Genomic DNA, 57,671 nt, shown 5'->3' with positions numbered 1-57,671 from the left:
ATTTTCATCATCCTTGAAGCTGGGGATTTTTGCGATTATTGTGTCTGTTATTGTCGGTGTATTATTGGGTATGCTGGCAGCATTGTATCACCGGAAGTTCATTGATAGCGCTGCGATGGTACTGGCGGTATTGGGGATTGCAGTCCCGAGCTTTGTAGTCGCGTCACTGCTGCAGTATATGTTCGCTTATAAGTTTCATATGTTTCCGGTTTCAGGATTTAAGGGCCCTATGTATTATTTCCTTCCGGTAGCCGCGCTCTCGGCACAGCCGATAGCCTTTATTGCGCGTCTGACACGTTCAAGCATGCTTGAGGTGCTGCATGCAGATTATATCAAGACGGCTAAGGCTAAAGGCCTAAGCTGGTTCGCTATTTTGAGCCGTCACGTTCTTCGCAACGGAATTCTGCCTGTCGTTACATATATGGGACCCATGACAGCTAACATCGTTACCGGTTCTGTGGTTATCGAGCAGATTTTTGGTGTGGGCGGTATCGGGAAACAGTTTGTGGAAGCGATTGGTGTCCGTGACTATACCGTAATTATGGGGATCACTATTTTCTATGGTGTGCTGCTCATGTTGGCCCGCTTCATTACAGACATTGCTTATGTATTTGTAGATCCGCGTATCAAACTAACTGGAGGAAAGGAGGGCTAAAGATTGGCATCTGACAAAAATATGAGTTCGCTGGATGCGAACCTGAAACCAGAAGATTTTCAGAAAATTGGTATTGACGAGAAGCAGGCAGAAGTCATTCAACGTGAAAGTCTTTCAGCTTGGAAGGATTCCTGGGAACGGCTTCGTCAGAACAAAATGGCGATGACTGCTCTGGGTGTGCTTGCCTTAATTATTCTTGCAGCACTGATTGGTCCGTTGTTCTCAAAATACAACTACTACTCTAATGATTTGCTCAGCACCAATAAGCCTCCTTCAACCAAACACTGGTTTGGAACCGATGATCTTGGCCGTGATATTTTTGTCCGTACTTGGTACGGAGCACGTATTTCACTGATTGTCGGGTTGGCTGCAGCGGCAATTGACTTGCTGATTGGTGTTATTTATGGTGGAATCATGGGCTTCTTTGGCGGCCGTGTGGATAACATCATGAACAAGATTTCCGAAGTGTTGTACTCCATTCCTTATCTGCTGGTGGTTATCTTGCTGCTTGTAGTAATGGAACCAAGCCTGTTTACAATTATCGTTGCGTTGACTATTACAGGCTGGATCACGATGTCCTGGATTGTGCGCGGGGAGATTATGCAGCTGAAGAACCGTGAGTTTGTTCTGGCTTCGCGTTCCATGGGCGCAGGCTCCAAAAGACTCTTGTTTCGCCACTTGCTGCCAAATGCGGTAGGACCTATTATTGTAACGATTACTTTGTCCGTACCAAATGCCATTTTTGCTGAAGCATTCCTCAGCTTCCTCGGTCTTGGTGTACAGGCTCCAATCGCTTCCCTGGGTTCGATGATCAGTGATTCACTGACTGGCTGGATGTATTATCCATGGCGCTTCCTGTTCCCGGCTATCCTGATCAGCTTGACCATGCTATCCTTTAACATTTTTGGTGACGGTCTACGTGATGCACTGGATCCTAAGCTGAAGAAATAGGAGGTGAATATGATGGAACCCATTCTGCAAGTCAAGGATCTGCATGTTTCCTTTTTTGTAAAAGGCGGAGAAGTACAAGCTGTCCGTGGTATGAATTTTGAAGTAGGCAAAGGTGAAACAGTAGCCATCGTCGGTGAATCCGGCAGCGGCAAAAGTGTTACCGCACAATCGATTATGCGGCTTATTCCTACCCCGCCTTCCCGGGTGAAGAAGGGCGAGATTATTTTTCAAGGACAGAATCTGCTGGACAAAAGCATGAAGCAAATGGAAACGATTCGCGGCAAAGATATTGGCATGATCTTTCAAGACCCGATGACTTCTTTGAACCCAACGATCAAGGTGGGCAAACAGATAACCGAAGTTTTGATCAAACATCAGAAAATGTCAGCGGCCGAAGCGAAAGAGCAAGGTATCGAGATGCTGAAGCTCGTAGGCATCAAAAATGCGGAGGCTCGCTTTAACCAATATCCCCACGAATTCTCCGGCGGCATGCGCCAGCGTGTAATGATCGCTATTGCCCTGGCCTGCCGCCCGGCTCTGCTCATTGCAGACGAGCCGACAACGGCGCTTGACGTAACGATTCAGGCGCAGATCATGGAAGTTATGCAAGATATGCAGCAAAAGCTCGGGACCTCCATCATACTGATTACACATGACCTCGGCGTTGTTGCCGGAATGTGTGACCGGGTCATCGTCATGTATGCTGGTGAAGTAGTGGAAACCGGAACCAGATGGGAAATCTTTAAAAATCCGCAGCATCCGTATACCAAGGGGTTGCTGCGGTCGATGCCGCGTCTGGACCAAAAGAAGGGCGAGCCGTTGATCCCGATCATCGGTACTCCCCCGGATCTGATCAAACCGCCGGTCGGCTGTCCGTTCACAGCGCGCTGCAGTGAAGCGATGCATGTCTGCGAACAAATCGATCCCGGTGCAACAGAATTCAGTGAAACGCACATGGCGCGTTGCTGGAATCTGCATTCGATGGCCAAGGAGGTGCAGTTCGTTTGAGTAAGAACCTGATTGAAGTTGAAGGTCTTAAGAAGTATTTTAATGTAGGCAAGGGCAAAGTTCTTAAGGCTGTTGATAATATTAATTTCACGATTCGCGAAGGCGAAACCCTGGGTATGGTAGGGGAATCCGGATGTGGTAAAACAACTGCCGGCCGGACAGTGCTTCGTCTTTACGAACCCACTGCTGGCAGTGTGAAATACAACGGTACAGATATCTACAAATTGCCTCCGGGCAAAATGAAGGCTATGCGCCGTGATATGCAAATGATTTTCCAGGATCCGTATGCGTCGCTGAATCCGCGCTTTACGGTTTCGGATATCATCGGTGAGGCACTGGATATCCATGGTATGGCCGGAAGCCGTGCGGAGCGCAAAAAACGGATTGAAGAGCTGCTGGATATGGTTGGACTCAACCATGACCACGCAACCCGCTATCCACATGAATTCTCCGGCGGACAACGCCAGCGTATCGGAATCGCCCGTTCACTGGCGGTTAATCCTAAATTCATCGTCTGCGATGAGCCGATCTCCGCACTGGACGTGTCCATTCAGGCACAGGTGGTCAACCTGCTGAAAGAACTGCAGGACCGCCTTGGACTTACGTATCTCTTTATCGCGCATGACCTGTCCATGGTTAAGCATATCAGTGACCGTGTAGCTGTTATGTACCTGGGTAAAATGGTTGAGCTGGCAGAGAGTGAAGAACTGTACGCCAATCCTATCCATCCGTATACGAAGTCGCTGTTGTCGGCGATTCCAGTACCGGATCCGGAGGTTGAAGCGAACAAGAAACGTATTCATCTGCATGATGAATTGGGTAGCCCCATTTATGCAGCAGGGGAAAAAACCAATGACAGTGATTTTGAATTGGTTGAAGTCTCGAAGGGCCACTTTGTAGCCAAGCAATACGCATGAGAATATACATGCAGTCTTATTGTAATATATTTTAGCGAAGTATACTTTAGGCGGGAGCGTTCAGCTCTCGCCTATTGTTTCGTCAGCAGCCGACTGCTGGACAGGACATGAAATATGAGAGTATTGTAATAACGGCAGCTGGATGTTGTTGTTCTTTTGTTGCAAATTTGATGAACAGAGGGATTCTTTGACGCCACCCCTAACTTTGGATACAATCATAAAGAGTTTACCCGACTCAGTGATTACATATAGCATTACAGTAGAACAGGAGGCAATTGCACATGAATGTAAACCCCGAACCACTCCCGGGCGGATCGGCACTAGCCCGCGATTATATACATCATTATGAAAAGGTAGGACATTTGTATGGCGGAGATTTCCGTAATGTAGACAGCAGGACAGAACGTGCAGCCTGGCTGGACAGCACTGAAGAGCTCCGCGCTGACCGTGCGGGGATTGCTGAATGTTTACGACAATATAATCTGAAATTGAACCCTCACCCTGCAGTGATGGAGTCCCTGGCTCTTCTGGAACAGCAAGGGACTTTGGTCGTTACCGGCGGCCAGCAGAGCGGCTTGTTTACGGGTCCGTTGTTTGTGATTTACAAGGCAATTACTACGATTCAGGCCGCAAAGGAAGCGGCAGCGCAGCTCGGACGGCCTGTGGTTCCGCTATTTTGGATCGCAGGTGAGGATCATGACTGGGATGAGGTCAATCATACCTATGTATTGAACCGCACAGGGGAGATCACCAGACTTAAGCTGGATAAGGCAGATGAGCTTCGTTCTTCTGTCAGCGCAATCAAGGTAGAGGAAGAAAGCTGGCTGCAAATCACCGGACAATTGGATGACTTGCTGCAGGAAAGTGAATTCAAGCCACAGATTATGGAAGTGGTCCGCGACTCTTCGGCTGAGGGATACAGCATGAGTGAAGCTTTTGCGAAGCTGATGGGTTCGCTGTTCGGCAGATTTGGTCTCATTCTGCTGGATTCCGCCGATCCGGAGCTGCGTAAGCTCGAAGCCCCAATGTTCAAATCTTTGATTGAACACAACGATGAATTGGAATCCGCGTATCATACGGCGGCTGGAAGGATTACGGATAGTGGGTATGAGCTTCAGGCTGCTGTGACGGCTGGCGGGGCCAATCTTTTCTATATACATCAAGGTGCACGCCTGTTGCTCCACAAAGAGGAAGGCAGATTCACCGACCGGAAGGGTATGGTTTCCTTTTCCCGTGAAGAATTGCTGGAGCAGCTAGAGACTCATCCTGAACGGTTTAGTAATAATGTGCTGACGAGACCGCTCATGCAGGATTATGTGCTGCCAGTACTGGCGACGGTGCTTGGTCAGGGTGAAATCGCCTATTGGGCCATTCCGCAGCCTGCGTTCGAGGTAGTGGGTGAACGGATGCCATTAATCATTCCGCGGATGTCGTTCACTGTCGTGGAAGGAACACTGCACAAGCACATGGACAAGTATCAGCTTGTCTTTGGCGATGTTCTTCAGGGCTTGGATGAGAAAAGAAAGAAATGGCTCGCCGCTCAGGATGAGCTAGAGCTGGAACGCCGGTTCGAAGATACGAAGGCTGCATTCACTGCAATGTACGAGCCGCTGATTGAACAGTTGGGTTCCATTCAGGCGGGACTTCTGAAATTGGGTGCCAACAATAAAGATAAGATTCTGGATCAGATTACATTCCTTCAGGCCAAAGCCCAGGATGCGATGGCTAAGCAGAATGAAGCTGCGCTCCGCCAGTGGGAGCGGATTGAACTGTCTCTTATGCCGCTGGGTAAGCTGCAGGAAAGAGTATATAATGTAATGTATTATCTGAACCGTTACGGCCCGGGCTGGCTGGATGAGCTGATGTCGATCCCTGTGGATTACAGCGGAACCCACCGCGTGATTTATATATAAGACGGAGCTTAGGCTATCAATACTTTTGGCTTATGCTTTTGAAGCGGATTTTGCTGTACCAGCTATTCAAAGAAGCGGTTTTTCCGCAAAAACTTTCAGGAGGTATCATAATGAGTTCATTGTCGAAGGAAAACAGTATTGTAACGGATATGTCGCTGGCTCCAGAAGGGCATCTTAAAATCGACTGGGTTCGCCAGCACATGCCGGTATTGAACCGGATCCGGGAGCAGTTTGAAGCGGAGCAGCCGTTCAAGGGTTTGAAAGTGTCGATCACGCTTCACCTGGAAGCCAAAACAGCTTATCTGGCAAAGGTTGTTCAAGCGGGCGGTGCCGAGGTAACCATTACCGGTTCCAATCCATTATCCACCCAGGATGACGTATGTGCAGCATTGGTTGAAGACGGCATTACGGTATTTGCCAAATATAATCCGTCACCTGAAGAATTCAAGGCTCTGAATATCAAAGCTTTGGAAAGTAAGCCGGATTTGATCATTGATGACGGCGGTGATTTTGCTACACTGCTGCATTCGGAGCGTCCTGACCTGATGGAGAATATCCGGGGTGGCGCAGAAGAGACCACTACCGGTATTATCCGGCTAAAAGCATTGCAGAAACAGGGGATTCTCAAATTCCCGATGGTGGCCGTCAATGATGCTTACTGCAAATATTTGTTCGATAACCGTTATGGTACCGGCCAGTCCGCTTGGGACGGGATTATCCGCACTACGAACCTGATTGTTGCCGGCAAAACAGTCGTCGTGGTTGGTTACGGCTGGTGCGGTAAAGGCGTAGCCATGCGGGCCAAGGGCCTCGGTGCCAACGTAATCGTTACTGAAGTGGACGCGATAAAAGCAGTCGAAGCCCACATGGATGGCTTTCACGTGATGCCGATGCTGGAAGCCGCAAAACGCGGCGATTTCTTCGTTACCGTGACAGGCAACCGTTATGTGATCCGCGGAGAGCATTACGATGTGATGAAGGATGGAGCGATTATGTGCAACGCTGGCCATTTTGACGTTGAAGTGAATAAACCTGAACTATCTGAAAGATCCGTATCCCAGCGGACGGTACGCAAGAATATAGAAGAGTACCAATTGAAAGACGGCCGCAAGCTGTATCTGCTTGCCGAAGGCCGCCTGGTGAATCTGGGTGCTGCAGACGGACATCCGGCTGAGATTATGGACACCACTTTTGCGCTGCAGGCACTTTCGCTTAAATATGTAAATGACAACTATAAGAGCATTGGCGTTAAAGTAGAGAATGTTCCTTACGATCTGGACGAGCAGGTGGCCCGCTACAAGCTGGAGAGCCTGGGGATTTCCATTGACAGCCTGACTCCGGCACAGGTCGAATATCTCGACAGCTGGAATCTCGAAGCATAACCTATAGAACGTAATACAAGGTGTCCGGCCATGTAAATGGTTCGGGCACTTTTTTTTGAAATGTAAGACGTGTATGTGCTGCTGAGCACTATAAAGTATCTTTCCATTCCTCGCTTTAGCTGAAATTGCCTCTTGTACAGGAGGGCGAAACCATTTTGACTTGCCGACTTGACAAATAAGAAAAAATTACCTCACCCGTGAAAAAGGTTTTTGATTTTTAATGGCGAATCTATTATGCTTAGGTGGTGTAAAGTGGGGCAAAGTGGGGAATTAGAAGTTAGAGGTGGGGAATAATCATGTTTATGGGGGAATACCAGCATAGCATTGATGACAAAGGCCGTATCATTATTCCGGCCAAGTTCCGTGACATGCTCGGAACCTCCTTTGTGGCAACCCGCGGCCTCGACACCTGTCTTTTTGTTTATCCCATGGAAGAATGGGGAATCATGGAGCAAAAGCTCAAAAGCCTTTCACTGATGAAATCGGATGCCCGTGCCTTCAGCCGCTTTTTTTTCTCGGGAGCGACCGAATGTGTATGGGACAAGCAGGGCAGGGTTAATCTGCCGGGGAATTTGCGGCAATATGCCAAGCTGGACAAGGACTGTGTAATTCTGGGCGTTTCGAACCGGGTGGAGATCTGGAACAAGGAGCTATGGGAGCAGTACTTCGAACAGTCAGAGGAAACGTTCAACGAGATTGCCGAGAAATTGGTTGATTTCAACTTCGATCTATAACACATACAAATATTCGAATACTGCCCTGGAGGGATGCAGCTTGTTTCACCACATCACGGTGCTTAAGGAAGAAGCGACAGAAGGGCTGCACATCAAGAAGGATGGCATCTACGTGGATTGCACACTTGGCGGAGCGGGACATAGTTCTCTAATTGCCAGTAAGCTCAGCGGCGAGGGCCGATTGATTGGTCTGGATCAGGATGATTGGGCGCTGGAGAATGCTAGGGAGCGGCTCGCTGAATACGGAGAGAGGGTAGTTTTGGTGAAAACCAACTTCCGCGATCTGGAGCAAGTGCTTAAGGAACTCCCCTTTGTTCCGCAAAAGGATGGCGTTCCCCAAGTAGATGGAATTCTATACGATCTTGGTGTATCCTCGCCCCAGTTTGACGAAGGGGAACGGGGATTCAGCTATAATCACGATGCTCCGCTGGATATGAGGATGGATCAGTCTGCTCAGCTGACTGCAGCCGAAATAGTGAATACCTGGCCTGAACAGGAGATTGCCCGGGTGCTTTTCCAGTATGGGGAAGAGAAGTTCTCACGGCGGATTGCCCGCAAGATTGTTGAGCGGAGAGAAGAACACCCTGTGGAGAGCACGGGAGAATTGGCGGAGCTGATCAAGGAAGGCATTCCGGCAGCCGCACGCAGAACCGGTGGTCATCCCGCGAAGCGCAGTTTTCAGGGACTCCGGATTGCGGTGAACGATGAGCTGGGTGCGTTTGAGGAAGGGCTTCACGCAGCAGTGCGCTGCCTTGCACCCGGGGGAAGAGTATCGGTGATCACCTTTCACTCCTTGGAGGACCGGATTTGCAAGCAGATTTTCAGCAGCTACTTAAGCAGATGCACATGTCCGCCCGACTTCCCATATTGTGTATGCGGTGCCGAAGGTACCCTGAAGCTGATTAACCGCAAACCGTTTGTTCCATCAGAAGAAGAGCTGGAGCAGAACACACGTGCACGTTCAGCGAAGCTGCGGATTGCAGAGAAATTGTAAATAACCATAAAGGAGAGTCAGAGATGGCCTATACCCGCGGCAACTTAGCAGTTCAACCCAAAAGAAAAGAAGAGGCAGACAGGCTTTACCGCGAGAAGACAAAAGTAGTCACAAGACGCATGGTGCTTCCGCTGCAGGAGAAACTTCTCTACATGCTGACACTAGGTGTGTTCGTACTGGTGGCTGTCACCCTGATTTGGCGTTATGTCCATATTTACGATTTGAATCTGCAGGCGCAGAAACTGGATGCCCAAATTGCTTCAACCAAGAAAGATATCGCAACGTTTCAGATGGAGAAGCAGAGCCTTGAGCAGACAGTGGCCCAGAGGGCTGCTGAGCTTGGATTTGTCAAACCTTCCGAGGATTCTACCATCTATATTCCCCTGAACAGCACGGCCACTGACGGAGACCATTAATCAGCGATTGGCGGCAATCGCAATAATAGAGTTGTGAGGTTGGCTTATGGTGAAAAGAATAAAACTTCGCACGCTGTTTATAGGAGGGTGTATTACCCTCTTTTTTCTTGTTTTAGTCGGCCGGGTGTTTTGGCTCCAGATTCTGGACGGTGAGTACTGGCAGAATAAGGCGGCCTCGCAGTGGGCCCACTCTGCAACCATCAAAGCAGTCCGCGGTGAGATTGAAGACCGCAACGGCAACGTCCTCGCCAGTGATGTTCCTGCATACACCGTTGTAGTTAACCCTGAGGTTATTGCAGAGCAGGGGATTGGCCAGGAAGTGATTGATGGTTTGCACAATCTACTGGGTAAACCGGTTGACGAGTTAAAGCCATTGATTGAGGCCAAGGATAATAAGACTGGCAAGTATCTCAAAAACCGCGAGATCCGCAATGAGGGCTGGAAGATTGATAAGGCGCTTAAGGATAAGGTGGTTGCCTTTTATGAGGAATTGGGCAAAAAACATGATATCCGTGAAACTGGTGTCGGGTATGTAACGGAGCAGAAACGCTATTATCCGAAAGGTACACTGGCCGCACATATATTGGGTTTTACCGACAGAGATGGCAAGGCGATCATGGGGCTGGAGAAGTATTTTGACAAGCAGCTGAAAGGCACTGATGGCAAACTTCACTATCAAAGTGACGGTAAAGGGGTCAAGCTTCCGAATTCCAAGGATACTTATCAGCCTGTAGTTAACGGGAGCAATATCAAACTGACGATAGACAGCACGATTCAATACTATATCCAAGAGGCTATGCAAAAGGCATATGACAAGTACAAGCCCAAGAGTATAAGTGTCATAGCTGCCGACCCCAATACGATGGAAATTCTCGGTTTGGCGAATATGCCTACCTTTAATCCCAATGAGTATTGGGATACTAATCAGAATGCCGCAGGCTTCTATAACCACGCGATCAAATCCAGATATGAGCCGGGCTCAACCTTTAAGATTGTTACGTTGGCCGGAGTGGTACAGGAGAAACTATTCAATCCAGATGATAAGTTCCAATCCGGTCAAATTTACATTAAAGGATACAGTAGACCGCTGCATGATATTAACAGAGTAGGCTGGGGGAAAATCTCATTCTTGGAGGGCGTTAAGCGTTCAAGTAATGTAGCTTTCGTTAAGCTTGGCTATGAGATGCTTGGTCAGGAGAGATTGCTGAAATACATTAATGAGTTTGGCTTTAATGAAAAAACCGGAATCGACCTGCCGGGTGAAACCATCGGTATCGTCAACCCTGACCCGAACAAGTCTGTCGAGAATGCAACCTTGGCCTACGGGCACGGTAAGGTGCTGGTTACACCGATCCAGCAGTTGACGGCAGTGTCCGCAATCGCTAATGGCGGCAAGTTGATGGTTCCGCATGTGGTCAAGGAAATCACCGACCCGAATACCGGCAAGAAGACCATTACCCAGCCTGAAGTGGTACGTCAGGTGATTTCGAAGGAGAGTGCCCGTGAAACTGGCGGCTACCTGGAGCAGGTGGTGGCGGATCAGGTTAAGGGAACCGGACGGCATGCCTACATTGAAGGGTATCGTGTAGCGGGGAAGACGGGTACTGCGATTAAGGTCAACGGTACGGATTATGACCGGAACAAGGTACTGTCTTCTTTTATCGGCTACGCGCCGGTTAATAATCCCAAGATTGCGGTGATCGTCATTATTGACGAGCCGCAGGGTGAAAACGGCGGGAATGGCGGTGGAGCGGTTGCTGCTCCGGTATTCCAGGAAATTGTGTCGCAGGCGCTGCCTTATATGGGAGTACCAAAAGTGAGCACGAATTCTGCGGACAGCACGTCCAAAACCGTTAAGTCTACTACTGCCGCACTGCGATCCACTCCGGATCTCACCGGCAAAACAGTACAGGCGGCCAGACAACTGCTGATTGATCAGGGCTTTGATTTTGAAGCTGTAGGTCAAGGAACTAATGTAGTCAGCCAGTATCCAGAGAAAGGAACTCTACTGGCAGTAGGTCAGCGCATCTATCTGCTGAGTCAGCAGGGAGATAAGCCTGTGATACCGGATTTGCGCGGACAATCGCTTCGTGATGCACTGGAAGTGCTCAGCCTGCTCAAGGTTGGTATTTCAGTGGATGGCGAGGGTTACGTGTCGGGGCAAACGGAAGGAACCAAGAACGGGAAGACACAGGTCACGCTGTCGCTAAAACCTATGAATGAACATGGTGAGAATATTCCTGCACCCGCTGATGAGGAAGAGCCACCCGTAAAGTAATGCCTTGGCATAGGCTTGTTCTAACCCCTGTTTGTCCTGAATAGTCATGAAGATAAGAGCTCATGTCTAGAACAGCGAAAGCGGGGGGACGGAATGAAGGTTTCGAAAGTCGTAACTCGTAGGAGAATGCTGTGGACGCTGCTGGGATTGGCCTTGTTATTTGGTGCGCTGGCTATACGTCTGGCGTATGTCCAGCTGTCCGAAGGAGAAAAACTGAGTGCCAAAGCGGAAAGCCAGTGGCGCCGCAATATTCCTTTTACCGCCAAACGCGGTGAAATATTGGACCGGGAAGGGAAAGCACTGGCTTATAATATCAGCTCGCCGACTGTGTATGCAGTTCCTGTACAGGTGAAGGAGAAGCAAAAGACAGCACAGACGCTGGCTCCACTGCTCGGCATGAGCGAGATGAAGCTGGTGACTCTCTTGTCCAAAAGTCAGTCATCGGTGAAGTTACAGCCCGGCGGCCGCAAAATTACGATGGAGCTGGCTGCGAGCATCCGTGATTTGCAGCTGCCGGGCATCGTTGTGGCCGAGGATAACAAACGGTTTTACCCTTACGGAGATTTGGCTGCGCATATTCTGGGCTTCACCGGTATTGACAATCAAGGCATTACCGGGGTGGAAAGCATATACGACAAGCTACTCCAGGGCAGCGCAGGGGATATTTCCTATTTGTCTGATGCCGGAGGCCGGCTGATGCCGGGTTCTTCGGAAAAGTATTCAGCTCCTCAGGACGGCCTTAAACTGAAGCTGACGATAGACAAGCAGATCCAGTCCATAATGGAACGCGAGCTGGATCAAGCCATGGTGAAGTATCAGGCACAGGGCAGTTGGGCTATAGCTATGAACCCGAAGAATGGCGAAATTCTGGCCATGGCCAGCAGACCTGGATTTGAGCCTGGAGCCTACAAGGAATATGATGCTGAGGTCTACAACCGGAATCTGCCCATCTGGATGACTTACGAACCGGGCTCCACTTTCAAAATTATTACCTTGGCCGCTGCGCTCCAGGAAGGCAAAGTGGATTTACAGAATGACCACTTTTTTGATCCCGGCTATATCGAGGTGGGCGGGGCCAAGCTGCGTTGCTGGAAAAAGGGTGGGCATGGTAGCGAGACCTTCCTGGAGGTGGTTGAGAACTCCTGCAATCCGGGCTTTGTAGCGCTGGGACAGCGGCTCGGTAAAGATACCTTATTCAAATATATCCGTGATTTTGGATTTGGCGCCAAGACCGGTATTGATCTGAATGGTGAAGCAAGCGGAATCCTCTTTAAGCCTGCGCAGGTGGGACCCGTGGAGCTGGCGACCACGGCTTTTGGCCAAGGGGTGTCCGTCACGCCGATTCAGCAGATAACCGCTGTCTCGGCAGCCATCAACGGCGGCAAGCTCTACACGCCGCATGTCGCCAAGGCCTGGATCAATCCCGATACAGGGGAGACCGTTTCGGAAGTGCAGCCGGAGATGGTGCGTCAGGTCATCTCAGAGGAAACCTCGAAGAAGGTGCGCGCTGCCCTTGAGAGCGTGGTTGCCAAAGGCACGGGCCGGCCGGCTTTTATTGACGGCTACCGTGTGGGAGGCAAGACAGGGACGGCACAAAAGGTAATTAACGGCCGGTATTCTCCTACAGAGCATATTGTATCGTTTATAGGTTTTGCACCTGCGGATGATCCGCAGATCGTAGTGTACACAGCGGTGGATAATCCTAAGGGCATTCAGTTCGGTGGTGTTGTGGCAGCTCCAATCGTGCAGAATATCCTGGAGGATTCCCTCCATTACATGAAGGTTCCAGAACGTAAAGATCAGCTTCCCAAAACCTATAAATACGGTGAAACTCCTATTGTGACAGTTCCTGATCTTACAGGGGCTACCGTACAGGATATTTATGAGGATCTGAACATGAACTTTACACTCGCCCGTTCCGGAACAGGCAATACCGTAATTAATCAGGCACCAAAAGCGGGGGCCAGAGTCGAGCAGGGTTCGACGATCCGGATATATATGGGCGCTGAAGATGGGAAATAATGTTTGATGACGTCTTCTATTCCGATAAATGCAGAGTGAGGGATGGCTATGAAAGTATATGAATTATCATCTTGTCTCGCGGCTTCGCGGGTACATGGAGATGGGGAGACGGAAATAACGGGACTCCAGGCGGATTCGCGCCGTGTCAAGCCCGGCGATTTGTTCATCTGCCTGCCGGGGTTTACGGTGGATGGGCATGAATTCGCTCCTCAGGCAGCCGCGAACGGAGCTTCTGCCCTGGTCTGTGAGCGGAAGCTGGAGATCGATTTGCCTCAGATCGTAGTGGATGACTGCCGGTTTGCAATGGCTGTATTGTCCAATGCCTTTTTTGGTTCACCGAGCAGCCGGATGAGAATGATCGGTGTGACCGGCACGAATGGAAAAACAACGACCACCTATCTGATAGAGCGTATTATGCAGGACCAGAATGTTAAGACAGGGCTGATTGGAACCATTCAGCTGAGATATGACGGACAGACCTATCCCGCTTCCGGTACGACGCAGGAATCCCTTGAACTGCAGCGTACGCTACAGGATATGGTTCAGAAAGGCGTGCAGTGCTGTGTGATGGAGGTTTCCTCGCATGCCTTGGAGCAGGGACGGGTAAAGGGGACGGATTTCCGGACGGCCATATTTACCAATCTGACTCAGGATCATCTGGATTATCATCATACGATGGAAGAGTACAGGGCGGCTAAAGGGCTGTTCTTTTCCCGGATGGGAAATATGATCTCACCATGGAAGGAAGAACGCAAATATGCTGTGCTGAATGCGGATGACGAGGCAAGCACTTATTTTGCTGCACAGACTGCCGCAGAGGTGATTACATACGGCATCGATACTCCAGCGAATGTCCGGGCTTCGCAAATTTCCATCACCTCCAAAGGAACTTTTTTCCATGTAGATGCGTTTAAGGGAGAGGCTGACATCTCATTGCGTATGGTAGGCAAGTTCAATGTGTATAATGCGCTGGCTGCGATCACTGCAGCGCTGTTGGAGGATATTCCGCTTGCGGATATCAAGGCCAGTCTTGAGTCTGTAGCAGGTGTGGCTGGACGTGTGGAGTCAGTGGATGAGGGCCAGGACTTCGCGGTAATCGTAGACTACGCCCACACACCGGATGGGTTGGAAAATGTGCTGCGGGCGGTATGTGAGTTTGCTTCCGGCAAGGTTCTTACCGTCTTCGGCTGCGGTGGAGACAGAGACACGACCAAACGCCCGCTGATGGGCAAAATTGCTGCGAAATACAGCGACCATGTCTTCGTAACCTCCGATAATCCCCGCACTGAGGATCCCCTCCTTATCCTTCGGGATATTGAAGCAGGGTTGCAGGAGGATGGAGTGGCACAGGACCACTATGAAATGATTGTAGACCGTAGGGAAGCGATTAGAAAAGCTATTGAAATGGCAAGCCCCAGCGATGTAGTATTGATTGCGGGGAAAGGTCACGAGACCTATCAACTGATCGGCGGAGTGGTTCATGATTTCGATGACCGCGTCGTTGCCAAAGAAGTTATAAGGGGCCGAAGCTATTGATTACAAGAACGCTGCGAAACATCGCTGCCATGTGTGGGGGAGAACTGTCCTCCGCTTACGATATGGATAAGAGAATTGCGGGAGTCGTTACCGACTCCCGCAAAATTACGCCTGCCTGTCTTTTCGTTCCGCTGGTTGGGGAACATTTTGACGGGCATGACTACAGTGCCGCATCTTTGGCGGCGGGTGCCGCCGCTACCTTGTGGCAGAGGGATAGGGGAGCTGCCCCTGCGGGGGATGGCGTGATCCTGGTGGATGATACTCTTGCTGCACTGCAGAAGCTGTCTTCCGCATATTTGTGCCAAATTGCTCCGCAGGTGGTCGCCGTCACCGGCAGTAACGGGAAGACAACTACGAAGGATATGATTACAGCCCTGCTGGAGGGACAATACAAAGTCCATAAAACTGCAGGAAACTTCAACAATCACATCGGTCTGCCGCTGACGATTCTCTCCATGAGTGAGGATATTCAGATCGCTGTGCTGGAGATGGGGATGAGCTCGCGGGGAGAGATTGCGCTCCTTGCTTCTTTAGCACCGCCTGATGTGGCGGTTATTACCAATGTGGGCGAGTCCCATTTGCTGCAGCTCGGGTCCCGTAAGGAAATTGCCCGGGCCAAGCTGGAAATTGCCGAGGGGCTGAAGCCGGGAGGTCTCCTGGTTTATAACGGTGACGAACCGCTGCTCTCCGAAGTTATGGCAGAGCCCGCCTTTCATACACCGGAGGGAATGAAAGGCTTCCGCTTTGGCTTGAACGCTGACAATGATGATTATCCCTCTGGAATGATGACCCATATCGGGGGGATGACCTTCACTTCCCATCTGCATGCGCAGCGCGCCTTCACGCTGCCGCTGCCGGGCCGGCATAATGTGGTTAATGCTTTGGCTGCGCTGGCGGTTGCCCGCCACTACAGCGTATCCGAAGACAGCATCGCAGAAGGCCTCAGCAAGCTTAAACTGACCGGGATGCGGATTGAAATGATGCTGGCAGCTTCGGGGCTTACTATGCTGAATGACGCCTATAATGCCAGTCCTACATCTATGAGAGCAGCCATTGATGTGCTTCAAGGCATGAAATGCAGCGGCAAAAAAATCGCTGTGCTGGGGGACATGCTTGAACTTGGGCCGGATGAGGCGCTTTTCCATCAGGAGATCGGTGCTTACCTGGATCCATCCTTAACGGATCTGGTCTTTACCTATGGACCTCTTTCTGCACATATCGCCAAGAAGGCAGAGGAGCGGTTTGGATCTGAACGCGTATTTGCTTTTATGGATAAAAAGGAGCTTACAGCGGCCTTGCTTGATAGAATCGATCCCAAAGATGTTGTACTCTTCAAAGCTTCAAGGGGAATGCGCCTTGAGGAAGTGCTGCACAGCTTGAATGAGCATTCTCAGACGGATCCAAACAAATAGGAGGGGGTGTACCCATGGATTATCAATTACTTCTGCTGACTATTGCTGTATCCTTTATCCTTGCGGTCATTGCCGCTCCGCTCTTCATTCCGCTTCTGCGGAGGATGAAATTTGGACAGCAGGTTCGTGATGACGGACCTCAGACTCACTTAAAAAAAGCCGGAACGCCTACGATGGGCGGAATTATCATTATGGTGGCATTCACGTTGTCTTTTTTGAAATTTTCGGTTGTAGACTCAGACTTCTATGTCCTCTTGGTAGCTACGCTCGGCTATGGGCTGATCGGCTTCCTGGACGATTATATCAAAATTGCGTTCAAGCGTTCACTGGGGCTGACACCACGCCAAAAATTACTGGGGCAGCTGCTGGTTGGTGCCGTAATGTGCGGGCTTCTGATTAACGCCGGGCACAATACTGGAATCAGCATCCCGGGAACTTCGATCAGCTTTGATTGGGGAAGCTGGTTTTACTATCCGTTCATTATCATTATGATGATGGCTGTAACGAATGCAGTGAATTTTACCGATGGAGTAGATGGGCTGCTGTCGGGCGTCAGTGCGATTGCCCTAGCTGCTTTTGCCGTAGTAGCAATGCAGGCTACCTCGATTGCGGCAGGTGTTTGTGCGGCGGCAATGATCGGGGCGGTACTTGGCTTTCTCGTTTTCAATGCACATCCGGCGAAGGTATTTATGGGCGATTTCGGATCCTTCGGCATTGGTGGAGCCATTGGTGCGATTGCCATTGTTACCAAAAGCGAGCTGCTTTTTGTTGTCATCGGCGGTGTGTTCGTCATTGAGATGCTATCTGTCGTGCTGCAGGTGGCCTCATTTAAAACCCGCGGCAAACGCATTTTCCGCATGAGTCCGATCCATCATCATTTTGAGCTTGGCGGCTGGTCGGAATGGCGGGTAGTTGTCTCCTTCTGGGCGGTGAGCCTGGTGCTGGCGGCAGTAGGACTAATCTTAAGCAAGGGGTTGTAAAGAATGAAGCATCCGGATGAATACCGAGGTGAAGAAGTGGTCGTCCTGGGCCTTGCCAAAAGCGGTGTCCAGGTGGCCAAGGTGCTGCATGAGCACGGCGCCGTTGTAACGGTCAATGACAAAAAAGAAAGAGATCAAAGTCCCGAAGCTTCCGAACTGGAATCTTTGGGAATTTCTGTTATATGCGGAGGTCACCCGGAGGGATTAATTCATCCGGGCGTGAGCCTGCTAGTGAAGAATCCGGGAATTCCCTATTCCGTACCTCCGGTGCAAAAAGCAATGGAGCTGGGTATCGAGGTAGTGACTGAGGTGGAGGTGGCTTACCACCTTTGCGCAGCACCTATGATTGGTATCACCGGTTCTAACGGCAAGACGACGACAACCACCTGGGTGGGGCGTATGCTGGACGCTGCGGGAATGAACCCTATTGTGGCCGGGAACATCGGCACACCGCTCTGTCAGGCCGCACAGGAGGCTCATGATGACAATTGGATGGTAGTCGAGCTTAGCAGCTTTCAACTCAAAGGTACTAAAGAGTTCCGCCCTAAGATAGGCTGTCTGCTGAATGTGGCAGAGACCCATCTGGACTATCATGGCGGTATGGAGGATTATATTGCTTCCAAGGCTAAGCTGTTTGAGCGGCAAGGGCCAAGCGACACAGCGGTGCTGAACTGGGATGACCCTGTCTGTAGAGAGCTAGTGCCTTATATCAAAGCAGGAATCTTGCCCTTTTCAATGACTGAAGAGCTGGTTCAGGGTGTCTTTGTCCGTCCTTCATTTGTCCAGGGTACCGAAGATGATCTCAAGCGGGTAATTGTCTATCGGGATTACTCCGAGAGTGAGACAGAAATTGCCGACGTTGATACTATCGGACTGCCGGGCCGCTTCAATGTGGAGAACGCCCTGGCTGCCTGCGGGATTGCAATCGCCGCAGGTGCAGACCCTGCCGGACTTGCCGAAGTGCTGGCAAATTTCAGAGGTGTCGAGCACCGGCTGGAATATGTAGCAGATAAAGCCGGAGCCGCTTATTACAACAACTCCAAAGCCACCAACTCCAAAGCCACCTCAATGGCGCTGGCCTCCTTCCGGAAGCCGGTTGTTCTGATTGCCGGCGGACTCGACCGCGGTTCCGATTATATGGAGCTATTGCCTGTCCTCGGCGGGGTCAAAGCGCTTGTAGCGCTCGGACAGACCAAGGACAAGCTCGCGGCCGTCGCAGGCATGGCAGGAGTAAAGCGCATCATCTCCGTCGATAATGGGGAGAGCGCCGCCGCCGTGCTGCAAAAGGCCGTGCGGGAGGCTTCCGCTCTGGCGGAAGCGGGGGATATTGTTCTCCTGTCTCCTGCCTGCGCCAGTTGGGATATGTTTACATCCTATGAGGAGCGCGGGCGTATTTTTAAAGAGGCGGTGCATAACCTTTAAGTAGGGGGGTGGATAAGCCCCTACTACAGATGCAAGAGGTGTGCTCCTGATGAACAAATCCCGTCATGCGCCCGATATCTGGATACTTATGGCTATTCTGTCCCTGCTGTTAATCGGCATGGTGATGGTTTACAGCGCAGGTTCTGTTTTGGGCTTCCGCAATTATGGCGATTCGTTTTATTTTGTCAAAAGGCAGCTGTTGTTTGCGGGGCTTGGGCTTGGCGCAATGTTCGTTACCGCGAACACCGATTATCTGGTGCTGAAGAGATTTGCCAGACCCGCGTTGATACTCTGCTTCATTCTGCTTGTCATGGTGCTGATCCCCGGAATCGGCGTTGTGCGCGGCGGAGCCCGAAGCTGGCTCGGCATCAGCTCTTTCGGAATTCAGCCTTCTGAATTCATGAAAATGGGGATGATCCTCTTTCTCGCCAATTGGCTGGGAAAGGATGATTATGATATCTCTGCCTTCACAAAAGGGTTGCTGCCCCCGCTCGCACTGATCGGCTCCGCATTTGCCCTTATTATGCTCCAGCCGGATCTGGGGACAGGCACCGTCATGTTCGGAGCTGCCCTCATGATGATTTTTACTGCCGGAGCGCGTATGAAGCACCTGCTCTCCCTGGGCTTTTTGGGAGTGGTTGGGTTTGCCGCGCTGGTTGCTGCAGCTCCCTACCGTCTGCAGCGGATTACAGCATTTCTGGACCCTTGGTCCGATCCGCTGGGGAAGGGCTATCAGATTATCCAATCGCTCTATGCAATTGGCCCCGGCGGCCTTGGCGGTCTGGGACTTGGCATGAGCCGGCAAAAGTACAGCTATGTGCCAGAGCCGCAGACCGATTTTATTTTTTCCATTTTGGCCGAGGAGCTTGGTTTCATTGGTGGGCTGATTGTACTGGTCCTATTCCTGATTCTGATCTGGAGGGGGATGAAGGTGGCAATGAGTCTGCCCGACCGGTTCGGCAGTTATTTGGCGGTAGGCATCGTCTGTATGGTAGCCGTCCAGGTCATCATCAACATTGGCGTTGTCATCGGCCTAATGCCGGTTACAGGCATCACGCTTCCGCTAATCAGCTATGGGGGATCATCGCTGACCCTAATGCTCACAGCACTCGGCATTTTACTCAACCTATCCCGTTATGCGAGGTGAAAGACATGCGTATCGTATTAAGCGGCGGCGGCACAGGCGGACATATCTATCCTGCTGTCGCTGTTGCAAGGCAACTGGAAGCGGAAGAAGAAGGCTCGGCTTTTCTGTATATTGGTGGAAAGCGTGGGCTGGAGAGCAAGCTGGTTCCGCAAGAGAATCTTCCGTTCAAATCGATTGATATCACAGGTTTCCGCCGCAAGCTATCTATGGACAATGTGAAGACTGTGATGCGTTTTCTGAAAGGGGTCAAAGCCTCCAAGGCAATGCTCAGGGAATTTAAGCCGGATGTCGTGATCGGCACCGGCGGTTACGTATGCGGACCGGTGGTTTATGCGGCCTCCAAACTTGGCATTCCTACCCTTATTCATGAGCAGAACGCGATACCGGGGCTGACGAACCGTTTTCTCAGCCGTTATGCCGATACGGTTGCCGTTAGCTTTGAAGGAACGGAGTCGGCGTTTCCCGGCGGGAAACATGTAATCTATACCGGGAATCCCCGGGCGACCACTGTAACCACTGCGAACCCCCAGCGCGGCTTTGCTTCACTCGGTATTCCTGAGGGCAGTACGGTGGTTCTGATGGTCGGCGGCAGCGGCGGAGCAAGAGCCATAAATCAGGCTATGATTGAGATGGCTCCATTTGTGGGTAAGGGTAATGGTGTTCATTATGTATATGTAACTGGTGAGTCCTATTTCGAAGAAACCCGCAAAGCTCTGCGCGAAAAGCTGGGGGGCGTGCCGAATTGGCTGCATCTTCTCCCTTACATCCATAATATGCCTGAGGTGCTGGCTTGTACTTCTCTTATTGTGAACCGGGCAGGCGCTTCATTTCTGGCTGAAATTACAGCACTAGGTATTCCCTCTGTTTTAATCCCGTCCCCTAACGTGACGAATAATCACCAGGAGGCGAATGCAAGACAATTGGAACGTGAAGGGGCATCTGTCGTGCTGCTTGAGAAGGATTTGAACGGCCAGACACTGATGGAGGCTGTACAGAAAATTATCAGTGTGGAGTCCGTTCGCAAGCAAATGTCTGAAGCCTCGCGGCGTTTAGGCAAAAGGGATTCTGCGGCACTTGTCGTTAGCGAGCTGCGCAGGCTGGCCGCAATGCGGAAGTCGTAGTGGAGACTTGCTTCCAGCAGGCTGGAAGACGCTTCCTGTTATTGGTCTTCACTGTCACACACCCGAGGGCACGAACATAGGATAATCCTATAATCGTGACTATCACCCAGAGCACTTCCGGTCCATGAAATGCGGACACGGACAGCTTTTCCTGACCGTAATTGATTTTTGTACAGGAAGTGCTTGTGGTGGGTGAGCGGTAATCTCGGAGGTGATACATTGGACAAATTGGTGATTGAGGGTGGAACCCCCCTGTCAGGCACCATACGTATCCATGGAGCAAAAAATGCGGCACTGCCGATTCTGGCGGCTAGCCTGCTTGCCGAAGGAGTTCACTCACTGCATAATGTGCCGAAGCTGCTGGACATTGAGACAATGCTGCACATTCTGGAACGGCTGGGGTGCAGTTGCACTCACGAGGACGATACAGTAACGATGGATACTTCGTCTGTGGATACATCCCATGTTCCAGAGGATCTGATGCGGCAGATGAGATCCTCAATTTTTCTGATGGGGCCGCTGTTATGCAGATTTGGCGAGGTGACGATTTACCAGCCGGGAGGCTGTGCGATCGGTGAACGCAAGATTGACCTTCACCTCCAGGGGCTCAAACAGCTTGGTGCGGAGATTGAGGAAGTTAACGGACGGATCTCCTGCCGGGCTGCCAAGCTGACGGGAAGCGATATTCATCTGGATTATCCGAGTGTCGGAGCGACGGAGAATATTATGATGGCGGCTGCCATGGCTGAAGGCACTACAACGATATCGGGCGCAGCCAGAGAACCTGAAATTCAGGATCTTCAGAATTATCTGAACAAAATGGGTGCTCAGATCATAGGCGCAGGTACCGATACGATTACGATTCAAGGGGTCAAAAAACTGCAACCCTGCAGCTACGAGGTGATCCCGGACCGGATTGTAGCCGGTACAGTGATGATCGCAGCGGCTGCGACACGTGGAAATGTGACATTGACCCATACGAATGCCGGGCATTTAACCTCGCTTATTCATGTGCTCAGACGGGCTGGTGTTCAAATTACAGTGTGCAATGATATAATTAATATCAGCTGTATGGGACGTCCCCGTGCGGTAGAGAGAATCGTAACATCTCCTTACCCTTCCTTTCCCACAGACTTGCAGTCTCAAGTGATGGTACTGCTGTCACTGGCCGACGGATTCAGTGTGATCAAAGAGACTGTATTCGAGGGACGCTTCAAGCATGTAGAGGAAATGGCCCGTATGGGGGCGGATATCTCTATTGATCTGAACCGTGCATTCATACGCGGGGTGCAGAGGTTATACGGAGCTACGGTAGAAGCTACCGACCTGAGGGCAGGGGCTGCCCTGGTGATCGCTGGACTCGCAGCTCAAGGTACTACGGTAGTTGAGCAGGCGCACCATATTGACCGCGGATATGATGGCATTGAGAAGCTGTTCCAGAAGCTTGGAGCACGCATCAGCCGCAAAGTACCTGTGCCGGGTCCGTTAGATTTGGCCAATTAAAGCTCCCTGTCTCCTTCGGCTTCACGCGAGGGAAGGAGACAGGGCCTTATTACGGAGATATGAGAATGCCTAAAACCCGTTTACCTCTGCTTAAAGAGGACAAGCCAAGCAAAAAAATGAGCCGGAAGGTCACAATGATCCTGCTGCTGCTGTTTATTGCGCTGCTGGCTGTGATTTTTTTCCGTTCGTCGCTCAGCCGTATTACAGAGATTCACTTTCAGGGTAATAAGTACACGACCCGGGAAGAGCTGATATCCCAAAGCGGGCTTTCGGTCGGAGGACAGTTCTTTGCCGTCTCTAAGACTTCAGTGAAGAATTCCCTGAAGGAGCTTAAGACCATCCAGGAGGCTTCGGTAAGCAAAAGTTTCCCTGGTACGGTTACCATTACTATCAAGGAATATCCTGCAGTTGCTTATGAATTGGATCAGTCCGGTGAGCTTGAAGCCATTCTGTCCAGCGGGGCGGCTGTAGGCGTGAATGAGTCCGGAATTGCGGTGGAGAAGCCTATTCTGACAGGCTGGGACGCTAAGGACCCTTATAAGGCCAAGCTGTGCCAAGTGCTCGCCAGCATTCCCAATGAATTGACCGGTGATATCTCCGAGATCGTACCTTCACCGACGCTATCCTTTCCGGACCGGATTAAGCTTTATACACGTTCGCATTTTGAAGTCATAACGGCGATTTCTCTGCTTAAGGATAAGGTGGAATATTTGAATCAGGTCATCGAGACCGAGGAGCCCGGACTGATTAAGATGCTGGAAGCCGATTCATATGTCCCGTTTCAAGCTCCACAAGAAACAAATGAGGACAAAGCAGACACACAAGAGTAAATAGTCCCTACTAATAGAGCGGGAAAAATGCTACAATCGGATTTACGGGCAATAAGCTGGATCCCTCTTTTTTCTCCGGATTTTTTGAACTAATGCCGTAAATATGGATGATGCTTCTTGAATACACTTATTTTAACTTTATAGTCTCCTAGTTTCATGGTTTTAGGAAAGCATCTATGTTTATGCGGAATGCTTGTTATATTATTCCACTCAAAAAATTTGTAGAAAAAAGAGGGAAAGGATTAGGTATGTTGAATATGTACAGAGAAGTTTCCCGGGACCGGGAGCAAACTGTTTTACTGGCTTCACCATCTATTTTGATCATAACAGGAGGTGCCATAGAGCTTGAGCAACAATGACATCATTGTTAGTTTGGACATCGGTACATCCAAAGTTCGGGCTATAATTGGGGAAGTTACCAATGGAACCTTTAATATTATTGGCGTTGGATCTGCTGATTCAGAAGGAATACGGAAAGGTGCGATAGTCGATATCGACCAGACTGTCCAATCGATCAAAAGTGCGGTAGACCATGCGGAGCAAATGGTAGGCATCCAGATTTCCGAGGTCTACGTCGGCATATCCGGCAATCATATCGGACTGCAGTCCAGTCACGGTGTTGTAGCCGTTCAGAATGAGGACCGTGAAATTGGTGAGGATGACATTGACCGGGTAATTAAAGCTGCGGAAGTCATCGCACTGCCTCCTGAACGCGAAGTGATTGATGTTGTCGCCAAACAATATATCGTAGACGGTCTTGAAGGTATCCAGGATCCGCGCGGAATGATCGGTGTCCGTCTGGAAGTTGAGGCAACGATCATTACCGGAGCCAAAACGCCAATACATAATCTGCTTCGCTGTGTAGAGAAATCAGGACTGAAAGTTAAAGATCTTGTGCTGATGTCTCTTGGAGCCGGTGGATTGGCGCTTTCCAAAGATGAGAAATCAATGGGCGCTGTACTGGTAGACATCGGTGCAGGTTCAACTACGATAGCCGTATATGAAGAGGGTTCCCTTTGTGCAACATCCACGATTCCGATCGGCGGAGAATTTGTAACGAATGATATTGCTTACGGACTTCGGACACTTACAGACCAGGCAGAGAAGGTCAAGCTGAAATATGGCTGCGCCTGGGTTGATGATGCCGCTTCGGATGTAGTATTCAAGGTGTTACGTATCGGAAGCAATGTTGAAAAAGAGTTCAACCAGGAAGATTTGGCTGCAATTATCGAGCCAAGAGTGCAGGAGATTTTTCATCTGATCCGCCAAGAAGTGAAACGGCTTGGTTACACGGAGCTTCCCGGAGGTTATATACTTACGGGTGGAACTGTATCCATGCCTGGTGTTCTGAAGGTGGCGCAAACTGAACTATCTGCCTCCGTACGCATAGCTGTGCCTGATTATATCGGTGTCCGGGACCCTGGTTTCACCGGTGGTGTAGGCATCCTGCACAATGTAGTCCGCAGTTACCGGGGACGCAACAGTGGCGGAGGAAACGGCAATAAGAAAACGGTCAATCGAAACAAGCAGAACGCCGTTCCAAGCCAAGATACCGGGAAGAAGCCCGGTTTGGTGGAACGTCTTAAGAATATGTTCAGCGAGTTCATATAAGTGTAAGTCCAGATATACTTGGACCGGCCATCCAAGCACTATTCTAGGGGGAGATGGAACAATATGTTGGAATTTGATTTTGAAATGGGGAGCTTGGCGCAAATAAAAGTCATCGGCGTAGGCGGCGGCGGAAGCAATGCTGTTAACCGGATGATTGAAAACGGCGTTCAGGGTGTTGAATTCATCACGGTTAATACAGATGCCCAAGCGCTGCATATGGCCAAATCGGAGCATAAACTGCAAATCGGGGATAAGCTTACCCGTGGACTAGGCGCTGGCGCCAATCCAGAGGTTGGCAAGAAAGCGGCCGAAGAATCCCGCGATCTGATTTCCAATACGCTCAAGGGTGCAGATATGGTATTTGTGACCGCGGGCATGGGTGGCGGTACAGGTACAGGGGCTGCACCTGTAATTGCTGAAATTGCCAGAGAATGCGGAGCGCTGACGGTTGGCGTTGTGACGCGTCCGTTTACTTTTGAAGGAAGAAAACGTTCCAACCAGGCAGAATTTGGTATTGAAGCGTTGAAGGAAAAGGTAGATACCCTTATCGTCATTCCGAATGACCGGTTGCTTGAAATTGTCGACAAGAAAACACCGATGCTGGAAGCCTTCCGCGAAGCGGACAACGTGCTCCGGCAAGCGGTGCAAGGGATCTCCGATCTTATTGCCGTTCCGGGTCTGATCAACCTTGACTTTGCCGATGTGAAGACGATTATGACAGAACGCGGTTCGGCATTGATGGGCATCGGAATTGCCACCGGTGAGAACCGTGCCTCGGAAGCGGCCCGCAAAGCCATTATGAGCCCACTGCTCGAAACTTCTATTGAAGGTGCGCGCGGCATAATCATGAATATTACTGGCGGTTCGAACCTCTCCTTGTATGAAGTCAACGAAGCTGCCGAGATTGTGAATTTCGCTTCTGATCCTGAAGTCAATATGATTTTCGGGGCCATGATTGAGGAGAGTATGAAGGATGAAATTAAAGTTACGGTGATTGCTACCGGCTTTGAACATAAGGCATCCCCTGTTGCGCCTAACCGACGCCCGGCAACTAGCAGTGAGCCTGCCGCTGACAAGAACGCCAACCTGCGTCCTTTTGGCAATCAGACAACCTCTGACCAGCTCGACATCCCGACGTTCCTGCGCAACCGCACACGCGGCAACAACGATTAGACAAAGAGACACATACACGTTTACGGAAGCACCGTATCCGCATAGCAGAATGCTATGCGGATACGGTGTTTTTTTGTTTTTTAAGCTGATATAATACGAATAACGGGAGTGGATATAATGGAATTGCTGGACCCCCGGGTGGATTTTGTATTCAAAAGAATTTTTGCAAGCGAGAGTAACAAGGATGTGTTGCTGGCGTTTTTGAACCGTATTCTTATGGATGCCGGAGACGCTCCCTTGAACGAAGTGGTGCTTCTAAACCCGTATACAGACAAAGATGACCCGCTGGATAAGCAGTCGATCTTTGATATCTGGGCAAAGACGGAGGACGGAAAGCTGATCAATATCGAAATGCAGCTGTTCAACAGATATGATATGGAGAAGCGGACCTTATATTACTGGAGCAAACGCTACTCCGGCCAGTTGCAGACTGGCGGCAGGTACACAGACCTCAAAAAATGCGTAACGATTAATATCTTGAATTATAAGGTATTACCTAATGAACACACTCACAGTGTCTTTCATCTACGGGAGGACATCAGCGGTTCACGACTGACAGATGACATAGAGATTCATTTCCTGGAGCTCCCTAAGCTGAATCAGCCGGCGGTTCCGGGTGAGAGCGGTTTGGTCAATTGGCTGCTTTTTTTGAAAGGGAGCGACAATTCGAATTGGGAGGTACTGCGGATGAATGAACCAGCTTTGAGAAAGGCAATGGAAACATTGGAATTTTTAAGTCAGGATTCTGAAGCCCGGCGTAAATATGAAGACCGTCAGAAGTTTTTGCATGATGAAGCCTCGCAAAGAGACGGTGCTCAAAGAGAAGGCTTTGCTAAAGGAATGCAAGAGGGAAAACAAGAAGGGATCAAGGAAGGGATTAAAGAAGGGATCAAAGAAGGGATCAAGGAAGGCAAGAAGGAAGGCAAGAAAGAAGGCAAGAAAGAAGGTTTGAAGGAAGGCAAACTCGAAGTAGCAAAGAACCTGCTGGCTATGGGGCTGGACCTCTCATCCATACAGGCTGCTACGGGTCTGACAGAAGAAGAAATACAATCTATCTAATGAAAACCAGTATACTTAACCGAAGTCAGCCTTACAAAGGCTGGCTTTGTACAAATATTAAGAATTTATATGCTTCGCGCTATTTCTCGCTGAAACGGATACCGTCCTTAAATGGATGGTATCCGTTTTCTACTTGGTTTAGGGATAAGTTAGTGAACGCGGGCCATTAGCTCCCTATATACCTTAGCTGTTTACGCTGCTTCCAGTAGTCGGACTTTGCGAATGAGTCGCTTATTACAGTTAAGGTAGCATATAACTGGCATGACGCTATAAACCGACAAAAAAACCTCAGGTTTGCCCCCCAAGTTTAGACAGACTTTGGATGGGAGTCTTTCTATACTAATCTTATCGTCCAAATAGAGAGCCGGAACCTTGGTCTTTCGGATAGATACCACCTTACAGGCAGGTGAATCCGCTGGTTGTTTATATTGACTTGATTTTCACCGCCAATTTACTGATCGATGGTATTTTGTTGTGGCTGACAGGCTGGCTGGTCAAGCAGAAGGTCTCTTGGTGGCGGCTCATTAGTTCGGCGCTGGTTGGCGCACTGTATGTGGTGATGATGTTTGTGCCGGAGCTCTCGTTCCTGTACACCTTTATCATCAAGTTTGGATTGTCGGTAGTGATGTTGTGGATTGCTTTTGGTTTCACAAGTCTGCAAAGCTACCTTCGGGCGTTAGGGGCATTCTATATCATTAATTTTGCAGCTGCCGGGGGGATTGTCGGCGTTCACTATTTGCTGCAGAGCTCGGGCGACATCTGGAACGGGATTCTATTCACCTCCTCGGGCGGCCAAGCTTACCGGCTGAAAATCGGGTTTTGGTTCGTGCTTGCGCTTTTACCTGTGGTGCTGTTTCTCTTCAAGATGATCCATTCCTCCCGAACCCGGAGAGAGCAGCTAGAGACTTATATAGGTGAAGTTTGCGTAGAGATCGAAGGGGTGAGCGTGTCATGTCCAGGCCTGCTGGACACCGGGAACCGTCTGAACGATCCATTGACCCGGATACCAGTGATGGTGATGGAGGCTTCACTGTGGGAGGGTCATCTTCCGGCCTCCTGGAAAGGAAGGCTTACCCAGATTAGTGCCGACCAGCTTCTTCTGGAAGCGGACGGGCAGTCCTTTGCCTGGCAGGACAGATTGCGGCTTGTGCCCTATAGGGGAATCAACCGCGGAGCATCATTTATGCTTGCGTTGAAGCCGGATCTGGTGACGATAAAGCTTGGGGAGGAGACTTTTTTTAGCAAAAGGGTCCTCATCGGGCTGGATGGCGGAACACTGTCGGGAGACGGTGCGTACCGGGCGGTCATACATCCTGACCTGACCCAAAGAGAGTCCCCTGCAAAGGCATCGGTGCCTTCCTGAGCTCGAACAGAGTTTGTGTGCAACAACTCCGTCGTGTTGGAACAGATGTGGCAGAAGGGTCAGGGGACAAATAACTACCTCAGGGCAATGGTGTACTTCTTGAAGGAGGAACAATAATGGTTAAATGGAAGATTGTGCTGCAGCTTCAATATTACCGCATGCTTTTTCTGCTGGGGCTGAAAAGTCAGGAAATCTATTATATCGGTGGAAGCGAGGCATTGCCCCCACCCCTCACGAGAGAGGAAGAGGAGTTTCTGCTGCAGCGGCTCTCAAGCGGTGACGCGGCAGTACGAGCCATGCTGATTGAACGCAACCTGCGGCTGGTAGTCTATATTGCCCGCAAATTCGAGAACACCGGCATCAACATTGAGGATCTCGTATCCATCGGGGCGATTGGCTTGATCAAGGCTGTTAACACCTTTGATCCGGAGAAAAAAATCAAGCTGGCTACCTACGCCTCGCGCTGTATTGAAAATGAGATTCTGATGTATTTACGGCGCAACAGCAAAACCCGGAGCGAGGTTTCTTTTGATGAACCGCTGAATATCGACTGGGATGGCAACGAGCTGCTGCTCTCGGATGTGCTGGGTACAGAGAATGACACCATCTACCGTAATATTGAAGAGCAGGTGGACCGCAAGCTGCTGCAGAAGGCGCTGGAAAAGCTCAGTGAGCGGGAAAGACTGATCATGGAGCTGCGTTTCGGGCTGCGCGGCGGGGAAGAAAAAACGCAAAAGGATGTTGCCGATCTGTTGGGAATCTCCCAATCTTATATTTCACGACTGGAAAAAAGAATTATCAAGCGGCTGCGCAAAGAGTTCAACAAGATGGTGTAAGGTGAAGAGGCCAAGGAATAAAATGCCCGACCGGGGAGATAATGTACAGTAATGTTTCTCCTTGGGAGGTAAATCATCATGACCCGAAATAAAGTCGAGATTTGCGGTGTGGACACCGCCAAACTGCCCGTTCTAACGAATGTGGAAATGCGGGAATTGTTCACTTCGCTGCAGCAGCAGGGCGAGCGATCCGCCAGAGAGAAATTGGTAAACGGTAACCTTAGACTTGTGCTTAGTGTGATTCAAAGGTTCAACAACCGGGGAGAGTTCGTTGATGATCTGTTCCAGGTAGGCTGCATCGGGCTGATGAAAGCCATCGATAATTTTGATTTATCGCAAAATGTAAAGTTCTCCACCTACGCGGTACCGATGATCATTGGTGAAATCCGCAGGTATTTGCGTGACAACAACCCGATACGGGTATCGCGCTCCTTGAGGGACATTGCCTACAAAGCATTACAGGTGCGTGACAGTCTGACCAATCAGAATTCAAGGGAACCGACGATTTTTGAAATCTCAGAGGCACTTGGGGTTCCCAAAGAAGATGTGGTATTTGCTCTTGATGCTATTCAGGACCCGGTCTCTTTGTTCGAACCTATTTACCATGACGGCGGAGATCCCATTTATGTAATGGACCAGATCAGCGATGACAAGAATAAGGATGTGTCGTGGATCGAAGAAATTGCGCTCCGTGAAGCGATGCAGAGGCTGGGGCAGCGGGAGAAGCGGATTCTGTCGATGCGTTTTTTTGAAGGCAAAACCCAAATGGAGGTTGCGGACGAAATCGGTATCTCACAGGCGCAGGTTTCTCGGCTTGAAAAGTCGGCCATACAGCAGATGCAAAAGCATGTTAAGTCATAAACACACATAGCAGGATTGTCACTGGGGTGGTCTGGAAGCGTGAAAAGCGCTCCCGGAGCATCCTTTTTATGTTGGATAGCACTATTGCTAATCAATCATTAGCATGTTGCCAAGCCCGCCGGGCATATATTGGACTATACGTCTGAATGTACAGGGGTGAGGAAGTGAACGACGATTCGTTAGGCAGCAGCAAGAAAATGAAAATCTCCGATTTTCAGACGAAGGATGTGATTAATATTGTAGACGGAAAGCGGCTGGGGCAGATCAGTGATCTGGAGCTGGATCTTCGCCGCGGCGTGATTGACGCGATCATTATCCCGGGGTATACACGTTTTATGGGCCTCTTTGGAGGAGGTACGGATCTGATCATTCCCTGGCGGAATATCGTGAAGATCGGCGCTGATGTCGTCCTCGTCAAGATGGAGGAAATCCGGATGCCGCAAAATCAGGAAGAGCGGGAGACCATGTATCTGGAACGGGGAGACCGCACCGATCGGCGCACTTATTGACTGGGTGCGTTTTAAACTGCATGTTCTTAAAAAAGAGGCCAAATCCGTTTCTATATGTTAATTTTGGGGATGTATGAAGTAGGGGATTGCCAAAGCTGGTTAGCCAGCAGTTTGACCCCACTCTGTGAGGGCACATGTGGTACACTTAGGCGGAGGTGAAGATATGGAACCGTTTATTCAAAAAGGCGGCACGCCTATGCTGCTTCATCTGGAACCTTGGTATGCGGTGCACGCTGAAATTACGGCAGGCTTCACAGGGAGACAGGGTGGTATAGGCAAGATGCCTTATGACAGCTTTAATTGTGCCTTTCATGTTGGGGATGAACCGGAGGATGTGCTCGGGAATCGTAAAATTCTTGCCGAGAGCCTCGGGTTTACCCTTCAGGATTGGACCTGCGGAGAGCAAACTCATGGAAAAGATATAGCAGTGGTCAGAGAGGAAGACCGCGGCCGGGGCAGTCTGGACAGAACATCGGCTTTTCAGGCAACGGATGGTTTGCTTACTAATGTGCCAGGTGTGCTGTTGACTTCATTTTATGCTGATTGTGTTCCCCTTTACTTCTATGATCCTCACAAGCAAGTAGTAGGACTCGCACATGCAGGCTGGAAAGGGACTGTAGCGGAGATTGCAGCCGCAATGGTGGCCCGTATGAAGGAAGTGTATGGCAGCCAGGCAGAGGATATTCTTGCCGGAATTGGTCCTTCCATTGGCGACTGCTGCTATGAAGTGGATGATTATGTAATGGATCATATCCACCGTCTTGAGGGGGGACTGAAGCCCGTGACACCTTCCGTTGCTCGGCAGGACCTGTACAGAACATCGGAAGCGGATAGCCGTAAAAGTATGCTGAACTTGAAAGAAATGAATCGACGCATTATGATTAAAGCAGGAATATTGCCGACTCATATCGAATGTACATCATGGTGTACAAGCTGTAATCAGGATCTGTTCTTTTCATACCGGAAGGAAAACGGAGTTACAGGAAGAATGACGAGCTGGATCGGAATAAAGGAGAGCTGAACGTTGACACTGCAGGAAAGAATAGCCGGGGTAGAGGAACGTGTAGCACGGGCCTGTGCGGCAAGTGGCCGGGATGTGGCTGACGTCAAGGTTATCGCAGTGACGAAATATGTGTCTCTGGAAACGGTATCCGCTGTGCTGGATGCAGGCCTTGAAGATATCGCCGAGTCCCGCTGGCAGGACGCCGAACCGAAATGGAACGCCCTGGGGCATAAGGGAACCTGGCATTTCATCGGACATTTGCAGACCAATAAAGTTAAGGATGTTATCGGTAAATTTCAATATATACACTCGCTCGACCGCCTGACATTGGCGCGGGAACTGCACAAAAAGGCTGAAGCGGCAGGAATTACCGTCAATGTCTTTCTGCAGGTGAACATCTCAGGAGAAGACACCAAATTTGGTCTTGCTCCTGAGGAGGTGCCAGGTTTTCTGCGTGATATTGCTGCTCTGCACCGCGTAAAGGTCATCGGACTGATGACTATGGCGCCTTATGAAGCGGAACCAGAGCAGACTCGTCCTGTCTTCCGCGGACTTAGAGAACTCCGTGATGAGCTGAATCTGCTCGCTTTGACACCTGAGCCTATACAAGAGCTGTCCATGGGAATGTCGAATGATTTTGAAGTGGCGATAGAGGAAGGAGCCACCCGGGTGCGCCTGGGAACGGTATTAGTAGGTCATGAGGAGGGAGAATGATGGGCGTGATGAACCGTTTTATGAGTTTTTTGGGCTTGCAGGAGGAAGAGGAGATTGTAGAGCGGGAGCAAATATCCCGCGATGAAGATGAGTACGAGCCCGCCCCTGTAGAAACCCGCAAAAATCAGCGGGCGAACGTCGTCAGTATTCATTCCCAAAAGAATGTGAAAGTCGTGCTGTATGAGCCCCGCTCTTATGAAGAAGCTCAGGAAATTGCTGACCATCTCCGGGCCCACCGCACGGTGGTAATCAATCTGCAGCGTGTAAGAAATGACCAGGCAATGCGGATCATTGATTTTCTCAGCGGAACTGTTTATGCCCTGGGTGGAGGAATCTCCAAAATTGGGGGCAATATATTCATGTGCACCCCGGATACTGTTGAAATTCAAGGCTCCATTTCGGAGATTCTGGGTGAGGATCAAGACTACAACAGAATGAGGTGAACGGGCTTTGTCCCAAATCAATCTAATTATTGATATTCTATACAACATCTACTTTGTAATGATCATTTTCTACGTCCTCATGTCCTGGCTGCCGAATGTACGGGACAGCTTCATCGGAGAACTGCTTGGCAAGCTGGTGGAACCGTATCTGTCACCGTTCCGCCGGTTTATCCCGGCGTTGTTCGGCACAATTGATATCTCCCCGATTATTGCACTGTTCGTGCTGGAATTTGCGAAAACCGGATTGCAGTACATTGTGGCATATGTATTTTAGGCTGCTGCGATGAAGAATGAAATTTACGGACATTTCCACCCTGATGAACGACAATTTGTGGACAAGGCCTGGGAATGGGTTACCTCTGCAGGAGAATACCACGAAACCAAGCTGACTGAATTTTTAGATCCCCGCCAAGGTTTTATTCTGCAGACACTTGTGAACCGTCATCCCGATGTAGCCGTAAGGTGGGAGGGGGGAACCGAGGAAGCTGAACGGAAGCGTGCCTTGGTGGCTCCCGATTACCGGGATCTTGAGGAAGAGGATATGGAGATGAGGGTGCTCGCGATTTCTTCGGGCGAACAGAAATTCCTCGAATTGGAACATGGCGACTATATGGGGGCAATCCTTGGCCTGGGAATCAAAAGAGGCAAAATTGGCGATATTCATGTGCTTCCGGATGGTTGCCATGTAGTCGTCGCTGAGGATATTGCCAATTATTTAGCGATGAATCTGTCCGGTGTGCACCGGATCAATGTCAGTACAGAGATTTTACCGTTGTCCAGTCTGCGTAGTAGTAGTGTTAAGCTGGAGAAACTGGAGCTTACGGTAGCTTCGCTGCGGCTAGATGGTATTGCTGCAGATGTGACCCGGCTTAGCCGGAGCAAAATTCTTGCTCCCATCAAAGCAGGCCGCGTCCGTGTCAACTGGAAGGTAGAGGAAGATCCTTCCTGCGGGCTTAAGGACGGTGATATGGTCTCGATTCAGGGTTTTGGACGCTTCAAGGTCCTGGAAATCGGGAGTCTGACCAAAAAAGGCCGTTACCGGGTGCAGGTTGGCAAATTTGTCTGAATTTCATGCAGGAATCTGGCACGGCTTGTCGAAATTGAATATCTCTATAGGGAGACAAACATTTTGCAAGCTGGACGCCGATACTTGTAGAAGAGGCGGACTGTAAGCGCGGGTACCGGATGAAATTCGGCGATCCGCGAATACTTGAACTATATAAGGACATATAGTAATATCCTATGCCCGAACATATAGTTCTCGCAGATACGGATACCTGAAAGCGATACATCGTCATCGTATCGCTGCTTCGGGAGCATAAGCTTTTTAAAGGCCAGCGAAACCGTTCCCACTTGAATACAGTCTTTCCTCTTTGTCTTCGGACAAATTAAGGTTCAGGGGCACAAGAGGTCCGAAATTTCTAGGAGGTGCACAGCATGCCATTAACACCGCTCGATATACATAACAAGGAATTCTCCCGGAGAATCCGCGGTTATGATGAGGACGAGGTCAACGAATTTCTGGATCAGGTGATCAAGGATTATGAGAGCGTCATCCGTGAGAACAAAGAGCTGCACAATCAGCTGTTGTCCATTCAGGAGCGGCTTGATCATTTTGTGAATATTGAAGAGAGTTTGTCCAAAACCATTCTCGTTGCTCAGGAAGCTGCAGATGATGTGAAGAACAACTCCAAGAAGGAATCTCAGCTGATTATCAAGGAAGCAGAGAAAAACGCCGACCGGATTATCAACGAAGCACTGTCCAAATCCCGCAAGGTAGCGATCGAGACTGAAGAACTGCGTAAGCAGGCCTCGATCTACCGTACCCGGTTCCGGACACTGCTCGAAGCTCAGCTGGAGCTGCTGTCCACAGATGACTGGAATGCCCTGGAAAGTCGTGAAGTGAGTGAGAATACGCTCTGAATAACAGACGGTTCTCTTCAAGATTGACATTTTCACTTAAAACGTCTATAACTAGAACATATCTGTAATCTGTTCATATCTATTCGATGACGGGACAAGTACGATAAGGTAACGTTCTCCAGAGAGTCGGCGATTGCTGTAAGCCGATGTTCATGCCTTGCTCGGAAGATCTTCCCCTAGAAGCTAAGCTGAAGCGTTAACAACGTGTGTAAGCTTAAGCCGTCTGCCGGACGTTATCCCGGACCTGCGTGGCTATCTTTACGCAGAACTGAGATTGTGCTGAACACTCCCCTTAAGGATGTGCATGAGGCGCAGAATTAGGGTGGTATCGCGAGCGTCGTCTCGCCCCTTTGGGGCGGGTCGACGCTTTATTTATGTTTACATCCCCCTAAATCCCCCTTCCAAGGGGGACTCCAAGGGCTGGCCGCCCTCTGGACACCCGCAACAAGGGATTATCGAGGAAAGATGGACGTCCGCGGAAGGGAAAGGATTTGTTCGACGGGGGAACGGCCCTTCTTAGGCTCCCCATGCGGGGACGCCTGCAGGGCCTTACATGCGACCAGGGCGAAGAGCCAAACAAGCGCGGCGGGCTTCGCCCCACGCCGCCAAGGCTCCCGGCCCAGCGCTGCCCTACGGGTTCGCGGGCCGGAACGCCAAGAACTCCCGGCCCAGCGCTGCCCTACGGGTTCGCAGGCCGGAACGCCAAGGCTCCCGGCCCAGAGCTGCCCTACGGGTTCGCAGGCCGGAACTCCAAGAACTTCCGGCCCAGAGCTGCCCTACGGGTTCGCAGGCCGGAACGCCAAGGCTCCCGGCCCAGAGCTGCCCTACGGGTTCGCAGGCCGGAACGCCTCAGGTAGAGCGTGCCGCTTGCGGCGACAAGCGGGCACTACAGCCACATTAGATCAAAACCCGCCACCCCCTTGGAGGTAGACAACATTCCAGGTGTCCAGAGGGGGGACCCCTTGGGGCCCTCCCTTGGCTAAGGGAGGGTTTGGGAGGGATCGAAAAGATTCGAAAAGGTTTAAGACCAAACCACGGAAGGATTGACCGATCATGCAAAAAGTAGATGTCAGAGAAAAAGCACGGGCCAGAGACGTCCGTATCTTGAAGAAATGGAGCGACGAAAATACGTTCCGCAGATCTATGGAGAACCGTGAAGGCCGCCCGAATTATGTATTCTATGAAGGTCCGCCAACGGCAAACGGTGTGCCGCATATCGGGCACGTGCTGGGCCGGGTTATCAAAGACTTTGTCGGCCGCTACCAGACAATGAAAGGCTACCGGGTGGTGCGCAAGGCGGGCTGGGATACTCATGGCCTGCCGGTAGAACTCGGCGTACAGAAGAAGCTGGGTATCTCTGGTAAGCAGGATATTGAAGAATATGGTGTGGAGAAGTTTATCAAGGAGTGCAAGGAAAGTGTCTTCGGATACGAGAAACAGTGGCGCGAGTTCACGGAAGCCATCGGTTACTGGACCGATCTCGATAATCCTTATGTAACCTTGGACAATACGTACATTGAAAGTGTATGGAACATCCTCGCTACGGTTCATGAGAAAGGGCTGCTGTACCGCGGACACCGCGTAAGCCCGTATTGCCCAAGCTGTCAGACGACACTAAGCTCGCATGAAGTGGCACAGGGCTACAAGACAGTCAAAGATCTCAGTGCAACGGCTAAGTTCAAGCTGGAGGGCAGCGGAGACTATGTATTAGCATGGACGACTACACCTTGGACCCTTCCAGCACATATGGCGCTGGCGATGAATCCGGATATGGAATATGTACGTGCCCAGCAGGAAGACGGCGTATATATCCTGGCGAAGAATCTTGTGGATGAAGTACTGAAAGGTGATTACACGGTCCTGTCCACACACAAGGGAACAGATTTCATCGGACAGAGCTATACACCGCCATTCGGATACATCAAGGCGGAGAAACACAATGTAATCGTAGGCGCATCTTTCGTTACGGATTCCAGTGGTACCGGGATCGTACACATGGCTCCGGCGCATGGGGAAGATGACTATAAGAGCTGCCGCGATAATGGTATCAGCTTCGTGAATGTGGTGGATACGTCCGGGAAATATACCGATGTGGTTTCTGATTTTGCCGGACGGTTTGTGAAGGATTGCGATCTGGATATCGTGAAGGTGCTCTCTGAGAGAGGGCTGCTGTACAGCAAAGAGAAATACGAGCACAGCTATCCGTTCTGCTGGCGCTGCGATACTCCGCTGCTGTACTATGCAACAGATAGCTGGTTTATCCAAACGACTGCAATCAAGGACCAGCTCATCGCGAACAACAACAGCGTGGATTGGTACCCGGAACATGTGCGTGATGGCCGCTTCGGCAAATTCCTGGAGGAACTGGTGGATTGGAACATCAGCCGTAACCGCTATTGGGGAACTCCGCTGAATATCTGGGTCTGCCAGGATACAGGCAAGGAATTTGCGCCGCACAGCATCGCTGAGCTGAGATCGATGGCGATAGGCGAGGTGCCTGAAGATATCGAGCTGCACAAGCCTTACGTAGACAATATCAAGCTGCGCAGCCCGTTCAGCGAAGGCGGAGAGATGGTGCGGACCCCCGAGGTCATCGACGTATGGTTTGACAGCGGCTCGATGCCGTTCGCCCAAAGCCACTATCCTTTTGAGAATGAAGATAGGTTCGAGGATCAGTATCCGGCAGACATGATCTGCGAAGGGATTGACCAGACACGCGGCTGGTTCTACAGCTTACTCGCCGTGTCGACGTTGTTCAAGGGCAAAGCACCGTATAAGGCAGTTATTGCCCACGGCCACATCTTCGATGAGAATGGTCAAAAAATGTCCAAATCCAAAGGCAACGTTATTGATCCTTGGGAAATCATGAACGAATACGGCACGGACGCATTCCGCTGGGCGATCCTCTCCGACAGCGCGCCATGGAATAATAAACGCTTCTCGCGCGGCTTGGTGGGTGAGACCAAATCCAAAATTGTGGATACACTGGTCAATACCCATGCATTCCTTACGCTGTATGCCGGCATTGACGGTTACGACCCGGCAGATCACCCGTTCAAAGTGTCAGAGCATAAGCTGGACCGCTGGATTCTCTCCCGCTTGAACAGCCTGATTCTCGTAGTGGACAAAGGCCTGGCCATTAACGATTTTGTCAATACGTCCAGGGCTGTTGAGAATTTTGTGGATGAGCTGAGCAATTGGTATATCCGCCGTTCCCGTGACCGTTTCTGGGGCAGCGGCCTGGGTGAAGAGAAGCTTGATGCCTACCGCACATTGACACATGTCCTGCTGACAACAGCTACACTGATGGCACCTTTTACACCAATGCTGTCCGAGGATATCTTTACGAACCTGGGTGGCGGCGAAAGCGTGCATTTGGCTGACTATCCGGTGGCGGATGAGAGTCTGATTGATCTTGAACTGGAGCAGGATATGGAGAGTGCAAGACAAATCGTTGAACTGGCCCGCAATGTCCGTAATGAGTCAGGCATCAAGACACGTCAGCCGTTGTCCGAGCTGATTGTATCCATCGACCGCAGTTTCCACGTAGCCGATTATGAAGACATCATCAAAGAAGAGATCAACGTGAAAGAGATTGTGGTCGAGAGCAGCGACAGCGGATTCGTTGATTTTACATTGAAGCTTAACCTCAAGGTAGCCGGTAAAAAATACGGTAAAAATGTCGGCTTCCTCCAGGGCTTCCTGAAGGCACTGGACAGTGAAGCTACCCGCAAAACGGTACAGGAGGGTGTCATTGCCATCGTCTCTCCGGAAGGGGAGGAACTGCAGATCACCGCTGAAGAGCTGCTTGTAGAGAAACAGGCCAAATCTGGCTTTGCCTCGGCTTCCGGGTACGGTCTCACTGTAGCGTTGAATACAGAGATCACGCCTGAACTGGTGCAGGAAGGCTGGGTGCGTGAGATTGTGCGGGCGGTTCAGGATTACCGTAAACGTCTGGATCTGCCAATCGATAAACGGATCGCATTGACACTCAAGTTAGACGACGAGCTCAAAGCTGCGGCCTTGGCATTTGAACATGTGCTTCGTGAGAATGTACTTGTAACTACGGTTGATTTTGATGGAGAGCAACCCTTTGAGACTGTAGATGCCGGCGGCAAATCGATCGGAATGCACATCGAAGCCTAAAGCCCCTGCATGACCTGTCCCCAACTGGCATATACTAGCGGCAAAGGAAAAGGTTCTAGGGGTTAGCAGCAAAATGACGAGCCCGGTACTTAAGGAGAGTCTTCTCTCTTTTGACCGGGCTCGTTTGTGTGGACCCTGTAGGACGCTAGGGAGGAGTCAATGCCATGGAGGGACGGGAAGGGGACAAGCACCGGTTCGGGAGATCCGGAAGAATCTCCATCAGAACATCAGAGGCTGGCAGAAGTTCGAACGGCATCAAGGAGAATCCATATGACATTCCGCAGGAAGAAAAGCTGAATGCCATCTACCGGCTGACATCGGGATTAGTCCAGCAAATGGAGAAAGCGAGGATTGCCGAGTACACGCAGCTCCTGAATTCACCCTGGCGTCTGATATGGCTGAATGTATTGTCGGGAACAGCGCGGGGACTGGGGATCGCACTGGGTTTTACCTTTTTTGCAGCGACCATTATTTACGTGCTTCAGGTTCTTGGAGCACTTAATCTGCCGATCATCGGTGATTACATTGCAGATATCGTGCGGATCGTCCAGCATCAGCTGGAGCTGAAGACTTTCTAAGGAAGATCATATCTGAAAATAGTAAAGAGTAGCCCGCGGGCTACTCCCTTTGCTTTTTGGCCTGAGGATCAAGCAGGTAGCTTCCTTCTTCACTGTCCATATAATGGCGGTAGCTTGATCCCTTAATGACCATCGTATGGTTTCCGGCAATGTCGGTGGCGATAAAGTTTTCCCAAGGCTCTACGAAGCCCTCAGTTTCGTCAGCTTCAATCTCCATATCATTATAAGAGGAAATATCATTGCCTTCGGCCATGGCGGGTGAATTGGAACTGCCCCAGCTCTCCACGATCTGCCAGGCATCTTCACCGTCGAATCCGTTCTGCTCATGTTCATCCAGACTGGTGCGCCCGAACGGCGGGAATAGAAATTCCTCTTCTGCAGGCCTAGTAAAGGGCGAGCTTTGGCGGGGATTATGCTCTTTACAGAAGCGGGTAAGCGGTACGGCATCTAAACGTTCAAGAGGAATCGCTTCGCCGCAGACTGCACAGATTCCATATGTTCCTTTATCCATGGCAGCCAGGGCGGCAGCGATGTCATCAAGTTCATGCTCATCACGCTCCAGCAGTGAAATATCCATGGACCGGTGATACAGCTCCGTAGCGGCATCGCCTGGGTGGTTGTCGATCTCGGTCAGGTCTCCCGTCATGTCACGCATGGAGTCCTGCAGCCCGTAATGCGCATTGTTTTTTAGTCTATGCTGGATATCTTCCCGCTGCTGAATGACCGCAGCCCGCAGCTTTGAGAGCTGCTCTGCTGACAGATGGCTCATGGGTGTTAGCTCCTTTCGTGTCGCTTCCTTAGTATCGTACATTTCCAAACGGTTTCGGATGCTTCTTGGATAGGTTGACCGGAGAGCCGGCTTTTTAGCGATGGCAAATCCTCCCCGGTTTGGAGAGAGTGGCTATGTCCTTGCAATAGACGGCTTCTTGAGGCCTGTGCTACAATATACAAGTCTTTATACAGTATTCGTACCGCTTTCAGCGGGGAAAATAAGAACGGAGTGACAACTTCTGTGGTGTACTATCTGATAGCGCTAATCGTATTTTTGGTGGACCAGGGTACCAAGTATTTAATTGCTACCCGGATGGAGCTCGCGGAGCAGATCCCGGTAATCAAGGATTTTTTCATCATTACCTCCCACCGCAATCAAGGAGCGGCTTTTGGTATTCTTCAGGGACAGCAATGGTTCTTTTTTCTAATTACCGTTATTGTGGTTGCCGGAATCGTCTGGTATTTGAACAAGGCCAGAGCGACCCGGAAGCTGCTGCCCACTGCACTGGCACTGGTGCTTGGCGGAGCCGTAGGAAATTTTTTGGACCGGCTGTTGAACGGAGAGGTTGTTGACTTCCTGATGTTCAATTTCGGCAGCTACACCTTTCCAATCTTTAACGTAGCCGACTCGTGCATTGTTGTCGGTGTGGCGCTGATTATTCTGGATACTCTGCGTGATATGAAGAGCGGAGATGAAATCACCGAAGTGAAGGAAACCAAGGAAGTTAAGGAAGGGAATGAATGATTTGAATAAGGACGTCAATGAGCAGGCGGCAACCGGCGCCTTCGAAGAAGATAAGGACGTCACCGAATGGATTGTTACCGGAGCAAATGCCCGGGAACGGATTGATAAATATATTACGGAGTCCTGGGAAGAAGAGGTTTCCCGCTCACAGGTGCAGCTGTGGATCAGCGGCGGACATGTAACCGTTAACGGGGCCCCGGTCAAAGCGAATTACAAGCTGACCGAAGGTGATGTGGTTGGGGTTACTGTACCTGAAGCAGAGGTTACAGATCTGATTGCTGAAGATATTCCGCTTGAAATAGCGTATGAAGACAGCGATGTTATCGTAGTGAACAAACCGCGCGGAATGGTGGTCCATCCGGCAGTGGGTCATCCTTCCGGAACCCTGGTCAATGCGCTGATGTACCACTGCAAGGATCTGTCGGGCATTAACGGCGAGATTCGTCCGGGTATTGTACATCGTATCGACAAGGACACCTCCGGACTGATTATGGCTGCCAAAAATGATGCCAGTCACGCCTCGCTCGCAGCCCAGCTTAAGGAGCATAGTGTAACCCGCCGCTACATAGCTGTAGTGCACGGAAATCTGTCTCATGACAAGGGTACGGTTGATGCCCCCATTGGCCGTGATCCGCATGACCGCAAGCTCTATATTGTAACGGAGAAGAACAGCAAACGTTCCGTGACTCATTTTACCGTTCTGGAGCGTTTTGGTGATTATACTCTGCTGGAGCTGCAGCTGGAGACTGGCCGTACGCATCAGATTCGGGTGCATATGAAGTTTATCGGTCATCCTCTGGTCGGTGATCCAATCTATGGACGTAGCAAAGGAACAACCATGAACGGACAAGCCTTGCATGCCGCTATTCTGGGATTTGTGCATCCTTCTACTGGTGAATATATGGAATACAGTGCGCCGATTCCGGCGGATATGGAAGAAGTGCTATTTACTCTGCGCAGCAGATAAGTACAAATCAAGTGATTATAAATCCATGGTTTTGAAGGCGGATTTACGTCATATTTAAGTCATGGGAACAAGCAGACACGGTTTTACTGTCCTTACAGGGAGCCAATGCTTTTATTTTAAAATTAGCCAGGAGATGAGACGTAAATTATGAGTATTGAACAATATCAGGAGACCTTCATTCAGACTAATTTTGCAGACCGTATCGGCGGCGCGAACTATGGCAAAGATACAGCCATCTACAAATTCGAGAAAATCAAACGCGCTAAAGCATCGGCGAAACAGGATTTTCCGAATATTGAGCTGATTGATATGGGTGTCGGTGAACCCGATGAAATGGCGGATGAAGGCATTGTTGCTAAACTCGCTGAAGAAGCAGCCAAAGAAGAAAACCGCGGGTATTCGGACAACGGGATTCCTGAGTTTAAGACCGCAGCAGCAGCTTACCTTAAGGAAGTTTTCCGTGTGGACGGCATTGATCCTGTAACCGAGGTTGTCCACTCCATTGGTTCGAAGCCGGCGCTGGCGATGCTGCCGTCTTGCTTCATTAACCCAGGTGACATTACGATTATGACGGTTCCGGGATATCCGGTGCTGGGTACCCACACCAAATATCTGGGTGGACAAGTATTCACGGTGGAGCTTAAGAAGGAGAACCATTTCCTGCCGGACCTGAACTCCATTCCTGAGGATGTTGCCCGCAAGGCGAAGCTGTTATACCTGAACTATCCTAATAATCCAACGGGCGCTAGTGCGACTCCTGAATTCTTCAGCGAGGTAGTGGCCTGGGCGAAGAAATATGATGTAGTTGTAATCCACGATGCTCCATATTCTGCTTTGACCTATGACGGGAAGAAGCCGCTCAGCTTCTTGTCTGTACCTGGCGCTAAGGATGTCGGTGTAGAACTTCACTCCCTGTCCAAGTCCTACAACATGACAGGCTGGAGAATCGGGTTCGTGGCCGGTAATCCGCTGGTAGTCAAAGCATTCAGTGATGTGAAGGACAACAATGACTCCGGTCAATTCATCGCTATTCAAAAAGCAGCAGCCTATGGTCTGGCTCATCCGGAGATTACTGAAGCGATTGCCGCCAAGTATTCCCGCCGCCATAACATGCTGGTAGACGCGCTGAATAGCCTTGGCTTCTCTGCAGAGAAACCCAAAGGATCTTTCTTCCTTTATGTGGCCGCTCCAAAAGGGATCAAAGGCGGACGCCGTTTTGAATCCGGCGAAGATTTCTCGCAGTTCCTGATCCGCGAGAAACTGATCTCCACTGTGCCGTGGGATGATGCCGGCCCATTCGTGCGCTTCTCTGTAACCTTCATCGCCAAAGGCGAAGAAGAAGAGAAACGTGTCATTTCCGAAATTCAAAGACGCCTTAGCGACGTTGAATTCGAATTTTAATAGATTTGGTCCTGAAAAGCTGCCGTGGAGAAATCTGCGGCGGCTTTTTTTTATGGATAAACTAAACTAACAAGTGGAGAGTCATCCCACATAAAAAGGAGAACGTCACCACATCCGGATTAAAGAGGCATATGATGAACATTTCTGGACGACGATCTTTAAATTTGGCTGGCTTTGACTATATGGGTATGGCCGTTTTTAGCTTCCTTAGAACAATAAAAAAAACAGTGTTTTAGTCGTTGGACCAAACACTGTTTTTTTATTTCATGTTGTATGTTTTCCAATTATGGGGAACTGAACTCGTAAATAGGTTGTGGAAAATATGTTAAAATGGATAATTATTGAATGATTAATCATACTGTTGTCCCGGGGAATGGTCCAACTTCAGGCCGGACAGACCTGCATTTGGTAGGCTTTCCAATAGAGGCCGATGGTTTGGCGCGCGCGACTGAGCAGATCACCGATCTCTTCAAACGTATGTCCTTCAAAAGGAAACCAACTTTAAACTTCGACTCACGCTTTATTGATTCTAGGCTAACAAAAAAAGGGAGGGTTATTACATGAAAAAACTTTTTTTCGTTACGTTAATTAGCTTATTATTTCTGATCGCTTGTTCTTCTCAACAAAAGTATTCTTCCGCAAATGAAGCCATAAAGTCCCTAGAAAAGAACATTACACAAATTAAATCACCTGGAGACAAGAATCTTGATGGTATTCAACCTGTTAGCTATAAACTGAATAACGAGGAAATCATAAGGGTTTACGATTTTGGGTCGGAGGAAAAACAAGAAATTGGAAAAAAGTTCTTTGAAGAGAGCATTCAGCTTCTCAGTTCCCACGCACCAATTGTTTATCAATCTGGAAAGTATTTAGTTCTTTATTACAGCCATGTTGATTCAAAAACTCGAACACCCAAGCTAAACGAAACAAAGTACGGAGAGAAAATAGAAAAAGTGCTCAAAAGTATATAGCAATCTGTAGACCCTAATTGTTTCTCCAGGAATCGTGTCTCCCTTGATAAGGTGGTGATGGATAATGAGATTTCGCAACAACAGTAAGATGTTTCGAATAATAATTACACTTCTTTATCCCTTTACAATATTTTGGTTACTATGCTTAAGAGGCACACTAGATTCCTGGTTAATTCCTATAATTGTAACGATTCTTTTTTGCTTGCTCTGGGATAACTTGCGCCAATTAATTACATCAACAATATTAATGTGGGTTATAGCAGTACCTCTGTGGTGGTTACTTATTGAGCGCACAAAAGAAGGACAGGCTGCTATAATGTTCAGTAATTCATTGCCGTTTATAATACTAGCATTTATATTTATTGTTCTGATACCCGAGATTTTATTAGTTAGTATTAAAAATTCCTTTTTAAATAAATTTCTGTAGGAGCGGAGCGTCCGCCTTTAGGTTTGGATTTTAACCGCAGACAACGGAACAAAATCAAAAAATCTAAACCTAACAGCGGCCGGAAGTCCAAACATTCCCCGCAGTTGCGGCCGTCACCATAACAAACTGTCTTTTTTGTTCCTCCTCCTATTTGACACCCGCCGCAACATCTGTCATAATTTCTGTAGTTGAATATGCGCCTTTAATTCAGTCCCGTGAGGCTGGCAAGGTAACGTGAATCGAGGTTCGCGACATGTAGAGAGGAATCCGTATGTGTACGGAGGGTCTTTATATACGCGCGGACACGCCATCTTTTTGAATCTGCGGATTTCACTCCTTGCCTGCTTCGGGCAAGGAGTTTTTTGTTATCCGCGGAACTTGAACAGGCGATCAAGCAGGAGGATGGCAGGGATGATGGTTACTGAGAAAAATGTGATTATGGACGAAACGGCAATCCGCCGGGCGCTGTCGCGCATTGCCCATGAGATTTTGGAGAAGAACAAGGGTATTGAGAATTGCCTGCTGGTGGGAATCCGTACTCGCGGAGTGTATCTGGCGCAGCGGATTGCGGAGCGCATTAAGGAGATTGAAGGGATCGAGATTCCTTATGGCGAGCTGGACATCACGCATTACCGCGATGACCGGGAAGCCATGGACCGCACGGTGGTGAATAGCAATCTGACTTTCCCAGCCGGGTCCAACGGCATCCATGACAAGAAAGTGATATTGTTCGATGATGTTCTGTACACAGGCCGTACAATACGTGCTGCCATGGACGCACTGATGGATTGCGGACGGCCCCGGATGATCCAACTGGCGGTACTTGCAGACCGTGGACACCGTGAGCTTCCGATCCGGCCGGACTATATCGGCAAAAACGTACCTACCTCCAAACATGAGCAGATCGAAGTGGCGCTGACCGAGTTCGATGGCAAGGATGAGGTTTACATTATTTCCAACCGGGAGGAACGATAACAATGATGACCGCAACCAAGGTGAAGGAACGCAGTTTGCTGGGGATTAAGGAGCTGGACCGTACGGAGATTATGCAGCTTTTGAACAGAACAGCGTACTGGGACAATCAAGCCGAGAAGCTGACACCAGTGCTGAGGTCACATTTTGTAGCCAATATGTTTTTTGAGAACAGCACGCGAACCCGGTTTTCCTTCGAAATGGCTGAGAAGCGCCTGGGCGTTCAGGTGCTCAACTTCACGGCTGCGGCTTCCAGTGTTGAAAAAGGCGAATCCATCTATGACACCGTACGCACGCTGGAGTCGATGGGGATTGATGCGGGAGTTGTACGCTTGAAGCCCGCAGGGGTGCTGCAGCAGCTGGCAGAAAAAGTGTCGGTCCCACTGATCAATGCGGGGGATGGCAATAACGAGCATCCGACACAGGCACTGCTGGATATGTACACCATGAGCAAGAATTTTGGAGAGTTAAAGGGCCTTAAAGTTTCAATTATCGGGGATATTATGCATAGCCGGGTGGCCCGCTCAAATCTATGGGGACTGACGAAGATGGGCGCCAAGGTGCAGTTCTGTGCACCGGATAACATGAAGGCTCCCGAGCTTGCGGAGTTCGCGCCTTATGTAACCATGGAAGAAGCACTGAAAGCAGATGTGGTCATGATGCTGCGTGTACAGCTGGAACGCCATGCTTCGGGTATCCTGCTATCGGCGGAGGAATACCGGAAACAGTTCGGACTTACGGAAGAGCGCGCTGCGAAGCTGGACAAGAGTAGCATCATCATGCACCCTGCACCGGTGAACCGGAACGTTGAAATTGACGATGCCGTCGTGGAGAGCGACAAGTCGCGTATTTTCCCTCAGATGGCAAATGGTGTGCCTGTACGCATGGCAGTGATGGAAAGAGCAATGCTCTAAAAAACCTAACATAATCTCATTAATAAATATACACAAAGATGAATTTTTATTATATAATAATCACAGAGCTCGAGGCCGATCGCCTGCGGGTAGAAGGAGAATCATAACCGTGATCATCAAGAACGCCAGTGTACTGAATGAGGAAGGCGTGCTAGAGCGCAAACATATCGTAGTGCAGGATGGAATCATCTCAGCGATCAAGAACGACAACGAAGCCGTGGACGAAGCCGGGGAAATCATAGAAGCGGAAGGCAAGCTGCTGATTCCAGGGCTGATCGATATGCATGTGCATCTGCGGGAGCCGGGTTTTGAGCATAAGGAAACTATTGAGTCGGGGGCACGTTCGGCTGCCAAGGGCGGTTTTACCACCATTGCTTGTATGCCGAATACCCGGCCTGTAACGGATAGTCCTGAAGTTGTGAAGTTCGTGAAGGATAAAGCGGATGAAGCCGGACTGGTGAAGGTGCTGCCTTATGCAGCGATTACGAAAAATGAGCTTGGGCGCGAACTGACTGATTTTGCCGCCTTGAAAGAGGCTGGGGCGATTGGGTTCACGGATGACGGTGTAGGCGTTCAGAACGCCCAGATGATGAAGGATGCGATGAAAATGGCGGCAGGGCTGGATATGCCGGTCATTGCCCACTGTGAGGATAATTCGCTGGTGGAAGGCTGTGCGGTAGCTGAAGGCACTTTTGCCGATAAGCACGGTTTGAAAGGAATTCCGAATGAATCGGAGGCCATTCACGTCGGACGTGATATCCTGCTCGCTGAAGCAACAGGAGTACACTACCATGTCTGCCATGTCAGTACAGAACAATCTGTCCGGCTCATCCGCCAGGCCAAAGAAATTGGCATTAAGGTAACTGCAGAGGTATGCCCGCATCATCTGCTGCTCTCGGAAGAGGATATTCCGGGCATGGATGCCAATTGGAAAATGAACCCGCCGCTGCGCTCGCGCCGTGATGTGGAAGCCTGCATCGCTGGTCTGCTGGACGGTACGCTGGATATCATCGTCACCGACCATGCGCCGCACAGCGAAGAAGAAAAGGCTAAAGGCATGCAGCTTGCGCCTTTCGGCATCGTCGGCTTTGAGACAGCGTTCCCGCTGCTTTATACGGCTTTTGTAGCCACCGGCAAATGGGACCTGTCGCTTCTGGTACAGCGTATGACGGCTGATCCGGCCCGGGTATTCCGGCTGAATACAGGCAGTCTGACGGTGGGTTTGCCAGCGGATTTGACACTGATTGATCTTACGGAAGAAAAAGAAGTGAATCCCGCTTCGTTTGCCAGCAAAGGTCGCAATACTCCTTTTGCCGGATGGAAGCTTAAAGGCTGGCCGGTTAAGACATGGGTAAACGGCGCAGCCGTATGGACTGAAGAATAACGGACGGACTGGTAGAGCGAAGCTGCCGGCTGTATGGGGGCAGGATTTAACATACGGCGGATTTTCGCGCGCTTGCTCCGGAAATCCAGGCAAGATACAAGAACCAGACTACAGAAACAAGAAGGAGTGGAAGGAAATGCAGGCGAGATTGCTGCTTCAGGACGGAACGCTGTTCACAGGTACCGCATTTGGTGCGGAAGGTGAAAAGACGGGCGAGGTTGTTTTTAACACAGGGATTACAGGTTATCAGGAGGTTCTGTCAGACCCTTCCTACTGCGGCCAGATCGTGACTATGACTTATCCGCTGATCGGAAACTACGGCATTACCCGCGATGATTTTGAATCTGTGCGTCCATTCGTACACGGCTTTGTTGTGCGCCGCCATGAGACAGTTCCCAGCAACTGGCGCGCTGAGTATAGTGTAGACGACTTGCTGAAGGAATATGACATTCCGGGAATCAGCGAAATCGATACACGGATGCTCACCCGCATTATCCGCCACTACGGTACCATGAAAGCGATTCTCACCACCTCTAATAAGCGCGTGGAAGAGCTGATGGAAATGATGGGCGGCACCACTATTGAAGAACTGCGTAACCAGGTGGCACGCACTTCTACCACTAAGACCTACAGCAGCCCTGGCAACAAGGAGCGGATTGTGCTTGTTGACTACGGTGCGAAGACCGGTATTCTGCGCGAGCTGAACAGCCGCGGCTGTGATGTGGTTGTAGTGCCGCATGATGTGACTGCCGATGAGATCCGCAGATTGAATCCGGACGGGATTCAGCTGTCCAACGGACCTGGGGACCCCAAAGATGTGCCTTACGCAGTCCAGACGATCTCCGAACTGCTCGGTGAATATCCAATCTTCGGGATCTGCCTGGGGCATCAATTGTTCGCACTGGCTTGCGGCGCGGATACAGAGAAGCTTAAATTCGGCCACCGCGGCGGTAACCATCCGGTCAAAGAGCTCGAAAGCGGACGCTGTTTCATCACCTCCCAGAACCATGGCTACACGGTAAATGAGGAATCCGTGCTGAAAACCGAGCTTGAAGTGACTCATATTAACAATAATGATAAGACCGTCGAGGGAGTCAAACATACCCGCTACCCCGCTTTTTCGGTGCAGTATCATCCGGAAGCGGCGCCGGGACCGCATGACAGCAGCTATTTGTTCGACCGTTTCCTCCAGATGATGGCCGATCACAAGGCACAGAGACCGGTAGGCTCGCGCCAGGCGCAGCTTGCAGCCAATGCCAGAATCACGGCACCGAACATTACACCGCAGCTTGAAGCCGTGAAAGGAGCTCTATAACATGCCAAAGAACGATAAGCTTAAAAAAATCCTCGTGATTGGCTCCGGCCCAATCGTCATCGGCCAGGCCGCTGAGTTCGACTATGCCGGAACCCAGGCCTGCCAGGCCCTCAAAGAAGAAGGCGTAGAGGTTGTACTGATCAACAGCAACCCGGCCACGATCATGACAGACACCAATATGGCTGACAAAGTATATATCGAGCCGATTACCCTTGAATTCGTTACCGCAATTATCCGGCAGGAGCGTCCGGATGGACTGCTGCCTACGCTTGGCGGACAGACCGGCCTGAATATGGCTGTAGAACTGGCACGCGCTGGCGTGCTGGAAACGGAGAACGTGAAGCTGCTGGGCACACAGCTCGAATCCATCGAGAAGGCGGAAGACCGCGACTTGTTCCGTGAACTGATGCGCGAGCTGGAGCAGCCGGTACCGGAAAGCTCTATTATTACCACTGTGGAAGAAGCCATGGACTTCGCAGCCGGCATCGGCTATCCGTTGATTGTTCGTCCAGCTTATACGCTGGGAGGAACTGGCGGCGGGATTTGTGACAACGAAGAAGAGCTGCGCGAGACCGTAAAGGCAGGGATCCGCTATAGCCCGATCGGCCAATGCCTGGTGGAGAAGAGCATCGCCGGTATGAAGGAAGTAGAGTATGAAGTGATGCGTGACGCGAATGACAACTGTATCGTGGTGTGCAACATGGAGAACTTTGATCCGGTTGGCGTGCATACAGGCGACAGTATCGTCGTAGCGCCAAGCCAGACCTTGTCCGACCGTGAGTACCAGATGCTGCGCAGCGCTTCGCTGAAGATCATCCGTGCACTGAACATCGAGGGCGGCTGCAACGTGCAGTTCGCGCTCGATCCGCAGAGCTACCAGTATTACGTGATTGAAGTGAACCCGCGTGTCAGCCGTTCCTCGGCGCTGGCGTCCAAAGCGACCGGTTACCCGATTGCCAAAATGGCAGCCAAAATCGCCCTAGGCTACACGCTCGATGAAATTGTCAATCCGGTTACCGGCCAGACCTATGCCTGCTTCGAGCCTACACTCGACTATATCGTGAGCAAAATTCCGCGCTGGCCGTTTGACAAGTTCATCTATGCCAACCGCAAACTGGGTACACAGATGAAGGCAACCGGCGAGGTGATGGCGATTGGCCGCACCTTTGAAGAGTCGATTCACAAGGCAATCCGTTCCCTGGAAATCGGTGTGCACCGTTTCCGCCTGCCGGGTGCTGAGCTGCTGGAGGATAGCGTGCTTCGCACAAGGCTCGCCAAACCGGATGATGAGCGTCTGTTCCTGATTGCTGAGGCCTTCCGCCGCGGTTATGGTTTGCAGGAGATTCAGGACATCACAAGTGTGGACTGGTGGTTCCTCTCCAAGATCGAGGGTCTCGTGAACTTTGAAGATGAGATCCGCAGCGAAGAAACACTGTCGCCGGAAATACTGTATCAGGCCAAGCGTAAAGGCTTCACGGACCGGGCCATTGCTGAGATCCGGGCGGAAGGACGTTCCGGTCTTGAACAGACCAAAGAGTCCGAAGTCCGTGTGATGCGTATTCAGCAAGGACTGGTTCCGGTATTCAAAATGGTCGATACCTGCGCTGCCGAATTTGAAGCCTCAACGCCATATTACTACTCGACTTACGAAACAGAAAATGAGGTTATTCATTCCGATAAGCAGAAGGTCATTGTGCTTGGTTCCGGTCCTATCCGGATCGGCCAGGGTATCGAATTCGATTACTCAACGGTACATGCGGTATGGGCGATTCAAAAAGCCGGCTACGAAGCTGTAATTATTAATAACAATCCAGAAACGGTATCTACGGATTTCAATACCTCGGACCGGCTGTATTTTGAGCCGCTGTTCTTTGAGGATGTTATGAACGTGATTGCACAGGAAAATCCAATCGGCGTTATTGTCCAGTTCGGAGGACAGACAGCGATCAACCTGGCAGCACCGCTGGCTGCGGCGGGTGTAAATATTCTGGGCACCAGCCTTGCGAGCATCGATGAAGCCGAGAACCGCAAAAAATTCGAAGCACTGCTGGCGCGTCTGGATATTGCACAACCGAAGGGCAAGACCGTTATCAACATTGATGAGGCTGTCGAAACTGCTCAATCGCTCGGTTATCCGGTCCTGGTTCGTCCTTCCTATGTACTGGGCGGCCGTGCAATGGAGATTGTCTACAACGATACAGAGCTGCTGAGCTATATGGTTGAAGCGGTGAAGGTCAACCCGGAGCATCCGGTGCTGATCGACCGTTACATGCTCGGCAAAGAGGTTGAGGTAGATGCCATCTGCGACGGTGAGACAGTAGTAATACCGGGGATTATGGAGCATGTAGAGCGCGCAGGTATTCACTCCGGCGACTCCATCGCCGTCTATCCGCCGCAGTATCTGGATGAAGGCCTGAAGCAGAAGATTGCAGAGATTACCATCAAGATCGCCAAAGAGCTGAAGACCATCGGGCTGGTAAACATCCAGTTCGTGATCTATCAAAATGAAGTGTATGTCATCGAGGTTAACCCGCGCTCCTCGCGTACAGTTCCTTTCCTCAGCAAGGTGACCGGCATTCCGATGGCCCATCTGGCTACCAAAATCATCCTCGGCGGCAAGCTGAAAGAGGACGGTTATGCAGAAGGCCTGTGGCCGGAGAGCGACTATGTTTCGGTAAAAGTACCAGTGTTCTCTTTTGCCAAACTGCGCAGAGTAGAGCCTACGCTCGGACCTGAAATGAAATCGACCGGAGAGGTTATGGGCCGCGACAAGTTATATGCCAAAGCTCTTTATAAAGGGCTGATCGGAGCGGGCATGAAGATTCCGGCAACCGGAGCCATCATCGTTACCGTAGCGGACAAAGACAAGGCAGAAGCGGTGGAATTGATGAAGGGCTTCCACGCCATGGGCTACAAAATCATTGCCACCGGCGGCACTGCGCTTGCGCTTGAACAAGCGGGCCTGAACGTGATGAATGTCAACAAGCTGGATGAAGGTGAACCGACTATCCTCGATCTGATCCGCGGCGGTCAAGCCAACTTCGTCTTCAATACCCTGACCAAGGGCAAAACGCCGGAGCGCGACGGCTTCCGCATCCGCCGTGAAGCAGTAGAGAACGGTGTTGTATGTATGACATCGCTCGATACGGTAACGGCGCTCCTGAGAATGCTCCAGACAATCAACTTCTCATCGCAGTCGATGCCTGCTTTTGTCGGACAATAATCTATGAATGAACAAGGCAGCCTTTCGGGGCGGGCTACAGGGACGGTTTGCGTTAGCGCAGACCGTTCCGCTGCGCCCGGGGATAAATCCTAGTAAAGTGGAGGCTGCTGCTGAGATTAATTAGCTCAAGGGCAAGGAGCGATAGACGATGACCAAAGGAGAGGATCGACAAGTGGATCAGACGGTTACACAGCACGGGCATGAGAATATCGGACAAGTGGAGAAGCGGGAGGAAATGGCGGGCCGCCTCATGGTTGCCCTCGATTATCCGGATGTCGCGCAAGCGAAGCTTTTGATCGAGAAGCTGGAAGGCATTCCGTGTTATATGAAGGTGGGCATGCAGCTGTTTTATGCGGCGGGGCCGGACTTCATCAGAGAGCTGAAGGCACACGGCTATTCCGTATTCCTGGATGTCAAAATGCATGATATCCCGAATACAGTCCGTGGTGGAGCAGAGAGCCTGACCATGCTGGGGGTAGATATGTTCAACGTGCATGCAGCCGGGGGGACGGCAATGATGGCTGCTGCGCTCGAAGGCGCGGCGAAGGCGGCCAGCCTGCATCCATCGCTGCATATTCCACTTATTATCGCAGTAACACAGCTTACGAGTACCAGCCAGGAGATCATGAACACTGAGATCGGCATCTCAGGTACGGTAACCGATACCGTTGTACGATATGCCAAGCTTGCAGCAGAAGCGGGCTTGCACGGCGTGGTGGCCTCACCGCAGGAAGCAGCGGTAATCTCCGCTGCCTGCGGACCGGAGTTCCGCACAGTAACGCCGGGAATTCGTCCTGCAGGGTCATCTATGGATGACCAGTCCCGTGTGATGACACCTGGGCAAGCCATCCTTCAGGGAAGCCATTTCCTGGTAGTCGGACGCCCGATTACGGCTTCGGCAGACCCGCGTCAGGCCGCACTTAACATTATTGAGGAGATGAGCCAAGCATGAGCCCATTATTGAATAAAAGTGAACAAGTTGCCCGTTACCTGCTGAAGATCGGCGCGGTGGCGCTGCGTCCGCAGGACCCTTTTACCTGGACCTCCGGGATTAAATCACCGATCTATTGTGACAATCGTCTGACGCTGTCCTTCCCTGAAGTCCGGGGCTACATCGCCGATGCCTTTGTAGAGACGATTGCCAGCACTTACCCTGATGCCGAAGTGATTGCAGGTACGGCTACCGCTGGGATTCCACATGCTGCCTGGGTAGCAGACAAGCTTAACTTGCCGATGGCTTATATCCGTGACAAGGCCAAAGGGCACGGCAAGCAGAACCAGATCGAAGGGCTGATCACCCCGGGTCAAAAAGTCATCGTGATCGAGGATCTGATCTCCACTGGCGGCAGCTCCATCAAGGCCGCTCAAGCCGTTCAGGAAGCGGGAGGCATTCCGCTGGTTGTACTGGCCATTTTTAGCTATGAGCTGGATCGTGCTACCGAAGCATTCGCCGCAGCGGGTGTGCCACTACAGACCCTGTCCAACTACACCACCCTGATTGATGTGGCCCTGGCACAGGGAACCATTGCCGATACGGATGTGGAGCTGCTGCAATCGTGGCGCAAGGATCCGGCGTCTTTTGGCGTGTAAGATCTGAAATCATAAAGAGCTCTCTTCAAGTCCTCACCTGACGGTGGGGATTTTTTTGGAAATATAAGAATTTATATGTTTCACGCTATAAATTATCCTTATATTTTTGGAGAAACGAATGCCGCCTCTTTCAGAGGACGGCGAAGCCGTTTCTTTTTACATTCTATGAAGAAATCGTAGTGCATCTTTAAACTGCCTGTAACTTCCCCGCACGCATAACTCTATATAATGCTATATAGGAAAGGTTCATTTCCGTTAAGGGAGAGAACGAATTTCGCCCAGGAGGGGATTTGCACATGAATAGTAAGGGAATCAGTACGGCAGCCAAACGCGGGCTGTTACTTGGCATCTGTACGGCACTCGCGCTGCCGCTGACATCAGCAGGAGGGATTGCCGCCGCCGAGGGTTCTAAGGTCTCTGAAGGGCAGCGGGTGCTGCGTATCGGAAACTTATGGAGCGGGGAGGACGACAATTATTTCCGCCAGCAGTTTACCGATCTCTATGAGCTGACGCATCCTGAGGTTAAGCTGGAAATTGTCCCGGCCATTGATACAGAGAAGCTCCGCTTCAGTACCTCAAATCCTCTGACAAGTCCGGATAATCTGGACGATATGCGGGCTATCATGGGCGGTGCTAAGCCGGTGGATGTGGTTATCGGCGATAATACGCTGCTTAAGAGACTGGCCGACTACAATTTGGTGGACCCGCTGCAGCCGCTGATTGATCGTGACCATTACGACCTCAGCAATATGGCCCCCACTGTTCTGGACGGCATACGGGAGCTCGGCAAAGGGGAACTGTATGCATTGACGCCTACCTTTTCTTCAAGTGCACTTTATTACAACAAAAAGATATTCGATGCTGCCGGAGTGGCCTACCCTGAGAACGGGATGACCTGGGAAAAACTGATCTCGGTCGCGGCAAAAGTTACCAAAGTATCCAAACAGGACAAAGGTCGTGTCTTCGGGTTGGCCTTTAACCGTTACTTAAGTGATCCTTTCTGGGATATGCAGAATTACCTTTCTCCGCTGCAGCTCGCGATGTACGATAATAAAGGCGGAAAAATGACCGTGAACACTCCTGTCTGGAGCAAGGCTTGGACCGACTACAGCAGTCTGATAAAGAAACAGATCATTCCGGGAGCGAATGTGATTAATTACTTGGAAGAGGATGTTCCTTTAGCTGGTGACCTGTTTCTGACAGGCAAAACTGCCATGGCAGTTGGGGAATACAATTATATCAACGAGCTTATGGTAGCCAACAGGAATGCATCCCTCATTAAAAATTTCAAGCCTGTAGACTGGGGTATCGTTTCAGTACCTACTTTTGCAGAAAAGCCAGGAGTAGCTATGGGAACAACGCTTGGCAGCTTGATGGCGATCAATACCCTCGCACAGAATAAAGAGGATGCTTGGGATCTGATCCAATTCGTCAACAGCAATGAGGTTGCCAAAATTAAAGCCCATAACCGTTACGAGCTGACCGCACGCAAAGATTATAATGGATTCCCGGAAAAGGCGCTGGATCTTACCCCATTCTTCATCCAGAAGCCTCTACCGGCGAGTGACCCGGTCATGGACAGTCTGAAGGCGCGTCTTCCAGGAATAACCCAGATTAATGATGCCGGGCAGATACTATTCACCGAGGTGTATCAAGGCAAACGAACGGTTGCCAGTGCGCTTCTAGCTTGGGAGAAACAGGGTAATTTCATGCTGAAGGCACTGCAGAAAGACCCTGATCAATATTTTGATCTTCAGAATGGCTGGCCTGATAAAAGTGTAACGAAAAAATAAACATATCCAAAAATTACGCAACCGCCGCCGGAAACCGGCGGCTTATTTTTTGGGAAATGGGCATGATATCTTTAGAAACAAGAGAGACCTTAATTTTGCGGAGAAGGAGAAGAAGGTATCATGAATTGGATATACTTCGCGAAGCTGTTCCGGACAAGATTTCAAGCCGGATGTCTGGCCAAAAGGCTCGAACAGGACGGCTGGATTTATGGCTATCATGACCCGCGTTTTGTGGAAATATACCGTTCACGCAAGGGCCGTTATGGGGTTCGTTTTCTTCCTTGAGCTTATTAACCAAAATCATCCTTGACTTTTGACCCGGATATGATGTATATTATCTATTGTCGCTGTTTGAATATGTTTACTGACGCGGGGTGGAGCAGCCCGGTAGCTCGTCGGGCTCATAACCCGAAGGCCGCAGGTTCAAATCCTGCCCCCGCAACCAATTTTATTTTCTCAGACAGCCATTGTATATACGGAATCCTAGATCCGGGCCCTTAGCTCAGTTGGTTAGAGCGGTCGGCTCATAACCGATTGGTCACAGGTTCGAGTCCTGTAGGGCCCACTTCTCAAAACCCCTTGCCTAGCAAGGGGTTTTTGCTATATGTAGGCTCGACGGAGCGTATGCGGGAGTAGGGAAAGGCCATATTTTTGAGCTTGCTAACGGATTTGCTAACGGAGACTTTTATTCAACAGGTTCAAGCTGCTTTTCTGCGAATTTATTGAGTTCAACTTCAATTCTGTCAACGGCTTCTTCCTGCATAATGGGCAGGAGGTGAGAGTAACGCTCGTTGAACATAGCAGGAGTCATGCCCCCTTCAGAAAGGGACTCCTTTTATCCATTTTGTTTCCGCTCAATGCTATCCTACAAAAAATGGATCACTAAAACCTAATTAAGTAGCGGCCATCAATTGATAGAGGAGGTTAATGTTGAAAATAATTTCTTTTCTTATAAATTTATTGCTATTTTCGATAATTCCGGTATTAGGGAGGATAACCTGTAAATTTTTAATAGTAGTTGCACTTAGTACAGGAGAGGGGTTTGGTGATAATAATTCTTATGATCTATATACATCCTTGCTGTATTTATTACTTATTCTAGGCATTTTATATTTGATTATTCTCTGGTTCAGGAAGCAAAAACAGCGCCTCTTATATAAAGCAAGTATAATAGTTTTTTTTATATCCATAATTTACACATTTGTAAATCTCTAAATGCTATGTTGGGATTTCAAGGGGGAACTGCAAACGGGGGTGTCCCATAAGCCATGAAATGGCTACTTGGGACATCCCTTGTTTTTGGAGTCGGACAAACGTTGTGCTCCGTGAGGACGCTCCGCGAACGGACCGTTGTTCCAATCGCTCTTGTGTCCAGATTTTTTTTATTCCCCTTAGCGGTGAAAATCCGGACACAAAGGCGAACGCTATCGCTTTTCCACAATCGTTCCGTCCTCTCCGCTGTTTAAGCGGGAAACATACTACAATATTTATAAAAACGCAAAAAAGAAACCACTCTTTTGGTAAAATGGAGGTGCGACCAACCATTTCAAAGGAGGGTTTCTTTTGTACATTCAATATACCATGGACCCACTTTGCTTGCCAATGGATTTAGAAGAAGATATCCCACCAAATCACCTCGTTCGTGTCGTGAACGCCGCCGTAAATCGACTCGACGACGCCCTCTTTGACGCGGCCTACCCTGGCGGTGGCCGCGACAGCTACCATCCTAAAATGCTGACCAAAGTCATTATCTATGCC

General features: G+C 50.3%; 50 protein-coding genes, 2 tRNA genes and 1 other annotated feature (1 of these 53 running past the window's edge). Of the genes, 51 read left to right on the top strand and 1 reads right to left on the bottom strand.

Annotated elements, in window-relative coordinates:
* From A3842_RS26390 to A3842_RS26220, 35 genes are all read left to right on the top strand, one after another.
* Positions 1 to 655, top strand: partial view of an ABC transporter permease gene (locus A3842_RS26390; protein WP_074085754.1) — the 3' portion only. Its footprint begins 278 nt before the window's first position; 655 of the gene's 933 nt are visible here — the last part of the coding sequence; its start codon lies beyond the left edge, outside the window; it ends in the stop codon at positions 653 to 655.
* 21 nt (positions 656 to 676) lie between these two features.
* Positions 677 to 1,606, top strand: a complete 930-nt coding sequence (locus A3842_RS26385; RefSeq protein WP_074085753.1) for an ABC transporter permease — start codon at positions 677 to 679, stop codon at positions 1,604 to 1,606.
* Between the two features lie 12 nt (positions 1,607 to 1,618).
* Positions 1,619 to 2,614: an ABC transporter ATP-binding protein gene (locus tag A3842_RS26380; protein ID WP_074085664.1), complete on the top strand. Its 996-nt coding sequence runs from the start codon at positions 1,619 to 1,621 to the stop codon at positions 2,612 to 2,614.
* Complete coding sequence (locus A3842_RS26375) at positions 2,611 to 3,531, top strand: ABC transporter ATP-binding protein (protein WP_074085663.1); 921 nt, start codon at positions 2,611 to 2,613, stop codon at positions 3,529 to 3,531. The genes A3842_RS26380 and A3842_RS26375 overlap by 4 nt, the downstream gene beginning before the upstream one ends.
* A gap of 281 nt (positions 3,532 to 3,812) precedes the next feature.
* A complete protein-coding gene (bshC, locus tag A3842_RS26370) occupies positions 3,813 to 5,444 on the top strand; it encodes a bacillithiol biosynthesis cysteine-adding enzyme BshC (protein ID WP_074103283.1) in 1,632 nt (543 codons plus the stop codon).
* Positions 5,445 to 5,554: 110 nt separating this feature from the next.
* Positions 5,555 to 6,826, top strand: a complete 1,272-nt coding sequence (locus A3842_RS26365; protein ID WP_074085661.1) for an adenosylhomocysteinase — start codon at positions 5,555 to 5,557, stop codon at positions 6,824 to 6,826.
* Positions 6,827 to 7,122: 296 nt separating this feature from the next.
* Positions 7,123 to 7,560 carry a division/cell wall cluster transcriptional repressor MraZ gene (mraZ, locus tag A3842_RS26360; protein ID WP_020427850.1) on the top strand — a complete coding sequence of 146 codons (438 nt, stop codon included), beginning with the start codon at positions 7,123 to 7,125 and terminating at the stop codon, positions 7,558 to 7,560.
* Positions 7,561 to 7,600: 40 nt separating this feature from the next.
* The gene (rsmH, locus tag A3842_RS26355; protein WP_074103282.1) at positions 7,601 to 8,554 is read left to right on the top strand and encodes a 16S rRNA (cytosine(1402)-N(4))-methyltransferase RsmH; all 954 of its coding nucleotides are present in this window, start codon (positions 7,601 to 7,603) and stop codon (positions 8,552 to 8,554) included.
* A gap of 23 nt (positions 8,555 to 8,577) precedes the next feature.
* Positions 8,578 to 8,970, top strand: coding sequence for a hypothetical protein (locus A3842_RS26350; RefSeq protein ID WP_074103281.1), 393 nt, complete (start codon positions 8,578 to 8,580; stop codon positions 8,968 to 8,970).
* A gap of 46 nt (positions 8,971 to 9,016) precedes the next feature.
* Entirely contained in the window at positions 9,017 to 11,248 is a 2,232-nt protein-coding gene (locus tag A3842_RS26345; protein WP_074085658.1) for a penicillin-binding transpeptidase domain-containing protein, read from the top strand.
* A gap of 93 nt (positions 11,249 to 11,341) precedes the next feature.
* On the top strand, positions 11,342 to 13,270 hold the full coding sequence (locus A3842_RS26340; RefSeq protein ID WP_074085657.1) for a stage V sporulation protein D: 1,929 nt from the start codon (positions 11,342 to 11,344) through the stop codon (positions 13,268 to 13,270).
* Positions 13,271 to 13,318: 48 nt separating this feature from the next.
* Positions 13,319 to 14,806, top strand: coding sequence for a UDP-N-acetylmuramoyl-L-alanyl-D-glutamate--2,6-diaminopimelate ligase (locus tag A3842_RS26335; protein WP_074103280.1), 1,488 nt, complete (start codon positions 13,319 to 13,321; stop codon positions 14,804 to 14,806).
* Positions 14,803 to 16,218, top strand: coding sequence for a UDP-N-acetylmuramoyl-tripeptide--D-alanyl-D-alanine ligase (locus A3842_RS26330; RefSeq protein ID WP_074103279.1), 1,416 nt, complete (start codon positions 14,803 to 14,805; stop codon positions 16,216 to 16,218). Before A3842_RS26335 ends, A3842_RS26330 begins: the two co-directional genes overlap by 4 nt.
* A gap of 14 nt (positions 16,219 to 16,232) precedes the next feature.
* The gene (gene mraY / locus A3842_RS26325) at positions 16,233 to 17,198 is read left to right on the top strand and encodes a phospho-N-acetylmuramoyl-pentapeptide-transferase (protein WP_074085654.1); all 966 of its coding nucleotides are present in this window, start codon (positions 16,233 to 16,235) and stop codon (positions 17,196 to 17,198) included.
* Between the two features lie 3 nt (positions 17,199 to 17,201).
* The gene (murD, locus tag A3842_RS26320; RefSeq protein ID WP_074085653.1) at positions 17,202 to 18,620 is read left to right on the top strand and encodes a UDP-N-acetylmuramoyl-L-alanine--D-glutamate ligase; all 1,419 of its coding nucleotides are present in this window, start codon (positions 17,202 to 17,204) and stop codon (positions 18,618 to 18,620) included.
* Between the two features lie 49 nt (positions 18,621 to 18,669).
* On the top strand, positions 18,670 to 19,767 hold the full coding sequence (gene spoVE / locus A3842_RS26315; RefSeq protein ID WP_074085652.1) for a stage V sporulation protein E: 1,098 nt from the start codon (positions 18,670 to 18,672) through the stop codon (positions 19,765 to 19,767).
* A 5-nt stretch (positions 19,768 to 19,772) separates the two neighbouring features.
* Positions 19,773 to 20,888 carry an undecaprenyldiphospho-muramoylpentapeptide beta-N-acetylglucosaminyltransferase gene (gene murG / locus A3842_RS26310; protein ID WP_074085651.1) on the top strand — a complete coding sequence of 372 codons (1,116 nt, stop codon included), beginning with the start codon at positions 19,773 to 19,775 and terminating at the stop codon, positions 20,886 to 20,888.
* 219 nt (positions 20,889 to 21,107) lie between these two features.
* A complete protein-coding gene (murA, locus tag A3842_RS26305; protein ID WP_074085650.1) occupies positions 21,108 to 22,391 on the top strand; it encodes a UDP-N-acetylglucosamine 1-carboxyvinyltransferase in 1,284 nt (427 codons plus the stop codon).
* 65 nt (positions 22,392 to 22,456) lie between these two features.
* Positions 22,457 to 23,221, top strand: a complete 765-nt coding sequence (locus tag A3842_RS26300) for a cell division protein FtsQ/DivIB (protein WP_074085649.1) — start codon at positions 22,457 to 22,459, stop codon at positions 23,219 to 23,221.
* 345 nt (positions 23,222 to 23,566) lie between these two features.
* A complete protein-coding gene (gene ftsA / locus A3842_RS26290; RefSeq protein WP_074085647.1) occupies positions 23,567 to 24,832 on the top strand; it encodes a cell division protein FtsA in 1,266 nt (421 codons plus the stop codon).
* Positions 24,833 to 24,895: 63 nt separating this feature from the next.
* Positions 24,896 to 26,005, top strand: coding sequence for a cell division protein FtsZ (ftsZ, locus tag A3842_RS26285; RefSeq protein WP_074085646.1), 1,110 nt, complete (start codon positions 24,896 to 24,898; stop codon positions 26,003 to 26,005).
* 117 nt (positions 26,006 to 26,122) lie between these two features.
* The gene (locus tag A3842_RS26280) at positions 26,123 to 27,064 is read left to right on the top strand and encodes an Rpn family recombination-promoting nuclease/putative transposase (RefSeq protein ID WP_074103278.1); all 942 of its coding nucleotides are present in this window, start codon (positions 26,123 to 26,125) and stop codon (positions 27,062 to 27,064) included.
* 406 nt (positions 27,065 to 27,470) lie between these two features.
* The gene (spoIIGA, locus tag A3842_RS26275) at positions 27,471 to 28,427 is read left to right on the top strand and encodes a sigma-E processing peptidase SpoIIGA (RefSeq protein WP_178382415.1); all 957 of its coding nucleotides are present in this window, start codon (positions 27,471 to 27,473) and stop codon (positions 28,425 to 28,427) included.
* 113 nt (positions 28,428 to 28,540) lie between these two features.
* Positions 28,541 to 29,263 (top strand): RNA polymerase sporulation sigma factor SigE, encoded by a 723-nt coding sequence (gene sigE, locus A3842_RS26270; protein WP_074085644.1) that lies wholly within the window; start codon positions 28,541 to 28,543, stop codon positions 29,261 to 29,263.
* A gap of 78 nt (positions 29,264 to 29,341) precedes the next feature.
* Positions 29,342 to 30,124, top strand: coding sequence for an RNA polymerase sporulation sigma factor SigG (gene sigG, locus A3842_RS26265; RefSeq protein ID WP_019909334.1), 783 nt, complete (start codon positions 29,342 to 29,344; stop codon positions 30,122 to 30,124).
* A 197-nt stretch (positions 30,125 to 30,321) separates the two neighbouring features.
* On the top strand, positions 30,322 to 30,633 hold the full coding sequence (locus A3842_RS26260; protein ID WP_074103318.1) for a YlmC/YmxH family sporulation protein: 312 nt from the start codon (positions 30,322 to 30,324) through the stop codon (positions 30,631 to 30,633).
* Positions 30,634 to 30,796: 163 nt separating this feature from the next.
* Positions 30,797 to 31,654 (top strand): peptidoglycan editing factor PgeF, encoded by an 858-nt coding sequence (gene pgeF / locus A3842_RS26255; RefSeq protein ID WP_074103277.1) that lies wholly within the window; start codon positions 30,797 to 30,799, stop codon positions 31,652 to 31,654.
* 3 nt (positions 31,655 to 31,657) lie between these two features.
* On the top strand, positions 31,658 to 32,350 hold the full coding sequence (locus A3842_RS26250; protein ID WP_074085642.1) for a YggS family pyridoxal phosphate-dependent enzyme: 693 nt from the start codon (positions 31,658 to 31,660) through the stop codon (positions 32,348 to 32,350).
* Positions 32,350 to 32,793 carry a cell division protein SepF gene (locus tag A3842_RS26245; RefSeq protein ID WP_074085641.1) on the top strand — a complete coding sequence of 148 codons (444 nt, stop codon included), beginning with the start codon at positions 32,350 to 32,352 and terminating at the stop codon, positions 32,791 to 32,793. Before A3842_RS26250 ends, A3842_RS26245 begins: the two co-directional genes overlap by 1 nt.
* 7 nt (positions 32,794 to 32,800) lie before the next feature.
* Positions 32,801 to 33,067: a YggT family protein gene (locus A3842_RS26240; RefSeq protein ID WP_074085640.1), complete on the top strand. Its 267-nt coding sequence runs from the start codon at positions 32,801 to 32,803 to the stop codon at positions 33,065 to 33,067.
* Between the two features lie 9 nt (positions 33,068 to 33,076).
* Entirely contained in the window at positions 33,077 to 33,859 is a 783-nt protein-coding gene (locus A3842_RS26235; protein WP_074103276.1) for a YlmH family RNA-binding protein, read from the top strand.
* A 371-nt stretch (positions 33,860 to 34,230) separates the two neighbouring features.
* The gene (locus A3842_RS26230) at positions 34,231 to 34,716 is read left to right on the top strand and encodes a DivIVA domain-containing protein (protein ID WP_074085638.1); all 486 of its coding nucleotides are present in this window, start codon (positions 34,231 to 34,233) and stop codon (positions 34,714 to 34,716) included.
* A gap of 77 nt (positions 34,717 to 34,793) precedes the next feature.
* Positions 34,794 to 35,069 (top strand) — a binding site (T-box leader).
* Positions 35,070 to 35,269: 200 nt separating this feature from the next.
* Positions 35,270 to 35,617, top strand: a complete 348-nt coding sequence (locus A3842_RS32210; RefSeq protein ID WP_143186384.1) for a hypothetical protein — start codon at positions 35,270 to 35,272, stop codon at positions 35,615 to 35,617.
* 152 nt (positions 35,618 to 35,769) lie between these two features.
* Entirely contained in the window at positions 35,770 to 38,862 is a 3,093-nt protein-coding gene (gene ileS / locus A3842_RS26225) for an isoleucine--tRNA ligase (RefSeq protein WP_074085637.1), read from the top strand.
* A 164-nt stretch (positions 38,863 to 39,026) separates the two neighbouring features.
* The gene (locus tag A3842_RS26220; RefSeq protein ID WP_256701872.1) at positions 39,027 to 39,440 is read left to right on the top strand and encodes a DUF5665 domain-containing protein; all 414 of its coding nucleotides are present in this window, start codon (positions 39,027 to 39,029) and stop codon (positions 39,438 to 39,440) included.
* Between the two features lie 40 nt (positions 39,441 to 39,480).
* On the opposite strand, the gene A3842_RS26215 is transcribed toward A3842_RS26220, so the two are convergent.
* The gene (locus tag A3842_RS26215) at positions 39,481 to 40,209 is read right to left on the bottom strand and encodes a TraR/DksA C4-type zinc finger protein (RefSeq protein ID WP_074085636.1); all 729 of its coding nucleotides are present in this window, start codon (positions 40,207 to 40,209) and stop codon (positions 39,481 to 39,483) included.
* Between the two features lie 243 nt (positions 40,210 to 40,452).
* Between A3842_RS26215 and lspA the strand changes: the two genes are divergently transcribed.
* From lspA to A3842_RS26125, 16 genes are all read left to right on the top strand, one after another.
* Complete coding sequence (lspA, locus tag A3842_RS26210) at positions 40,453 to 40,956, top strand: signal peptidase II (protein WP_074085635.1); 504 nt, start codon at positions 40,453 to 40,455, stop codon at positions 40,954 to 40,956.
* Positions 40,949 to 41,923, top strand: coding sequence for an RluA family pseudouridine synthase (locus A3842_RS26205; protein ID WP_074103275.1), 975 nt, complete (start codon positions 40,949 to 40,951; stop codon positions 41,921 to 41,923). Before lspA ends, A3842_RS26205 begins: the two co-directional genes overlap by 8 nt.
* Before the next feature lie 147 nt (positions 41,924 to 42,070).
* Positions 42,071 to 43,324 (top strand): LL-diaminopimelate aminotransferase, encoded by a 1,254-nt coding sequence (locus A3842_RS26200; RefSeq protein ID WP_074103274.1) that lies wholly within the window; start codon positions 42,071 to 42,073, stop codon positions 43,322 to 43,324.
* 560 nt (positions 43,325 to 43,884) lie between these two features.
* On the top strand, positions 43,885 to 44,295 hold the full coding sequence (locus A3842_RS26190) for a hypothetical protein (RefSeq protein WP_074103272.1): 411 nt from the start codon (positions 43,885 to 43,887) through the stop codon (positions 44,293 to 44,295).
* A gap of 841 nt (positions 44,296 to 45,136) precedes the next feature.
* Positions 45,137 to 45,697 (top strand): bifunctional pyr operon transcriptional regulator/uracil phosphoribosyltransferase PyrR, encoded by a 561-nt coding sequence (gene pyrR / locus A3842_RS26180; protein ID WP_074085749.1) that lies wholly within the window; start codon positions 45,137 to 45,139, stop codon positions 45,695 to 45,697.
* A 2-nt stretch (positions 45,698 to 45,699) separates the two neighbouring features.
* Positions 45,700 to 46,608, top strand: a complete 909-nt coding sequence (locus A3842_RS26175) for an aspartate carbamoyltransferase catalytic subunit (RefSeq protein ID WP_074103270.1) — start codon at positions 45,700 to 45,702, stop codon at positions 46,606 to 46,608.
* Positions 46,609 to 46,711: 103 nt separating this feature from the next.
* On the top strand, positions 46,712 to 47,992 hold the full coding sequence (locus A3842_RS26170) for a dihydroorotase (protein WP_074103269.1): 1,281 nt from the start codon (positions 46,712 to 46,714) through the stop codon (positions 47,990 to 47,992).
* Between the two features lie 136 nt (positions 47,993 to 48,128).
* A complete protein-coding gene (gene carA / locus A3842_RS26165) occupies positions 48,129 to 49,307 on the top strand; it encodes a glutamine-hydrolyzing carbamoyl-phosphate synthase small subunit (RefSeq protein ID WP_074103268.1) in 1,179 nt (392 codons plus the stop codon).
* A 1-nt stretch (position 49,308) separates the two neighbouring features.
* Entirely contained in the window at positions 49,309 to 52,530 is a 3,222-nt protein-coding gene (gene carB, locus A3842_RS26160) for a carbamoyl-phosphate synthase large subunit (RefSeq protein ID WP_074103267.1), read from the top strand.
* Between the two features lie 235 nt (positions 52,531 to 52,765).
* Entirely contained in the window at positions 52,766 to 53,482 is a 717-nt protein-coding gene (gene pyrF / locus A3842_RS26155; protein WP_074103317.1) for an orotidine-5'-phosphate decarboxylase, read from the top strand.
* Positions 53,479 to 54,120, top strand: a complete 642-nt coding sequence (gene pyrE / locus A3842_RS26150) for an orotate phosphoribosyltransferase (protein ID WP_074085628.1) — start codon at positions 53,479 to 53,481, stop codon at positions 54,118 to 54,120. Before pyrF ends, pyrE begins: the two co-directional genes overlap by 4 nt.
* A 296-nt stretch (positions 54,121 to 54,416) precedes the next feature.
* Positions 54,417 to 55,913: an ABC transporter substrate-binding protein gene (locus A3842_RS26145; RefSeq protein WP_074103266.1), complete on the top strand. Its 1,497-nt coding sequence runs from the start codon at positions 54,417 to 54,419 to the stop codon at positions 55,911 to 55,913.
* A gap of 120 nt (positions 55,914 to 56,033) precedes the next feature.
* Positions 56,034 to 56,198 carry a hypothetical protein gene (locus A3842_RS32720; protein ID WP_019909365.1) on the top strand — a complete coding sequence of 55 codons (165 nt, stop codon included), beginning with the start codon at positions 56,034 to 56,036 and terminating at the stop codon, positions 56,196 to 56,198.
* A gap of 83 nt (positions 56,199 to 56,281) precedes the next feature.
* A tRNA-Met gene (locus A3842_RS26140) sits at positions 56,282 to 56,358 on the top strand.
* A gap of 46 nt (positions 56,359 to 56,404) precedes the next feature.
* Positions 56,405 to 56,478, top strand: a tRNA-Ile gene (locus A3842_RS26135).
* 998 nt (positions 56,479 to 57,476) lie between these two features.
* Positions 57,477 to 57,671 (top strand): transposase (locus A3842_RS26125; protein WP_143186382.1); only part of this gene is annotated, 195 nt, incomplete at its 3' end.

The organism is Paenibacillus sp. P3E (assembly GCF_001909045.1).
Classification (GTDB): Bacteria; Bacillota; Bacilli; order Paenibacillales; family Paenibacillaceae; genus Paenibacillus_AQ; species Paenibacillus_AQ helianthi.
Note: the sequence above shows the minus strand (reverse complement) of the source record. Positions and strands in the feature narration are given on the sequence as shown.

What these genes read in the sequence shown, in the direction of transcription:
- A3842_RS26385 (WP_074085753.1), top strand. Translation starts at nt 677, where the DNA reads ATGAGTTCGCTGGATGCGAACCTGAAACCAGAAGATTTTCAGAAAATT.
- A3842_RS26380 (WP_074085664.1), top strand. Translation starts at nt 1,619, where the DNA reads ATGGAACCCATTCTGCAAGTCAAGGATCTGCATGTTTCCTTTTTTGTA.
- bshC (WP_074103283.1), top strand. Translation starts at nt 3,813, where the DNA reads ATGAATGTAAACCCCGAACCACTCCCGGGCGGATCGGCACTAGCCCGC.
- A3842_RS26365 (WP_074085661.1), top strand. Translation starts at nt 5,555, where the DNA reads ATGAGTTCATTGTCGAAGGAAAACAGTATTGTAACGGATATGTCGCTG.
- mraZ (WP_020427850.1), top strand. Translation starts at nt 7,123, where the DNA reads ATGTTTATGGGGGAATACCAGCATAGCATTGATGACAAAGGCCGTATC.
- A3842_RS26350 (WP_074103281.1), top strand. Translation starts at nt 8,578, where the DNA reads ATGGCCTATACCCGCGGCAACTTAGCAGTTCAACCCAAAAGAAAAGAA.
- A3842_RS26345 (WP_074085658.1), top strand. Translation starts at nt 9,017, where the DNA reads ATGGTGAAAAGAATAAAACTTCGCACGCTGTTTATAGGAGGGTGTATT.
- A3842_RS26340 (WP_074085657.1), top strand. Translation starts at nt 11,342, where the DNA reads ATGAAGGTTTCGAAAGTCGTAACTCGTAGGAGAATGCTGTGGACGCTG.
- A3842_RS26335 (WP_074103280.1), top strand. Translation starts at nt 13,319, where the DNA reads ATGAAAGTATATGAATTATCATCTTGTCTCGCGGCTTCGCGGGTACAT.
- mraY (WP_074085654.1), top strand. Translation starts at nt 16,233, where the DNA reads ATGGATTATCAATTACTTCTGCTGACTATTGCTGTATCCTTTATCCTT.
- murD (WP_074085653.1), top strand. Translation starts at nt 17,202, where the DNA reads ATGAAGCATCCGGATGAATACCGAGGTGAAGAAGTGGTCGTCCTGGGC.
- spoVE (WP_074085652.1), top strand. Translation starts at nt 18,670, where the DNA reads ATGAACAAATCCCGTCATGCGCCCGATATCTGGATACTTATGGCTATT.
- murG (WP_074085651.1), top strand. Translation starts at nt 19,773, where the DNA reads ATGCGTATCGTATTAAGCGGCGGCGGCACAGGCGGACATATCTATCCT.
- A3842_RS26300 (WP_074085649.1), top strand. Translation starts at nt 22,457, where the DNA reads ATGCCTAAAACCCGTTTACCTCTGCTTAAAGAGGACAAGCCAAGCAAA.
- ftsZ (WP_074085646.1), top strand. Translation starts at nt 24,896, where the DNA reads ATGTTGGAATTTGATTTTGAAATGGGGAGCTTGGCGCAAATAAAAGTC.
- A3842_RS26280 (WP_074103278.1), top strand. Translation starts at nt 26,123, where the DNA reads ATGGAATTGCTGGACCCCCGGGTGGATTTTGTATTCAAAAGAATTTTT.
- sigG (WP_019909334.1), top strand. Translation starts at nt 29,342, where the DNA reads ATGACCCGAAATAAAGTCGAGATTTGCGGTGTGGACACCGCCAAACTG.
- A3842_RS26260 (WP_074103318.1), top strand. Translation starts at nt 30,322, where the DNA reads ATGAAAATCTCCGATTTTCAGACGAAGGATGTGATTAATATTGTAGAC.
- pgeF (WP_074103277.1), top strand. Translation starts at nt 30,797, where the DNA reads ATGGAACCGTTTATTCAAAAAGGCGGCACGCCTATGCTGCTTCATCTG.
- A3842_RS26245 (WP_074085641.1), top strand. Translation starts at nt 32,350, where the DNA reads ATGGGCGTGATGAACCGTTTTATGAGTTTTTTGGGCTTGCAGGAGGAA.
- A3842_RS26235 (WP_074103276.1), top strand. Translation starts at nt 33,077, where the DNA reads ATGAAGAATGAAATTTACGGACATTTCCACCCTGATGAACGACAATTT.
- A3842_RS26230 (WP_074085638.1), top strand. Translation starts at nt 34,231, where the DNA reads ATGCCATTAACACCGCTCGATATACATAACAAGGAATTCTCCCGGAGA.
- A3842_RS32210 (WP_143186384.1), top strand. Translation starts at nt 35,270, where the DNA reads ATGCGACCAGGGCGAAGAGCCAAACAAGCGCGGCGGGCTTCGCCCCAC.
- ileS (WP_074085637.1), top strand. Translation starts at nt 35,770, where the DNA reads ATGCAAAAAGTAGATGTCAGAGAAAAAGCACGGGCCAGAGACGTCCGT.
- A3842_RS26220 (WP_256701872.1), top strand. Translation starts at nt 39,027, where the DNA reads ATGGAGGGACGGGAAGGGGACAAGCACCGGTTCGGGAGATCCGGAAGA.
- A3842_RS26215 (WP_074085636.1), bottom strand. Translation starts at nt 40,209, where the DNA reads ATGAGCCATCTGTCAGCAGAGCAGCTCTCAAAGCTGCGGGCTGCGGTC.
- A3842_RS26205 (WP_074103275.1), top strand. Translation starts at nt 40,949, where the DNA reads ATGAATGATTTGAATAAGGACGTCAATGAGCAGGCGGCAACCGGCGCC.
- A3842_RS26200 (WP_074103274.1), top strand. Translation starts at nt 42,071, where the DNA reads ATGAGTATTGAACAATATCAGGAGACCTTCATTCAGACTAATTTTGCA.
- A3842_RS26190 (WP_074103272.1), top strand. Translation starts at nt 43,885, where the DNA reads ATGAAAAAACTTTTTTTCGTTACGTTAATTAGCTTATTATTTCTGATC.
- pyrR (WP_074085749.1), top strand. Translation starts at nt 45,137, where the DNA reads ATGGTTACTGAGAAAAATGTGATTATGGACGAAACGGCAATCCGCCGG.
- A3842_RS26175 (WP_074103270.1), top strand. Translation starts at nt 45,700, where the DNA reads ATGATGACCGCAACCAAGGTGAAGGAACGCAGTTTGCTGGGGATTAAG.
- carA (WP_074103268.1), top strand. Translation starts at nt 48,129, where the DNA reads ATGCAGGCGAGATTGCTGCTTCAGGACGGAACGCTGTTCACAGGTACC.
- carB (WP_074103267.1), top strand. Translation starts at nt 49,309, where the DNA reads ATGCCAAAGAACGATAAGCTTAAAAAAATCCTCGTGATTGGCTCCGGC.
- pyrF (WP_074103317.1), top strand. Translation starts at nt 52,766, where the DNA reads ATGGCGGGCCGCCTCATGGTTGCCCTCGATTATCCGGATGTCGCGCAA.
- pyrE (WP_074085628.1), top strand. Translation starts at nt 53,479, where the DNA reads ATGAGCCCATTATTGAATAAAAGTGAACAAGTTGCCCGTTACCTGCTG.
- A3842_RS26145 (WP_074103266.1), top strand. Translation starts at nt 54,417, where the DNA reads ATGAATAGTAAGGGAATCAGTACGGCAGCCAAACGCGGGCTGTTACTT.
- A3842_RS32720 (WP_019909365.1), top strand. Translation starts at nt 56,034, where the DNA reads ATGAATTGGATATACTTCGCGAAGCTGTTCCGGACAAGATTTCAAGCC.